57 protein-coding genes (2 of these 57 only partly in view) are annotated in these 56,247 nt (G+C 58.7%); 32 read left to right on the forward strand and 25 right to left on the reverse strand.

The window, feature by feature from the left end; genetic code table 11:
• The 4 genes from MHN28_RS03585 to MHN28_RS03600 all read right to left on the reverse strand — a co-directional run.
• Positions 1-859: the 5' portion of a type II and III secretion system protein family protein gene (locus tag MHN28_RS03585; RefSeq protein WP_239335993.1), read on the reverse strand. Its footprint begins 551 nt before the window's first position; the window shows 859 of its 1,410 coding nt (coding positions 1-859); it begins with the start codon at positions 857-859; the stop codon falls past the left edge of the window.
• A gap of 192 nt (positions 860-1,051) precedes the next feature.
• Entirely contained in the window at positions 1,052-1,921 is an 870-nt protein-coding gene (gene cpaB, locus MHN28_RS03590) for a Flp pilus assembly protein CpaB (RefSeq protein WP_239335994.1), read from the reverse strand.
• 153 nt (positions 1,922-2,074) lie between these two features.
• Positions 2,075-2,293: a hypothetical protein gene (locus tag MHN28_RS03595; protein ID WP_239335995.1), complete on the reverse strand. Its 219-nt coding sequence runs from the start codon at positions 2,291-2,293 to the stop codon at positions 2,075-2,077.
• 91 nt (positions 2,294-2,384) lie between these two features.
• Positions 2,385-2,594 (reverse strand): Flp family type IVb pilin, encoded by a 210-nt coding sequence (locus MHN28_RS03600; RefSeq protein ID WP_239335996.1) that lies wholly within the window; start codon positions 2,592-2,594, stop codon positions 2,385-2,387.
• 353 nt (positions 2,595-2,947) lie between these two features.
• Here MHN28_RS03600 and MHN28_RS03605 point away from each other — a divergent pair, with 353 nt between their 5' ends.
• On the forward strand, positions 2,948-3,817 hold the full coding sequence (locus MHN28_RS03605) for a lytic transglycosylase domain-containing protein (protein ID WP_239335997.1): 870 nt from the start codon (positions 2,948-2,950) through the stop codon (positions 3,815-3,817).
• A 46-nt stretch (positions 3,818-3,863) separates the two neighbouring features.
• On the opposite strand, the gene MHN28_RS03610 is transcribed toward MHN28_RS03605, so the two are convergent.
• The 5 genes from MHN28_RS03610 to tldD form a co-directional block, all read right to left on the reverse strand.
• A complete protein-coding gene (locus MHN28_RS03610) occupies positions 3,864-4,490 on the reverse strand; it encodes a CoA transferase subunit B (RefSeq protein ID WP_239336002.1) in 627 nt (208 codons plus the stop codon).
• On the reverse strand, positions 4,490-5,194 hold the full coding sequence (locus MHN28_RS03615) for a CoA transferase subunit A (protein WP_239336003.1): 705 nt from the start codon (positions 5,192-5,194) through the stop codon (positions 4,490-4,492). The genes MHN28_RS03610 and MHN28_RS03615 overlap by 1 nt, the downstream gene beginning before the upstream one ends.
• Positions 5,195-5,296: 102 nt before the next feature.
• A complete protein-coding gene (topA, locus tag MHN28_RS03620) occupies positions 5,297-7,936 on the reverse strand; it encodes a type I DNA topoisomerase (protein WP_239336004.1) in 2,640 nt (879 codons plus the stop codon).
• Positions 7,937-8,100: 164 nt separating this feature from the next.
• Positions 8,101-9,234, reverse strand: a complete 1,134-nt coding sequence (gene dprA, locus MHN28_RS03625) for a DNA-processing protein DprA (RefSeq protein ID WP_239336005.1) — start codon at positions 9,232-9,234, stop codon at positions 8,101-8,103.
• A 241-nt stretch (positions 9,235-9,475) separates the two neighbouring features.
• A complete protein-coding gene (gene tldD, locus MHN28_RS03630; RefSeq protein ID WP_239336006.1) occupies positions 9,476-10,897 on the reverse strand; it encodes a metalloprotease TldD in 1,422 nt (473 codons plus the stop codon).
• 176 nt (positions 10,898-11,073) lie between these two features.
• Between tldD and coxB the strand changes: the two genes are divergently transcribed.
• The 11 genes from coxB (at position 11,074) to MHN28_RS03685 (ending at position 21,033) form a co-directional block, all read left to right on the forward strand.
• Complete coding sequence (gene coxB, locus MHN28_RS03635; protein ID WP_239336007.1) at positions 11,074-11,985, forward strand: cytochrome c oxidase subunit II; 912 nt, start codon at positions 11,074-11,076, stop codon at positions 11,983-11,985.
• A gap of 84 nt (positions 11,986-12,069) precedes the next feature.
• Positions 12,070-13,026 carry a heme o synthase gene (gene cyoE / locus MHN28_RS03640; protein WP_239336008.1) on the forward strand — a complete coding sequence of 319 codons (957 nt, stop codon included), beginning with the start codon at positions 12,070-12,072 and terminating at the stop codon, positions 13,024-13,026.
• Complete coding sequence (locus MHN28_RS03645) at positions 13,023-13,184, forward strand: hypothetical protein (RefSeq protein ID WP_239336011.1); 162 nt, start codon at positions 13,023-13,025, stop codon at positions 13,182-13,184. The genes cyoE and MHN28_RS03645 overlap by 4 nt, the downstream gene beginning before the upstream one ends.
• A complete protein-coding gene (locus tag MHN28_RS03650) occupies positions 13,184-13,759 on the forward strand; it encodes a cytochrome c oxidase assembly protein (protein WP_239336013.1) in 576 nt (191 codons plus the stop codon). The genes MHN28_RS03645 and MHN28_RS03650 overlap by 1 nt, the downstream gene beginning before the upstream one ends.
• Before the next feature lie 22 nt (positions 13,760-13,781).
• Positions 13,782-14,597, forward strand: coding sequence for a cytochrome c oxidase subunit 3 (locus MHN28_RS03655; RefSeq protein ID WP_239336015.1), 816 nt, complete (start codon positions 13,782-13,784; stop codon positions 14,595-14,597).
• A 169-nt stretch (positions 14,598-14,766) separates the two neighbouring features.
• Positions 14,767-15,444 (forward strand): SURF1 family protein, encoded by a 678-nt coding sequence (locus tag MHN28_RS03660; protein ID WP_239336018.1) that lies wholly within the window; start codon positions 14,767-14,769, stop codon positions 15,442-15,444.
• Positions 15,441-16,829, forward strand: coding sequence for a threonine synthase (gene thrC, locus MHN28_RS03665; protein WP_239336019.1), 1,389 nt, complete (start codon positions 15,441-15,443; stop codon positions 16,827-16,829). The genes MHN28_RS03660 and thrC overlap by 4 nt, the downstream gene beginning before the upstream one ends.
• Entirely contained in the window at positions 16,826-18,088 is a 1,263-nt protein-coding gene (locus MHN28_RS03670; protein ID WP_239336021.1) for a pitrilysin family protein, read from the forward strand. The genes thrC and MHN28_RS03670 overlap by 4 nt, the downstream gene beginning before the upstream one ends.
• Entirely contained in the window at positions 18,088-18,672 is a 585-nt protein-coding gene (locus MHN28_RS03675; protein WP_239336023.1) for a GNAT family N-acetyltransferase, read from the forward strand. Before MHN28_RS03670 ends, MHN28_RS03675 begins: the two co-directional genes overlap by 1 nt.
• A gap of 88 nt (positions 18,673-18,760) precedes the next feature.
• Positions 18,761-19,579 carry an MBL fold metallo-hydrolase gene (locus tag MHN28_RS03680; protein WP_239336025.1) on the forward strand — a complete coding sequence of 273 codons (819 nt, stop codon included), beginning with the start codon at positions 18,761-18,763 and terminating at the stop codon, positions 19,577-19,579.
• Between the two features lie 38 nt (positions 19,580-19,617).
• Positions 19,618-21,033 (forward strand): FAD-binding oxidoreductase, encoded by a 1,416-nt coding sequence (locus MHN28_RS03685; protein ID WP_239336027.1) that lies wholly within the window; start codon positions 19,618-19,620, stop codon positions 21,031-21,033.
• A 33-nt stretch (positions 21,034-21,066) separates the two neighbouring features.
• Here MHN28_RS03685 and MHN28_RS03690 read toward each other — a convergent pair whose 3' ends face one another.
• The 3 genes from MHN28_RS03690 to MHN28_RS24785 all read right to left on the reverse strand — a co-directional run bounded on the left by MHN28_RS03690 (position 21,067) and on the right by MHN28_RS24785 (position 22,476).
• Positions 21,067-21,549: a fasciclin domain-containing protein gene (locus tag MHN28_RS03690; RefSeq protein ID WP_239336029.1), complete on the reverse strand. Its 483-nt coding sequence runs from the start codon at positions 21,547-21,549 to the stop codon at positions 21,067-21,069.
• 172 nt (positions 21,550-21,721) lie between these two features.
• Positions 21,722-22,261 (reverse strand): adenine phosphoribosyltransferase, encoded by a 540-nt coding sequence (locus MHN28_RS03695; RefSeq protein WP_239336031.1) that lies wholly within the window; start codon positions 22,259-22,261, stop codon positions 21,722-21,724.
• Positions 22,262-22,341: 80 nt separating this feature from the next.
• Positions 22,342-22,476, reverse strand: coding sequence for a hypothetical protein (locus MHN28_RS24785; protein WP_255731995.1), 135 nt, complete (start codon positions 22,474-22,476; stop codon positions 22,342-22,344).
• Positions 22,477-22,582: 106 nt separating this feature from the next.
• Between MHN28_RS24785 and MHN28_RS03700 the strand changes: the two genes are divergently transcribed.
• Positions 22,583-22,756, forward strand: coding sequence for a hypothetical protein (locus tag MHN28_RS03700; RefSeq protein ID WP_239336033.1), 174 nt, complete (start codon positions 22,583-22,585; stop codon positions 22,754-22,756).
• A 4-nt stretch (positions 22,757-22,760) separates the two neighbouring features.
• On the opposite strand, the gene MHN28_RS03705 is transcribed toward MHN28_RS03700, so the two are convergent.
• Both MHN28_RS03705 and MHN28_RS03710 read right to left on the reverse strand, forming a co-directional pair.
• Entirely contained in the window at positions 22,761-23,390 is a 630-nt protein-coding gene (locus MHN28_RS03705) for a LysE family translocator (RefSeq protein ID WP_239336035.1), read from the reverse strand.
• 52 nt (positions 23,391-23,442) lie between these two features.
• The gene (locus tag MHN28_RS03710; RefSeq protein WP_239336037.1) at positions 23,443-24,459 is read right to left on the reverse strand and encodes a DUF418 domain-containing protein; all 1,017 of its coding nucleotides are present in this window, start codon (positions 24,457-24,459) and stop codon (positions 23,443-23,445) included.
• Between the two features lie 199 nt (positions 24,460-24,658).
• Here MHN28_RS03710 and MHN28_RS03715 point away from each other — a divergent pair, with 199 nt between their 5' ends.
• Entirely contained in the window at positions 24,659-25,525 is an 867-nt protein-coding gene (locus MHN28_RS03715; protein ID WP_239336038.1) for an alpha/beta hydrolase, read from the forward strand.
• 9 nt (positions 25,526-25,534) lie between these two features.
• Here MHN28_RS03715 and MHN28_RS03720 read toward each other — a convergent pair whose 3' ends face one another.
• The gene (locus MHN28_RS03720) at positions 25,535-26,407 is read right to left on the reverse strand and encodes an S-methyl-5'-thioadenosine phosphorylase (RefSeq protein WP_239336039.1); all 873 of its coding nucleotides are present in this window, start codon (positions 26,405-26,407) and stop codon (positions 25,535-25,537) included.
• Between the two features lie 205 nt (positions 26,408-26,612).
• Between MHN28_RS03720 and MHN28_RS03725 the strand changes: the two genes are divergently transcribed.
• On the forward strand, positions 26,613-28,247 hold the full coding sequence (locus MHN28_RS03725) for a SulP family inorganic anion transporter (RefSeq protein ID WP_239336041.1): 1,635 nt from the start codon (positions 26,613-26,615) through the stop codon (positions 28,245-28,247).
• A gap of 27 nt (positions 28,248-28,274) precedes the next feature.
• On the opposite strand, the gene MHN28_RS03730 is transcribed toward MHN28_RS03725, so the two are convergent.
• Both MHN28_RS03730 and MHN28_RS03735 read right to left on the reverse strand, forming a co-directional pair.
• Positions 28,275-28,916 (reverse strand): CatB-related O-acetyltransferase, encoded by a 642-nt coding sequence (locus tag MHN28_RS03730; RefSeq protein ID WP_239336043.1) that lies wholly within the window; start codon positions 28,914-28,916, stop codon positions 28,275-28,277.
• Complete coding sequence (locus MHN28_RS03735) at positions 28,916-29,521, reverse strand: flavin reductase family protein (protein WP_239336045.1); 606 nt, start codon at positions 29,519-29,521, stop codon at positions 28,916-28,918. Before MHN28_RS03735 ends, MHN28_RS03730 begins: the two co-directional genes overlap by 1 nt.
• 71 nt (positions 29,522-29,592) lie before the next feature.
• Between MHN28_RS03735 and MHN28_RS03740 the strand changes: the two genes are divergently transcribed.
• The 5 genes from MHN28_RS03740 to MHN28_RS03760 all read left to right on the forward strand — a co-directional run bounded on the left by MHN28_RS03740 (position 29,593) and on the right by MHN28_RS03760 (position 32,626).
• Positions 29,593-30,087 (forward strand): GNAT family N-acetyltransferase, encoded by a 495-nt coding sequence (locus MHN28_RS03740; RefSeq protein ID WP_239336047.1) that lies wholly within the window; start codon positions 29,593-29,595, stop codon positions 30,085-30,087.
• Positions 30,088-30,139: 52 nt separating this feature from the next.
• Positions 30,140-30,883: an EcsC family protein gene (locus MHN28_RS03745; protein WP_239336049.1), complete on the forward strand. Its 744-nt coding sequence runs from the start codon at positions 30,140-30,142 to the stop codon at positions 30,881-30,883.
• Between the two features lie 178 nt (positions 30,884-31,061).
• Positions 31,062-31,469 (forward strand): NUDIX hydrolase, encoded by a 408-nt coding sequence (locus MHN28_RS03750; RefSeq protein ID WP_239336830.1) that lies wholly within the window; start codon positions 31,062-31,064, stop codon positions 31,467-31,469.
• 71 nt (positions 31,470-31,540) lie between these two features.
• Positions 31,541-31,984 carry a DUF1178 family protein gene (locus MHN28_RS03755; RefSeq protein WP_239336051.1) on the forward strand — a complete coding sequence of 148 codons (444 nt, stop codon included), beginning with the start codon at positions 31,541-31,543 and terminating at the stop codon, positions 31,982-31,984.
• 3 nt (positions 31,985-31,987) lie between these two features.
• Positions 31,988-32,626 carry an SDR family oxidoreductase gene (locus MHN28_RS03760; RefSeq protein ID WP_239336053.1) on the forward strand — a complete coding sequence of 213 codons (639 nt, stop codon included), beginning with the start codon at positions 31,988-31,990 and terminating at the stop codon, positions 32,624-32,626.
• Here the strand turns inward: MHN28_RS03760 and MHN28_RS03765 are convergent.
• Positions 32,620-32,973, reverse strand: a complete 354-nt coding sequence (locus MHN28_RS03765) for a hypothetical protein (RefSeq protein WP_239336055.1) — start codon at positions 32,971-32,973, stop codon at positions 32,620-32,622. The genes MHN28_RS03760 and MHN28_RS03765 overlap by 7 nt on opposite strands.
• 165 nt (positions 32,974-33,138) lie before the next feature.
• Between MHN28_RS03765 and MHN28_RS03770 the strand changes: the two genes are divergently transcribed.
• From MHN28_RS03770 to MHN28_RS03795, 6 genes are all read left to right on the forward strand, one after another.
• Positions 33,139-34,377 carry an aspartate kinase gene (locus MHN28_RS03770; RefSeq protein ID WP_239336057.1) on the forward strand — a complete coding sequence of 413 codons (1,239 nt, stop codon included), beginning with the start codon at positions 33,139-33,141 and terminating at the stop codon, positions 34,375-34,377.
• A gap of 44 nt (positions 34,378-34,421) precedes the next feature.
• The gene (gene ptsP / locus MHN28_RS03775; protein ID WP_239336059.1) at positions 34,422-36,665 is read left to right on the forward strand and encodes a phosphoenolpyruvate--protein phosphotransferase; all 2,244 of its coding nucleotides are present in this window, start codon (positions 34,422-34,424) and stop codon (positions 36,663-36,665) included.
• Between the two features lie 117 nt (positions 36,666-36,782).
• Positions 36,783-38,228, forward strand: coding sequence for a glucose-6-phosphate dehydrogenase (gene zwf / locus MHN28_RS03780; RefSeq protein WP_239336068.1), 1,446 nt, complete (start codon positions 36,783-36,785; stop codon positions 38,226-38,228).
• Between the two features lies 1 nt (position 38,229).
• Positions 38,230-40,035, forward strand: a complete 1,806-nt coding sequence (gene edd / locus MHN28_RS03785) for a phosphogluconate dehydratase (RefSeq protein WP_239336069.1) — start codon at positions 38,230-38,232, stop codon at positions 40,033-40,035.
• 2 nt (positions 40,036-40,037) lie between these two features.
• Positions 40,038-40,673 carry a bifunctional 4-hydroxy-2-oxoglutarate aldolase/2-dehydro-3-deoxy-phosphogluconate aldolase gene (locus MHN28_RS03790; RefSeq protein ID WP_239336071.1) on the forward strand — a complete coding sequence of 212 codons (636 nt, stop codon included), beginning with the start codon at positions 40,038-40,040 and terminating at the stop codon, positions 40,671-40,673.
• Between the two features lie 51 nt (positions 40,674-40,724).
• On the forward strand, positions 40,725-41,921 hold the full coding sequence (locus tag MHN28_RS03795; protein ID WP_239336073.1) for an alanine--glyoxylate aminotransferase family protein: 1,197 nt from the start codon (positions 40,725-40,727) through the stop codon (positions 41,919-41,921).
• Here the strand turns inward: MHN28_RS03795 and MHN28_RS03800 are convergent.
• On the reverse strand, positions 41,918-43,018 hold the full coding sequence (locus MHN28_RS03800; RefSeq protein WP_239336075.1) for a pyridoxal phosphate-dependent aminotransferase: 1,101 nt from the start codon (positions 43,016-43,018) through the stop codon (positions 41,918-41,920). The genes MHN28_RS03795 and MHN28_RS03800 overlap by 4 nt on opposite strands.
• A 94-nt stretch (positions 43,019-43,112) precedes the next feature.
• On the opposite strand from MHN28_RS03800, the gene MHN28_RS03805 reads away from it, so the two are divergent.
• The 3 genes from MHN28_RS03805 to MHN28_RS03815 all read left to right on the forward strand — a co-directional run bounded on the left by MHN28_RS03805 (position 43,113) and on the right by MHN28_RS03815 (position 45,398).
• Positions 43,113-44,183 carry an SMP-30/gluconolactonase/LRE family protein gene (locus MHN28_RS03805; protein ID WP_239336076.1) on the forward strand — a complete coding sequence of 357 codons (1,071 nt, stop codon included), beginning with the start codon at positions 43,113-43,115 and terminating at the stop codon, positions 44,181-44,183.
• 64 nt (positions 44,184-44,247) lie between these two features.
• Positions 44,248-45,030 carry a crotonase/enoyl-CoA hydratase family protein gene (locus MHN28_RS03810; protein ID WP_239336077.1) on the forward strand — a complete coding sequence of 261 codons (783 nt, stop codon included), beginning with the start codon at positions 44,248-44,250 and terminating at the stop codon, positions 45,028-45,030.
• The gene (locus MHN28_RS03815) at positions 45,027-45,398 is read left to right on the forward strand and encodes a VOC family protein (protein ID WP_239336078.1); all 372 of its coding nucleotides are present in this window, start codon (positions 45,027-45,029) and stop codon (positions 45,396-45,398) included. The genes MHN28_RS03810 and MHN28_RS03815 overlap by 4 nt, the downstream gene beginning before the upstream one ends.
• Here MHN28_RS03815 and MHN28_RS03820 read toward each other — a convergent pair.
• The 4 genes from MHN28_RS03820 to MHN28_RS03835 form a co-directional block, all read right to left on the reverse strand.
• Complete coding sequence (locus tag MHN28_RS03820; protein ID WP_239336079.1) at positions 45,395-45,727, reverse strand: DUF1992 domain-containing protein; 333 nt, start codon at positions 45,725-45,727, stop codon at positions 45,395-45,397. The genes MHN28_RS03815 and MHN28_RS03820 overlap by 4 nt on opposite strands.
• A gap of 39 nt (positions 45,728-45,766) precedes the next feature.
• The gene (locus MHN28_RS03825) at positions 45,767-46,930 is read right to left on the reverse strand and encodes a benzoate/H(+) symporter BenE family transporter (protein ID WP_239336080.1); all 1,164 of its coding nucleotides are present in this window, start codon (positions 46,928-46,930) and stop codon (positions 45,767-45,769) included.
• A 140-nt stretch (positions 46,931-47,070) separates the two neighbouring features.
• Positions 47,071-50,232, reverse strand: coding sequence for a valine--tRNA ligase (locus MHN28_RS03830; protein WP_239336081.1), 3,162 nt, complete (start codon positions 50,230-50,232; stop codon positions 47,071-47,073).
• Between the two features lie 118 nt (positions 50,233-50,350).
• Complete coding sequence (locus MHN28_RS03835) at positions 50,351-51,247, reverse strand: phytanoyl-CoA dioxygenase family protein (RefSeq protein ID WP_239336082.1); 897 nt, start codon at positions 51,245-51,247, stop codon at positions 50,351-50,353.
• A gap of 164 nt (positions 51,248-51,411) precedes the next feature.
• Here MHN28_RS03835 and MHN28_RS03840 point away from each other — a divergent pair, with 164 nt between their 5' ends.
• Both MHN28_RS03840 and MHN28_RS03845 read left to right on the forward strand, forming a co-directional pair.
• Entirely contained in the window at positions 51,412-53,703 is a 2,292-nt protein-coding gene (locus MHN28_RS03840) for a xanthine dehydrogenase family protein molybdopterin-binding subunit (protein ID WP_239336083.1), read from the forward strand.
• The gene (locus MHN28_RS03845) at positions 53,681-54,757 is read left to right on the forward strand and encodes a DUF2235 domain-containing protein (RefSeq protein WP_239336085.1); all 1,077 of its coding nucleotides are present in this window, start codon (positions 53,681-53,683) and stop codon (positions 54,755-54,757) included. Before MHN28_RS03840 ends, MHN28_RS03845 begins: the two co-directional genes overlap by 23 nt.
• Positions 54,758-54,767: 10 nt before the next feature.
• Here the strand turns inward: MHN28_RS03845 and MHN28_RS03850 are convergent, their stop codons facing one another.
• On the reverse strand, positions 54,768-55,127 hold the full coding sequence (locus tag MHN28_RS03850; RefSeq protein WP_239336087.1) for a hypothetical protein: 360 nt from the start codon (positions 55,125-55,127) through the stop codon (positions 54,768-54,770).
• Positions 55,128-55,451: 324 nt separating this feature from the next.
• The gene (locus MHN28_RS03855) at positions 55,452-56,027 is read right to left on the reverse strand and encodes a GcrA family cell cycle regulator (protein ID WP_239336833.1); all 576 of its coding nucleotides are present in this window, start codon (positions 56,025-56,027) and stop codon (positions 55,452-55,454) included.
• 123 nt (positions 56,028-56,150) lie between these two features.
• Between MHN28_RS03855 and MHN28_RS03860 the strand changes: the two genes are divergently transcribed.
• On the forward strand, positions 56,151-56,247 hold the 5' end (the start) of the coding sequence (locus MHN28_RS03860; protein WP_370645649.1) for an ABC transporter permease. 710 nt of this gene lie beyond the right edge of the window; the window shows 97 of its 807 coding nt (coding positions 1-97); it begins with the start codon at positions 56,151-56,153; the stop codon falls past the right edge of the window.

Here is a 56,247-nt window from a genome sequence, read left to right on the forward strand (position 1 = left end):
CCGGAATTGGGACCTGGCCACCCGCCAGGAATTCAGCTTCCTGACCCGACAGAGCTGACAGGTTGGGCTCTGCAAGAGTGCGGGCAAGTCCTTTGGTTTCAAGTGCTTCCAACAGCAAGCGTACCTGCGTAGAGCCCACTCCAAAGCCAAAAAGGACGGCGCCGGTATTTGTCTGTTGGAGGGGTATGGTGTTATTGACAAACGCGTTGGCCAAAGAGGCGGCGTTGTTCAGAGTGTTGATACCTCCGGTCGCGTCTGTACCCCGGAAGCCGAGCGATGCAGTCAGGCTTTTGGCAACCGAGCGATTCATCTCGGCAAAGCGAACTTTCAGCATCACTTGCTGGACACCGCCAACCGACATCAGGTTCGACACACGCTCGGGCGCATAACGCTCGGCCAACTCCAACGCGCGCGCCAATTTGGCAGCACTGGAAACCGTACCCGAAAGGACGATCCCGTCATTCGCGGTGCGTACTTCGATCGGTTCACTCGGTAGAATCTGACGCAGCCGCTCTTTGAATTCGGATACATCCGGGGACACGCGGACCCGCACATTGGCCAGCAAATTGCCCGCCCCGTCGAACAACGTCAGGGTGGTCAGGCCTGGTGCCTTACCCAGAACATAGATTGTGCGATCAGAAAGCGACGAAATGTCAGCGATGCCCGCATTAGCAATGCTGAGCTCTGCGAACGGTGTTTCGCTTTCAACAACAATTGCGCGGTTCATCGGAACATCCAGCGTTTCCGCCGTACCGTTCTTGACCACGCGAAGGGTTTCAGCCCGGACGGCATCGCCGGCCAAACTGATAACTAGCGTCAACCCCAGCAGGGTTGCGCTGATCCAGGAACTTATTTTCATGTGACCTGCCTCTCCGATCACGCCTCGTTTTAGGTCTAATGCCCTTATGTGCGTTAACACTGCGCGAATTGCGAATTTATTGCAATAATCAATGGTTTCTGGATATTTCCTTATGTGGGCAATACGCAACATCCGAAACGACACAAGCCGCGCTGAACGCACGGCTTGTGTCTTTAAGGTTCTGATTTTTCATTAGTTTGTGCAGGGGATGACCGTTTTTACGATTTCACCACCGCGGCGGGTATTCACCGTACAGACTTTTTCCTCCGGAGCAACAGGGGCCGGTGCCGCTTCTTTGATTCCCAGCAGTTTCCTCTGGTCTACTTCAACCGCGCTTGCGACGGTTTCATCCTGCACCCCAACCAACGCCAGGGACAATCGCCCAGTATTCTGAGCCTGAGCCAGAGCAGCGATTTGTTCCGGTGTCGCGGCCACCGTTACCGTGCGCGCGATCGTGGCGCCCGTCACATCTGATCCCGCGGTCTGGTCAACTGCGATCAATTCGATGTTGTTCTGAATCAGACGGGTGATCTCGCCTTCGCCGCCTGCACCTCTCAGGGAGCCGGTCCAGTAAACATCGACATTGTCACCCGGGCGCAAGAAGCCCGAAACGCCCGATGCGACGTCGACGCTGATAGCGAACGCTCGCATGCCTTTTTCAAGACGTGAAGTAAGACCGGCCGCTTCGCCGGGTCGTGTGACTTTCACCTCCATTAGAGCTTCGTCTTTTTCCATTGCTCTCAGGACAAAGCGTTCACCCTTAGCGTCTTCTGGGAATAGCACTGCCATATCTACGAAGGTGCCTTCAGGGACGGCGTCCTCGGGCCAGTTCACGATACGAACGTCTTCTTCTGTCACGCGTTGGCCGTATTTCAGCGCACCGTTTAAAACAATTACTCCGACAGTCGGAATCGTTTTGACATTCGCCAGCGCTTCCTGCGTCGCCTGACGCTCTCGGGCAAGTTGGTCCTGATACTGAGCGATATAGTCTTGTGCCAAATAGACGGCACCTCCGGCCAAAGCCACCCCGATAATCAGGACAAGTCCAAATACTGCGCGCATTCGCGTCCCCTCACATAACTTCATTCAGGTTAGACGTCGAACACGGTACGACATCAGTTTCCCCCTATATGAATGCCAATTGTGTCGAAAAGGGGGACAATCATTGCTTTTTCGCAGCCGTTCTTTAGCGCGATGACTTAGCTGCGAACGGGATCAGGAGCCAGGCTGGCTAAAGTCAACAGTGATTTCCTGAACGTTGTCGCTGACCTTGGTCAGTGATGTGCCGACTGCAGCATCTATTTCCCGCACGGGTTCCGCGAAGTACAGGCCGATAAAGACGGCTATCCCAACCAATGCCGCTGTTAGAACGACCCAATCTACAGTGACAGCGCCATCTTCGTCTTTCAGGAGAATTTTTACTCTGTTTACCATGGGAACCCCAAAGTCGGAGTTTCTGAAAAAATGGGGGCCAAGCTGAATCAAGCTAGGCCCCCATTAAAGAATACTCAGAAGATCTGAATTATTACTGCGAGAAGTCTACGTCAGGCTCTTGAACAGCGCCTTCAACTTTACCCAGCGAGGTGCCAACTTTGGCGGCCACTTTGCCGGTGCCTTCACCGATCTGAGTGTATGCAACTGCGGCCAGGCCAACAACGGCTGCGGTCAGAACAACCCAGTCAACTGTTACGGCGCCGTCTTCGTCTTTGCGGAAGTTCTTGAAGAACTTGATCATGTTACGTCCCTCCTAAAGGATCAAAAATGTCTATTTAAACCTCGGCGTCTCCCAGAGCTTTCTCTCTCAGTCCGCTCCCGACCGTCTCGGTATGCACTATGATTGCCTGCTGTGCGTGGCAGGAATTGGGCCAAACCCCATTTTTTTTGGAGGAGGTTTAACTTTTTGGTAGTGTTTTCTGTAAGCAATTGAAAATTAATAATTAAAAATTCAGTGTGACCGAGGCAGCCTTGCTGGGCCGGTGCAAAATTGCGCCAAATGAGGCGAAATCGCCCCATTTCGCATTGTTTTTCTGGTCTTACGGGCGGATTCGAGGTTCAAATCAACCAAAAGAATAAACATGAGGCAGGCAGATGAATCTCCGGGACGCAATAACTTGCGCCGGCTTAGCGGCGTTGGTGGTATCTGGCCCCGCGCCAGCAATCGCAAACGAGATCGAACCAAGGGGTGTCTACAAGCGGGTGAAGGCACCCAAGCCGGGCACGCGGCCTCGCGTAACTGTACAGATAACACCAGAGGAACATGCGACAGCACCTTCTGCCCCAAGTACGGGTACCGAGCTCATAGTGCCCGATATCATTGCGCGCACGCGGGTCGTGCCCGCCGCAGTGCCGGGTGCTGTTGGTGCAGTCAGTAAAGCAGTCGGATCGTACAAAGCCTTTTGGGAGAGGGTCTCGCCCGCGATGGCCGAGTCGGGGTCCGGGCGACTGGACGACGCCATAAATGCGCTGGCAGCGACCAACGTCTCTTCGCCAAGATTGCAGACCTTGCAGAATATCGCCCAACAGCGCGGCGTTGATATACTGCGATCAACCGTTGGTACAAATGTTTCTCCGGCACTGGTGCTGGCGGTTATTTCGGTGGAATCGGCTGGGCGGAAGGATGCCGTCAGTTCGGCCGGGGCGCAGGGGTTGATGCAGTTGATGCCCGCCACAGCCAAACGCTTTGGAGTTCAGGACAGTATGCAGCCGTCACAGAATATCTCTGGCGGGGTAAAATACCTGAATTGGCTGATGGAAGAGTTCGGCAATGACCCGATTCTCGTGCTGGCCGGGTACAATGCAGGCGAAGGTGCCGTGCGAAAACACGAAGGCGTACCGCCCTATGCGGAAACACGTGACTATGTGCCAAAGGTCCTGGCAGCGTTTCAGGTGGCCCGCGCCTTATGTTCGACGCCGCCGGAGTTAATTTCGGACGGTTGCGTCTTCCAGACCGGGCAATGAAAAAGGCCCTCCGGTAACCGGTGGGCCTTTTTTTTTATGATTGGTATCAGTTGACGATATTGGCCTCAGTCGAGGCGCGGATCTCGTCTTCGGTCACGCCCTCGGCGATCTCGATGATCTTCAAACCGCCATCGACCACGTCCAGAACACCCAGATTGGTGATGATGCGATTTACCACCTTCTTGCCCGTCAGAGGCAGGGTGCATTTCTTCAGCAGCTTGGATTTGCCGTGCTTGTTGGTGTGATCCATCACCACGATGACGCGGCCAACGCCGGCCACAAGGTCCATCGCGCCGCCCATGCCTTTGACCAACACGCCGGGAATCATCCAGTTGGCCAGATCACCTTCTTCATCGACCTCCATTGCGCCCAGAACCGCGGCTGCGATCTTGCCGCCCCGGATCATGGCAAACGAAGTAGCACTGTCAAAATATGAGGTGCGGGACAGTTCGGTGATCGTCTGCTTGCCCGCGTTGATCAGGTCTGCATCCTCTTCGCCCTCAAAAGGGAAGGGGCCCATGCCCAGCATACCGTTCTCGGATTGCAGGGTGATGTCCTTGTCGCCCACATAGTTCGCCACCAGCGTCGGAATACCGATGCCAAGGTTCACATACATGCCGTCTTCAAGTTCTTGTGCCGCACGCGCGGCCATCTGATTGCGATCCCAAGGCATTATGCTTCCTCCTTCTTACGGGTGGTGCGTTGTTCGATGCGCTTTTCGTGCTCGCCCTGAATGATGCGATGCACATAGATGCCGGGCAGGTGGATTGCATCGGGGTCCAGCGAGCCGCGCGGGACGATCTCTTCAACCTCGGCGATGCAGATCTTGCCGCAGGTCGCGGCTGGCACATTGAAATTGCGCGCGGTCTTGCGGAAGATCAGGTTGCCGGTGTCGTCGGCTTTCCACGCCTTGACGATAGCGAGGTCGGCAAAGATGCCTTCTTCCAGAATGTAGGTCTCGCCGTTGAAGTCTTTGTGCTCTTTATCTTCGGCGATCACGGTGCCCACGCCGGTCTTGGTGTAGAATCCGGGAATGCCCGCACCACCGGCGCGCATACGCTCGGCCAGGGTGCCCTGCGGGTTGAATTCCAGCTCCAGCTCACCGCTCAGATACTGACGCATGAACTCAGCATTTTCGCCAACGTACGAGCTGATCATCTTTTTGACCTGCTTGGTTTGCAGCAGGATGCCGATTCCGAAATCGTCGACGCCTGCGTTGTTCGAGGCAAAAGTCAGGTTCTGAGCACCCGAGTCCTTGATGGCCTCAAGCAGCAGCTCAGGTATACCGCACAGGCCAAAACCGCCCGCCGCGATCATCATGCCGTCCGAAATCACTCCATCGAGCGCCTCGGTGGCATTGGCATAGACTTTCTTCATGGAAAACTCCCCCAATGACATGGTGATGGCGCAGGTTGTGCCGCCACGTCACAGGGAAGTCAATGAAACCAAGGGGTAGGTGGTATTTCTACCTAAACAAAGTCAGGTGGCCGCCTTTTTGGTCGTTTTCTTGGCCGCAGCTTTCTTTTTCGGAGCCGCTTTTTTCTTGGTGCCCTTTTTGGCCGCGCGTTCGTTGACCAGTTCAATGGCCATTTCCTGCGTCACATCTTCGGGCTTGATGTCCTTGGGAATGGTCGCATTGACCTTTTCCCATTTCACATACGGCCCGTAACGCCCATCCAAAACCTGCATTGCGCCGCCATCGGGGTGTTCCCCCAGTTCCTTGAGCGGCTTGGCTGCCGCACGACGCCCCCGGCCTGGATTGGCGCGTTTTTCGGCCAGCATCTCGACCGCGCGGTTCATGCCGATCTCGAACACGTCGTTGGGGTCTTTGAGGTTGGCATATACCGGTTTGGCTTCTTCCGGCAGCTGATGCATCAGATAAGGACCAAACCGCCCGAAATTCGAGCTGATCATGCCGCCCTCTGGGTGCTCACCGATCTGACGGGGCAGCGACAGCAGCGTCAGCGCCTTGTCCAGTTCCATGTCATCTTTGCTCCACCCACGTGGCAGCGACGCGCGTGGGGGCTTTTTGTTCTCGGGCGTTGGTTCGCCGCGCTGAACGTATGGACCAAAGCGGCCCGATTTCAGCCAGATCTCATCGCCCGCATCTTCGCCCAGCAGACGTTCATCACCCTCGGCACCCTCACCGGCGATGGGCCGGGTGTAGGTGCATTCCGGATAGTTGCCGCAGCCCACGAATCCGCCGGTGCGCGAGGTCTTGAGGTGCAGCTGACCCACACCGCATTTCGGGCAGATTCGCGGATCGGACCCATCCTCTCGCGGCGGATAGAGCTGCGGAGCCAGCGCCTCGTCCAACTTGTCCAGCACCTCGGAAATCCGCAGTTCGGACGTCTCGCCGATTGCTGCCGAGAAATCGCGCCAGAATTTACTCAGCAACTCCTTGTAGTCACGACCGCCGGCGCTGACATCGTCCAATTGCTCTTCCAGATTTGCGGTGAACTCGTAGCCCACGTACTGCCGGAAGAAGTTCAGCAGGAAGATGGTGACGATCCGGCCCTTTTCCTCAGGGATCAGCCGGTTCTTGTCCTTACGCACATATTCCCGGTCCTGAATCGTCGTCACGATCGAGGCATAGGTCGAGGGGCGACCGATCCCCAATTCTTCCATCCGCTTGACCAGAGTAGCCTCGGTATAGCGCGGCGGCGGCTGTGTATGGTGCTGCAGTGCCAGAACAGATTCGTTCTCGGACAGAATGGCCTCTTTCGCGACCTTGTCGCCAGATTCACTGGTCGCCTTCGCAAACTGATCACGCAATGAGGCTTTGGCAAAGCGGGCTGGGTCACCCTGCATGATTTGAGGCAGGCGCTTTTCGTCCTCGTCGGCTACATCATCGCGGCCTTCCTCGTAAACGCGCATGAATCCGTCAAACAGCACCACCTGACCCGTGGCGCGCAGACCGACCTGCGCGTCATCGCTACCGATCTCAACCGTTGTACGCTCCAGCCGTGCCGCGGCCATCTGGCAAGCAATAGTGCGTTTCCAGATCAGATCATAAAGCTTGCGCTGATCCTCATCCGTGACCTTCAGAGCCTTGGCATCGCGCGACATATCCGTCGGACGGATACACTCGTGCGCTTCCTGCGCGTTCTTGGCCTTGTTCTTATAGATGCGTGGGCTGTCCGGCACGTATTCTGCGCCGTAACGATCGGTGATCGCGTCGCGAGCGGCAGCCACAGCCTCGGGGGCCATGTCGATACCGTCGGTTCGCATATAAGTAATGTACCCGGCCTCATACAGCCGCTGCGCCACCTGCATCGCGTGACGCGCACCCATGCCGAACTTGCGGCTGGCCTCTTGCTGCAGGGTCGAGGTCATGAAGGGGGCGCTGGGGTTGCGCGCGGCTGGTTTCGCCTCGACCGAGGTGACGCTCAGCGCGCGGCTGGTGATCGCCTGAACCGCCAGTTCGGCTTGTGTGGCGTTGGCCAGATCGTGCTTGTCCAGCTTTTTGCCTGCCAGCGTTACCAGACGTGCCTCATACGTCTGACCGCGCGGCGTTTCGAACTGTGCTTTGACCGACCAGTATTCAACCGGTTTGAAGGCCTCGATCTCCATCTCGCGCTCGACGATCAGGCGCAGACAGACCGATTGCACACGACCAGCGGATTTGGCCCCCGGCAGTTTGCGCCACAGGACCGGAGACAGGTTAAAGCCTACAAGATAGTCCAGCGCGCGGCGTGCCAGATAAGCCTCGACCAGCGGCATGTCGACTTCGCGCGGGTTTTGCATCGCTTCGGTCACAGCGTCTTTGGTGATGGCGTTGAACGTGACGCGGCTGACCGGCGTGTCCTTCTTGATCGAGCGGCGCTTGGTCAGGGCTTCCTGCAGGTGCCAGCTGATGGCCTCACCCTCGCGATCGGGGTCGGTTGCGAGGATCAGCGCGTTGTCTTCTTTCAGCGCGTCGGCGATGGCTTTGACATGTTTACGGCTGTCATTGCCGACCTCCCATTTCATTGCAAATTCATGCTCGGGATCGACGGAACCATCCTTCGGAGGAAGGTCACGCACATGGCCGTAAGACGCCAAAACCGTGTAGTCGGGGCCAAGATATTTGTTGATTGTTTTGGCCTTGGCAGGAGATTCTACAACAACTACAGGCATTTAAGGGAAAACCTCGCTCGACAGAATGTGTGCCTTCTATGATCGTGCAAAATGTGGAGGGCAAGGGCGAATTGTCAATGAGTTCCTTTGAATGCAGTAATAACGCGGTGATATCAGGTAGATAAGCAGTGCCAAACCAAGCAACGTCGCAGGGCGAATCCGCGTTACGCCGTCAAAGACAGCAAACCGCCCGGTTGCCGCTGAATGCGCCCATCAAGTTCCAGATCGACCAATGCGGGGCCGATTTCTCCGGCCGTTGCTGCGATATCTCGGATCAACTGGTCTTCGGCAACCGGGGACGGCCCCAATCGCGACAGGATTTCCTGGTGCAGCGCGGTGCCGGTGATGATTGGGTTATCGGGCATATGGGGCAGGGTGGGGTTTTCGACATCGCAAGTCACAACTTGTTTCGGCAGTGCCTCAATGACATCTTCAGCGGATCTCACCAATGTCGCGCCGTCGCGGATCAGCAGGTTGCATCCGGCAGCGCGGGCGTCGAAGGGATGTCCGGGCACGGCCAGAACTTCGCGCCCCTGATCCAAGGCGTCCCGCGCTGTGATCAGGCTACCGGACTTTGCGGCGGCTTCAACAACGACGACCGCTTGCGCCAGCCCCGAGATAATCCTGTTTCTGCGCGGAAAGTGACGGGCCTGTGGCGTCACGCCCATCGGTTGTTCGGACACGCGTAGCCCGGTTTGGGCAATCTTGTCCGCCAGTGCCGCGTTTTCGGCTGGGTATATGATATCCACCCCGCCCGCCATAACCGCCACGGTTCCTGTCTCCAACGCAGCCAAATGGGCTGAGGTGTCAATTCCGCGCGCCAGACCGGATACAACGACATGACCTTGCTTTCCAAGATCCGTCGCAAGTCCTCGCGCCATACGCGCGCCCAGCGAGGAACAATTTCGCGCGCCGACCATGGCAATGGCCCGCCGCTGCAAGATGGATGTGTCGCCAATAGCCCAAAGCATCGGCGGGGCATCGGACAAATCGCACAGTACTGAGGGGAAGTCGGCGGACCCAAGGCACAAAAGTTTCGCATTAGCGGCTTTTGCAGCCTTGAGCTCCGCCTCAATTACGCCGGGCGGGCAAATTTCATACCCATCAATTCCGGCAGCGCGTGCCATTTCCGGCAGCGCGGCCAGCGCGTTCTGCGCCGAGCCATGTTCGCGCAGCAGCCGTCGAAACGTCGCCGGACCGACCTTGCGAGAGCGCAACAGACGAAGCCAGAAAAACCGATCCTCTTCCGTGGTGGGTGGGAGTGTGGGGTGAAAGGAAGAAAGCTGCTCTTCGGTCATCCGTTGCTCCGCCTGATTGCAGAACTGGTTTACGACTGCCGAGGTTAACAGCTTGTGAATCGCGATAAATTATTCGGAAAATTTTCGGGGAATGACGCCTGATTTAAGTTAACATTATGAAATATAGTCGAAAAATTTTCCACGCGCTTGGTGTGGCCGCGCAATGTAATCCTGATACACCGATCAAGCGAAAGCGCAGCGTTAACCCTGCGCTCTCGATTTCCTGCCTGGCGATTCCCGATTACGCCGCCGATCCGCCAATCGTCAGGCCGTCCATCAGAACAGTGGGCTGCCCGACACCGACCGGCACCCATTGACCGTCCTTGCCGCAAGTCCCCATGCCCGGATCCAGCGCCATGTCGTTGCCCAGACCTCGAATCCGCTTTAGCGCTGACGGACCGTCCCCAATCAAGGTGGCACCTTTCACGGGCGCTCCGATCTTGCCGTTCTCGACCCGGTACGCCTCGGTGCAGGAGAATACAAACTTGCCGTTGGTGATATCGACCTGACCACCCCCAAAGCCCACAGCCCAGATGCCGTCCTTGATATCGGCCACCAGTGCGACCGGGTCGGCGTCGCCGCCCAGCATGACGGTGTTCGTCATCCGCGGCATCGGTTTGTGCGCATAGCTCTGCCGCCGCCCATTGCCGGTGGGGGCAACCCCCATCAGACGCGCGTTCTGGCGGTCCTGCATGTACCCGGTCAGGACACCGTCCTCGATCAGAACTGTTCGCGAACTAGGTGTGCCCTCGTCATCCAGCGTGATCGACCCGCGCCGATCGGGGGTCGTGCCATCATCTACCACCGTCACCCCTTTGGACGCGATCTGCTGCCCCATAAGACCAGCAAAGGCCGAGCTGCCCTTGCGGTTGAAATCGCCTTCCAGCCCGTGTCCAATGGCCTCGTGCAGCAGTATACCGGGCCAACCGGGGCCCAAGGCGACTTCCATCACACCGGCCGGGGCGGGAACCGCGTCAAGATTGACCAGTGCGATCCGCAGCGCCTCGCGTGCTTTGTCCTGCCAGTCGGATGGGTCGATCAGCCCATCCAAACCAACGCGCCCGCCGCCGCCAGCTGAGCCGCTTTCTCGGCGACCATTCTGTTCCACGATGACCGAGACGTTCAGGCGCGTCATCGGGCGTACATCCCGAACCAAAACGCCATCGGGGCGCAGGATTTCCACCTCCTGCACAGCGGCGGCGATTGTTGCGCTGACCTGCACAACGCGCGGGTCCAGATCACGAGCGAAGGCGTCGATCTCGCGCAGGGTCTCGATCTTGACCGGGAAGGCGGCGGATTCGATCGGATCCTCATCGGTGTACAGGCGGGTATTGGTGGCGCGCGGCGCGTCCGCCAATGTGCCGCCACCGTCACCTACGGCCAGGCGTGCCGTCTCGGCAGCCCGCTTCAGGGCTGGAATGGAAACATCTGTGGAGTGCGCATACCCGGCGACCTCACCCTGAACCGCGCGCAGGCCAAATCCTTCGGAGGCGTCATAAGACGCAGTGCGCAAACGACCATCATCAAAGACCAGTGACTCGGATTTCCGCCGTTCGACAAACAATTCTCCGTCCTCGGCCCCAGCGGTGGCGGACTGCAGAACCGCAAGCGCTTCGTCCTGCGGAATAGCGCTTTCAAAAGGGCGAAACGGGTCGTTGGGCATCGGTTGGGACCTTTCGGGTTTGATCCAGATCAAAAATAGCGTCTGTTTGACGCAAGCATTTTGCTTTATCTACCCGTCGGAATATGGTTTTTAACGCGGCCAAAGACAACGGGAGAGGTGCGACCGATTCACACCTTTTCGCGAGAGAAGCAAAGATCAAACGATCAGGACAGAAAATGAAGAATGCTTTGATGCTTTCCGGGCTGATGACAGCCCTCTCCAGCCTTCCCGCCATGGCTCAGGAGCTTGAGATTATTGGCAAGCCGGTTGATGGCGGCATGGGGTTCCAGCCTGCAGCCACCAGCCTGGCCACCGGAATTCAGCGTCTGGACGCAATGATTCTGGTGATCATCACTGTGATCTGTCTGTTTGTTGCGGGTCTTCTGATCTACTGCATCGTGCGCTACAATTCGCGTAACAATCCCGAGCCCGCGCGATTCTCGCACTACACCCCGGTTGAGATTGCATGGACCCTTGGTCCGATCCTGATTCTGGTGTTCATCGGTGCCTTCTCGCTGCCGGTGCTGTTCAAACAGCAGGAAATCCCCGAAGGTGATGTGGTCATCAAGGTGGTCGGTAACCAGTGGTACTGGACCTACGAATATGTCGATCACGATTTCGCGTTCGACAGCTATCTGCTGGGCCACCCGGCGACTCTGGACGAAGGCGCGCGCCCTGCTGACGCCGACGTAACTCCGTTTGTTCTGGACGACGCGATGCGCGCCAAGCTGGCAGATTCCGGATACGGCGAAGATGAATGGTTGCTGGCCACTGATACGGCAGTTGTCGTGCCGGTCGGCAAGATCATCGTCATGCAGGTCACCGCGTCGGACGTTATCCACTCGTGGACCATCCCGTCCTTTGGCGTAAAGCAGGACGGCGTACCTGGCCGTCTGGCGGAACTGTGGTTCCAGGCCGACAAAGAAGGCGTCTACTTCGGTCAGTGTTCGGAACTGTGTGGCAAGGACCACGCCTATATGCCGATCACCGTAAAAGTGGTCAGCCAAGAGGCATACGACCAGTGGCTGCAAGGCGCACTGGAAGAGTATGCTGGTCAGCCGGCAGCCTATCAGGTTGCTTCGAACTGATTGCCCGCGCGGGCCTTCGTCCTGCGCTTTGAGTAATGCAGGCTGCGCGTGTTTCGCGCAGCTTTCGCCCCAAAAGGACCAGAAATGAGCGACGCAAGCATCAATGCCAGCACAGTGACCGCCAAATCCCATGCGGATGAGGCTGGCTTTGGCGATTACTTCGCCCTGCTGAAGCCACGCGTGATGTCGCTGGTCGTTTTTACGGCTCTGGTCGGCCTGCTGGCCGCACCGGTCCCCGTGCATCCCTTTGTTGGATTCTGTGCCATCCTGTTCATCGCAATTGGCGGTGGCGCGTCTGGCGCGCTGAACATGTGGTGGGACGCGGATATCGACAAGGTGATGAAGCGCACCAAGGGCCGCCCAATCCCGTCGGGTAAGGTGGAAGAGGGCGAAGCATTGGCCCTGGGACTGGCCCTGTCCGGGCTGTCCGTGATCATGCTGGGTCTGGCGACAAACTGGTTCGCCGGAGCTTTCCTGGCCTTCACGATCTTCTTCTACGTCGTTGTTTACACGATGTGGCTGAAACGCTCGACGCCTCAGAACATCGTGATCGGTGGTGCAGCAGGGGCTTTCCCACCCGTGATAGGCTGGGTCGCGGCCACCGGGTCGATGTCAATCGAACCGTGGCTGATGTTTGCCCTGACATTCATGTGGACCCCGCCGCATTTCTGGGCGCTGGCGCTGTTCATGCGCTCGGATTATGACGATGCGGGTGTGCCGATGCTGACCGTTACGCATGGTCGCCGCGCGACGCGCTGGCACATTCTGGTCTATACGGTGCTGCTGGCGTTGCTGGCTGTGGGCACCGCGTTCTCTGGCATTGGCGGTCCGGTCTATCTGGTGGTCGCGGTCGTACTCAACGCGCTGTTCCTGTGGGGAGCGTGGCAGATTTCGCGCCGGACCGAGGATGACGCGGAAGCCGACAATTTCAAGGTCGAGCGCTCTTTTTTCAAGCTGTCGCTGCTCTACCTGTTCCTGCACTTCGGCGCGATTCTGGCCGAAGCGTTGTTGAAACCATTTGGGCTGGGAGGCTGGTCATGAGCCTGCGCAAAAGCCACGAGCTGCATCAACGTCGGTTTAGCCGCAATCTGGGGGTTGGCCTGACACTGGCTGCCTTCATCGTGATCATTTTTGGTCTGACTATCGTTAAGGTCTCGGGCACCGATTTCAGTCTGGCGACGCAAGAGGTGCAGAACTGATGGCTTTGACGGGCCCTCAGAAAACGGTTGCGCAGACCGTTGGCGTGGTTGTCCTGATGGGCAGCCTGGCTTGGGCTGCGGTGCCGTTTTATGACTGGTTCTGCCGGGTTACCGGTTTCGGTGGCACTACGGGTGTGGCCGCTGCTGCACCCGAAGATATTCTGGATCGTAAGGTCACCGTCCGTTTTGACGCCTCAAAGGCCAAGGACATGGCCTGGGAATTCAAGCCGGTCGAACGCGAAATGGAAGTGCGCATCGGTGAAACCGGGCTGGCCTTCTATGAGGCCTATAACCCGACCAACCGTCCCATCGCCGGGCAGGCGTCCTACAACGTGGCGCCATACTCTGCCGGTGGATATTTCCAGAAAATAGCCTGTTTCTGCTTTGAAGAGCAGGTGCTGCAGCCCGGCGAACGGGTTCAGATGCCGGTGACCTTTTTCGTCGACCCCGAAATGGTCGAAGATCTGGAAGCCAAATACGTGCATACGATTACTCTGTCGTATACATTCTACGAAATTGACCTGCCCGAGGGCTATGCCGCCCTGGAGACGCAGGCTGATACAACAACGAACTAACGCCTGTAGGTGAGGGACGCTGATGGCACACGCAAAAAACCATGATTATCACATTCTGGCCCCGTCGATTTGGCCGCTGATCGGCGCAGTCGGCGGCTTTGTGATGTTGTTCGGGGCCGTCCTGTGGATGCACGGCATTACCCCGTTCATGTTCTGGGCCGGTCTGGTCGCGGTTCTGTACACCATGTTTGCCTGGTGGTCCGAAGTTGTGGCCGAGAGCCGTGCCGGTGATCACACGCCGGTCGTTCGCATTGGTCTACGCTATGGCTTCATCCTGTTCGTGATGTCCGAGGTGATGTTTTTCTTTGCCTGGTTCTGGTCGTTCTTCAAACATCGCATGTACCCGATGTACGACTATGCCGGCACCGAATACATCCAGCCCGATATACATGCTGTTGATCCGTTCCACCTGCCGCTGATCAACACTCTGGTCCTGCTGCTGTCAGGCTGCGCTATTACCTGGGCTCACCACGCGCTGGTCCATGACAACGACCGCAAGGCGCTGATCAATGGTCTGGCCATCGGTATCGTTCTGGGGATTGCGTTTACGTTCCTGCAAGGCTTCGAATACTACGAATTGCTGGCCCATGAAGGTTGGGAATTTGGCGGTGACCAGTTCTATTCGAACTTCTTCATGGCAACCGGTTTCCACGGCGCACACGTGATTATCGGGACTATCTTTCTGACCGTCTGCCTTATCCGGGCTCTGCGTGGTGATTTCACGCCCGAGAAACACGTCGGATTTGAAGCGGCCGCATGGTACTGGCACTTTGTTGACGTTGTCTGGCTGTTCCTGTTCTTCGCCGTTTACATCTGGGGTCAAGCGCCGCTGATGTGATGACGGACAGGTGATCCAATTGGAAAAGCCGCCCTTTGGGGCGGCTTTTTCTCTATTCCGGGCGCAATATTGCGCCCGATACAATTGCGTGGTTGCCTTTTTGCGGGTGCAGCCCTTAACAAGACGCCGGCTCTTACAGAGCCTTCGAGCAATCTAACCTGGTCCTGACATGCGCCGCATTCTTTTCCTGCTGATTTTTGGTATTGCCGGTCTGGCGATCCTTGTCTCGCTGGGTATTTGGCAGGTTCAGCGACTGGCTTGGAAACAGAGCGTTCTGGCCGAAATCGGCAGCCGGATATCTGCGGATCCAATTGATCTGCCGGATCACGCCTCACCCGACGTCGATAAGTATCTACCTGTTACCATAGCGGGTGAGATGGAGCCGGGTGAGATCCACGTCCTGGTCTCGGTGAAGCAGGTCGGGGCCGGGTATCGTATCATCCAGTCTTTCAGTACCGAAGACCGCACGATTTTGGTGGATCGCGGGTTTGTCCCGGTGACTGCAAAGCAGGGCAGCAGGCTGAACGGTCCTATGGAGGTCACCGGAAACCTGCACTGGCCGGACGAGATCGACAGCTACACACCCGAGCCGGACATTGATGATAACATCTGGTTTGCCCGCGACGTGCCCAATCTGGCAGCAGCTCTGGGGGCCGAGCCGATCCTGCTGATCGCGCGGTCGCAAACCGATCCCGGAATAACGCCCTTGCCTGTCGATACAGCAGGCATCCCGAACGACCACCTGCAATATGCAATCACCTGGTTTGGCCTGGCCCTGGTCTGGGCGGCAATGACCGGATACTTCCTGTGGCGCAATCGCGCCCCTTCTGAGAGTGACGAGCCATGAAATACATCTCGACCCGCGGGCAGGCGCCCGAACTGACTTTTGAAGAGGCGATGCTGACCGGGCTGGCCCGCGATGGAGGCCTGTATCTGCCCGCAGAAATCCCGGTGATGTCGCAGGATGAAATCGCGGCGTTGGCTGGGCTGCCTTATGAGGAAATCGCGTTCCGGGTGATGTGGCCCTATGTCAGCGGGTCCTTTGGTGAGGCTGAGTTCAAGGAGATTATCGCCCGCGCTTATGAGGGCTTTGGCCATGATGCCCGCGCGCCTCTGAAGCAATTGAACGAGAACCACTTCCTGCTGGAACTGTTCCACGGCCCGACCCTGGCCTTCAAAGACTTTGCCATGCAGTTGATCGGCCAGCTCTTCCAGGTGGCTCTCAAGCGTCGCGGCGACCGGGTAACCATCGTGGGCGCGACCAGTGGCGATACGGGCTCGGCCGCCATCGAGGCATTCCGGGGTCTGGATGCCGTCGATGTCTTCATCCTGTTTCCCCATGGTCGAGTGTCGGAGGTGCAGCGCCGACAGATGACCACGCCTGCCGACAGCAACGTGCACGCTTTGGCCGTGGATGGCGATTTCGACGATTGCCAAGCCGCCCTCAAAGATATGTTCAACGACTTCGACTTCCGCGACGGCGTGAAACTGGCAGGGGTGAACTCGATCAACTTTGCCCGCGTTCTGGCGCAGATCGTGTATTACTTCTCGGCCGCCGTCAGCCTTGGCGCGCCGCATCGCAAGGTCAGCTTCACAGTACCGACTGGGAATTTCGGTGATATCTTCGCGGGCTATCTGGCAAAACGCATGGGCCTGCCGATTGACCGTCTGGTTGTCGCCACCAACCAGAACGACATCCTGCACCGTTGTTTGTCGGGCGAGGGGTATTTCAAGGGCGACACGATCCCCTCAATCAGCCCGTCGATGGACATTCAGGTCAGCTCGAACTTTGAGCGCGCGCTGTACTACGCGTATGGCGAGGACGGTGACGCAATTGCGCAGCTGATGGACGAGCTCAAGAATGGTGGTTTCAACGTCAGCCAAGGCGCGATGGAAGCGTTGCGCGAAAGCTTTGACTCGGGCCGGGTATCCGAAGACGAAACGCTGGAAACGATCAAGCACACGCTGGACCATAGCGTCGAACTGGTCTGCCCACACACGGCGGTTGGCATCAAGGTCGCGGAAGAGCATCGCGCCGCTGACGTCCCGATGATCACGCTGGCCACCGCACATCCGGCGAAATTCCCGGCTGCGGTCGAGAAGGCGAGCGATGTGCATCCGCCTCTTCCATCCCGCATGTCTGATCTGTATGAACGTCCGGAACGGGTGACCCGCATTGCAAATGATCTGGGTGCCCTCGAGGATCATATCAAAAGGCATATTGCTGAGTGACTGTCAGACAAGACCAACTGAAGAACGGATTTCGTATCGTCAGTGAACAAATGCCGGGGCTGCAATCTGCGGCCATCGGCATCTGGGTAACCGCCGGCGGGCGGCATGAGCGGATTGAGCAGAACGGTATTGCGCATTTCCTTGAGCATATGGCGTTCAAGGGAACTGAGCGCCGGTCTGCGCTGCAGATCGCCGAGGCAATCGAGGATGTGGGCGGATACATCAACGCCTACACCTCGCGCGAAGTGACGGCCTATTATGCGCGCGTCCTGAAAGACGACGTGGCGCTGGCGATGGACGTGATCGGCGACATCGTTTTGAACCCGGTTTTCGACCCGCGAGAGATCGAGGTTGAGCGGGGTGTGATCCTGCAGGAGATCGGTCAGGCGTATGACACGCCCGACGACGTGATCTTTGACTGGCTGCAGGAGCAGAGCTATCACGACCAGCCTCTGGGCCGGACCATTTTGGGCCCGACCGAGCGGGTAAGTGCGTTCTCGCGTGAGGACCTTTCGGGTTTCGTGTCCGAACATTACGGCCCGGAACAGATGATCCTGTCGGCCGCTGGTGCTGTGGATCACGACGCGCTCATGAAAATGGCCGAAGAGATGTTTGGCCATCTTCAACCTCGCAAAGGTCTGATCGCCGAACCTGCGCGTTTTACCGGTGGTGAAGCACGGCAGGAGAAAGATCTGGAGCAGGCCCATTTCGCGCTGGCGCTGGAAAGCCCCGGCTATCGCGACGATGAGATTTACACCGCCCAGATTTACTCCACCGCGCTGGGTGGCGGCATGTCCTCGCGCCTGTTTCAGGAGGTGCGTGAGACGCGTGGCCTTTGCTACACGATCTTTGCGCAGACCGGGGCGTATGCCGATACCGGCACAACGACGATTTACGCTGGCACCTCGGCGGATCAGGTTGCCGAACTAGCCACCATCACCATCGATGAGATGAAGCGCGCCGCCGAAGACATGAGCGCCGAAGAGGTTGCCCGCGCCCGCGCACAGATGAAAGCCGGAATGCTGATGGGCCTGGAAAGCCCCTCGAACCGGGCGGAACGTCTGGCGCGGCTGGTGCAGATTTGGGGCCGGGTTCCGTCGCTTGAGGATACGGTGGCCAAGATCGACGCTGTCAGCACCGGGGATGTTCGTGCGTTTGCGGAAAAGATGGCAGTTCAGGCTCCGGCAGCCTTGGCGCTTTACGGCCCGGTGTCCGCCGCGCCCACGTTGGCTGAACTGCAGGAGAGGCGCGCGGCGTGATGCTGTTGGGCAGACGCAAGCTGAAACTCGAAACCGAGCGCCTGAGTCTGCGCCCGCCCGTGCATTCCGACTTTAATGACTGGGCGGCTCTGCGGCGGGCATCCAAGGAGTATCTGACGCCGTGGGAACCGATCTGGGCCAAGGACCACCTCAGCCGAAAATCCTTTACGAACCGGGTCTATTGGGCGCAACGCTCTGTCGCGGGTGGTACTGCGATCCCATTGTTTCTGTTCCGCCGCTCTGATGATGTGCTGATGGGGGCTATCACTCTGGACAACGTCCGACGTGGCCCGGCGCAGGCCGGGACATTGGGATATTGGACCGGTCAGTCATTTGCGCGGCAGGGTTATATGCGCGAGGCCATTGGCGCCGTCGTTCATCACGCTTTCACCCGCTTAGACCTCAGCCGGATCGAGGCCGCGTGCTTACCTGAGAACAAGCCCTCGCGTGGATTGCTGGAAAGCTCGGGCTTCAAGTACGAGGGCGTGGCACAATCGTATCTGCAGATCAACGGGCGCTGGCGGACGCATGTGCTGTATGCCAGCTTGCGGTCGGATCGGCGCGGGAAGACGGACGCGGGATAATGGGGGCTCTGCCCCCAAACCCCCGAGGTATTTTTGGCCAGATGAACTAAGGGCATGACTTAAGAGCGTTCTGCGCTACACTTCCCCCATGCGCTGGGTTGTTGTGGCATTGATGGTGATCTCGGGCGGGGCTGCAGCGCAGGAGCGGCGGCCAAGCCATTGCATTGCCATCGCCGACGCTGCACCGGGGATCGAGTACCTTTACAAAGCCGCCTGGCAGGACCCGGTGCCCGAGTTCTCGGTCAGGATCAGCTATATTGCCCACGCGTCCTTCCTGATTCAGACCCAAGGCGGGCTGAATGCGGTGACAGACTTCACCGGTTTTATCGGCAGTGCGGATCTGATCCCCGACGTGGTGACGATGAACCATGCCCACAGCACCCATTGGACAGCCCACCCGGATCCGGCAATCCCAAATGTGTTGCCGGGGTGGGGCGAGTTTGGTCAGGGGATCGAACACTACCTTGATCTTGGTGAAATGCTGGTACGCAATGTTTCGACCGACATACGCTCGGCCTACGGCGGGGTCGAAGAGCGCGGCAACTCGATCTTTGTTTTTGAAGTCGAAGGGCTGTGCATCGGGCATCTGGGCCATCTGCACCACGTGCCAACGGACGAACAATTTGCAGCGCTGGGGCGTTTGGATGTAGTCATGGCTGCCGTCGATGGCGGCACGACGATGCCATTGCCTGACATGATCACGGTGCTGAAGCGGCTGAAGAGCTCGATCATCATTCCGATGCACTGGTTCTCGGGCTTCTCATTGGATAGGTTCCTGGTCGATATCCGCAACGACTTCCCCGTCGAGCGTAAAGGCGTATCAGAAATCACCGTGTCCCTGCGCACGCTGCCCGATCGTCCGACCGTTGTCGTTCTGGAGCCGCAATACCTCACCGAATTGGAATAAGGCTTGCCCGCGGGCTGCGCCTTGGGCAAGGAAAGGGTATGAGACTGAACCCTGCCGATGACAGTTTTGCCCGATCGATCCGCGCCGCTTTGGGGGGCGACGTTTTGCGTCCCGTGGAGGATCGGTATCTTGAAGAACCGCGCCGCAGGTTTGCCGGGCACGTGGGCGTATTGGCGATGCCACGGACTGTTGAAGAGGTTGCCGCCCTTGTACGGATGGCTTCGGATGCGGCGGTGCCGGTAGTGCCTTATGGCGGCGGCACCGGGCTGGTGGGTGGGCAGGTCATGACCGACGGCCCCGCGCCGTTGCTAATTTCGCTGGAGCGGATGTCGAACATTCGTGCGGTGTATCCGAGTGAAAACATTCTGATTGCCGAAGCTGGCACCATTCTGGCCGATGTTCAAGCCGCGGCCGAAGAGGTCGACCGCCTGTTTCCGTTGGCGCTGGCCGCGCAGGGATCCTGCCGGATCGGCGGAAACCTTTCGACTAACGCAGGCGGGGTTAACGTGCTGCGCTACGGCAATGCGCGGGACTTGTGTCTGGGCCTTGAGGCGGTTCTGCCAAATGGTGACGTCTGGCATGGTCTCAGCCGGCTGCGCAAAGACAACACTGGGTACGATCTGCGCAACCTTCTGATCGGAGCTGAAGGTACGTTGGGGATCATCACGGCCGCCTCATTGAAACTGTTTCCGCGCCCGGCTGAGGTTGGCACGGCGATGTTTCAGGTTGCTTCGCCAGAGGCCGCAATCGACCTGCTTGCTCTGGCCCGCGATCAGGTGGGTGAAGGGGTCAGCACCTTTGAATTGATCCACAAGCAGGGGTTGCGGTTCCTGTCCGAGCTTTTGCCCGACGTGCGGCAACCCTTTGCTGAACAGCCCGAGTGGTCGGTATTGATTGAGTTGGGGCTGTCAGGTGGCATGTCACCGGCCGAAGCACTGATGGCGCTGTTCGAGGCGGCCGAAGCGCACGGCCTTGTCAACGATGCAGTTGTCGCTCAAAGCGAGGCGCAGCGAGATGAATTATGGGCCGTGCGTGAGCGAATTCCCGAGGCAAACCGATTGATCGGGTCTGTTTCCAGTCACGATATCTCGATCCCGATCTCGCGCATTCCTGAGTTCATTCAACGCGGCTTTGAGGTGGTGAATGCGCTGGGAACTTTCCGCATCAACTGTTTTGGGCATTTGGGCGACGGAAACCTTCATTACAACGTATTCCCGCCAAAGGGCCATGACAGGTCCGACTATGACGCGCAGCGCCATGGTGTGAAACGCGCGGTCCATGATCTTGTCCAATCGTTCGGCGGGTCCGTCAGCGCGGAACACGGTATAGGCCGCCTTAAAACGGATGATCTGGAACGTTACGGCGATCCGGTAAAGCTGAATGCGATGAGGGCAATCAAGACCGCTCTTGATCCCAAGGGCATCATGAACCCCGGAGCCGTGCTGAAGGGGTAAGCGCGGCCCAGATCACTGGGCCACGCACAAAAATCAAGAAGCAGGCAGAATGACTTTGTCGATCACGTGGATGACTCCGTTTGAAGTCTCAATATCGACCTGAACAACGTTCGCGTCGTTGATCATCACGCCATTATCCAGATCCACCGTGATCTCTCCGCCCTGTACTGTCGCAGCGGTCATGTCATCTGACAGATCGCCAGACATCACTTTTCCGGGGACCACGTGGTAAGTCAGGATCGCAACGAGTTGATCCTTGTTTTCTGGCTTCAGCAGCGTTTCAACCGTGCCCTCGGGCAGGGTGGCGAAAGCCTCATCTGTGGGAGCGAAAACGGTGAACGGACCTTCACCCTTCAGCGTATCGACCAATTCTGCGGCCTGAACGGCTGCGACAAGCGTTTCAAAGCTGCCAGCGCCGACAGCGGTGTCGACGATGTCCTTGGAGTGGCCGTCAGCAAAAGCGGCCGTTCCGACGAAAAAGCTTGCGACACCGGCAAATGCGAGTTTGCGAAACATGGTATGTAAAATCCCTAGTTGGAATGCCCTTTGTGGCATCAACGGGAATACGGGTAGCCATCTCAACAAGATCACTGAATGTGGCGATGTATGAGAGTTGACCAAACAAAAAACCGCGCTAAGCCAGCGCGATTTCAGATTTCCACTCAAAAATATGTGAACGCGCGGGCGCTCAGAGACCTTCGAACTCGCACAGGACTTGGACATCCATGCCCATGTCCTCAAGCACCTTCCGTCCGCCCAGCTCGGGCAGGTCGATGATGAACGAGCATGAAACGATCTCGCCCCCAAGCCGTTCGATCAGCTTGATTCCTGCGGCAGCCGTGCCACCCGTGGCCAGCAGATCGTCGACAACGAGGATTTTCTCGCCCGGCTGGATCGCGTCATCATGGATTTCGACGATGGCTTCGCCGTATTCCAGTTTGTAATCCTGACTGATCGTGGTGCCGGGCAGCTTGCCCTTTTTCCGGATTGGCACGAACCCGACACTTAATTGGTGGGCGATGGCACCGCCAAGGATGAAGCCCCTCGCCTCAAGGCCTACGACCTTGTCAATGCGTTCACCGGCGTAGGGGTGGAGCATCTGATCGATCGCCATGCGAAACCCGCGCGGGTCGGCGAACAGGGTGGTGACATCCCGAAACATGATCCCTTCATGTGGGAAATCGACGATGGTCCGAATGTAATCCTTGACCGATTTGTTCCTGGACATGGCCAACCCCTCTGGCGTCAAAACACGCTGGGGTGTTTGGCCCATCGGGGTCAGTCATGCAAGGAAAGATTGGTGCCGCTTTACTTGCGACGCTTTGGAACGGCTTTCGGCAGCCCGTAATAGCGGTACAGCGTGGCGGGCAACCACGACAGGTGCGGTTTGCGCCAATTGCGCTGGTCTCGCAAAAGAAATGCCTGAGCAGCATGAAGGTTCATTGCCATAATCCTTTTTTATTGTTAGTTGCTCGATAACTACAACCTCTATGCTATGTATATACAATGCATCGCTAATGGAATCAAGGTCTGGATGGGGACAGGGCGCGTGGCAAAGAAAGACGGTAAAGGTTCTACCAAGAAAAACAGCCAGTTAGTCTTGCGTCTGGATAAAGATGAACGCGACGCTTTTGTCGAGTTGTGCAAGGAACTGGACACATCGGCCGCGCGGGAAATCCGGCTGTTCATTCGCGGTTTTATGAAAGAACACGCTGAGGATTAATCCCTCAGGCCGGGCGGCGCAGAACAGCTGTGGCCACACCCATTCCGACGAGGGTCAACCCTCCGAAGCGAGTCATGGCGGTAATGACACCTGTTCGACCAATAACCCGGCGCAGGCGATCCGCGAGCAGGGCATAGGCCAGAGCATTCAGCCATGCCAGGCCTACAAAGGTTGCAATCAGGATTGTAAACTGCGGGCCCAGCGGGTCGGCCGGGCGTATGAACTGCGGCACGAAAGCGATGAAGAATGCAATGGATTTCGGGTTCAAAGCCGTTACGGCAGCCGCATGTCCGAATACACTTTGGGCAGTGACATCACGCTCGGTATCCATTTCCTCCATTCCATCCGAAGGTGCGCTGCGCAGCAGTTTGATCCCCAGCCAAACCAGATAAGCGGCCCCCACCCATTTCAGCACGGAAAACAGCGTGGCCGAGGCCAGAACCAGTGCGCCCAGCCCCAAAAGCGAGGCTGTCATGGCGACCAGATCGCCAACGGCAACCCCGGTTGCGGAAGCAACAGCAACGCTGCGCCCTTTGGACAGCGCATAGCTGAGCACCAGCAGAACAGTTGGGCCGGGGATCAGCAGCAAAGCGGTCGACGCGGCCACGAAGGCAAGCCAAAGGTCAGGAGACATGGGAAATCCTGTGATTGTATTCCAAGTACCAAGCCCCGACTTGGGGACGAGGTCAAGCCCTGCGTGGCTGCGTTACCTTTCGCATCAATGCCTCAAGTGGGCCGCGCTTGAATTTTCTGGACCATAGAAGGGCGTAAGCGGAGGACACAGTGCAGAATGCGAGCGCATACGCCAATGTTTGCGGCGCACTGAGTGACCCGTCCAGCAGTCCGGCTTCTTCCAGTATGCCCATGCCGATCAGGATATGTGCCACATACAGTGTCAGGCTCTGCCGACCGGGCGCGGTCAGCATTGGACCAACGCGCAGCTTTTCGATCTTTGGCCAGAGCTTCAGTAACAGCCCGATCACCACGCAAGCCGAGCCGGTCCCTGCAACTATGTAAAAAGGTCCCGGTGGAATGGCCTCGGTGCCCAAGTACAACGACAATTCCGGGTCAGAGATCAGCATTTGCGGGAACAGCGCCAGCACAGCGGCTCCGAACCCCCACATGATCAGCCGATGCTGAACACAGATCGTATGCAAATCTGATCGTCCCAGGGCCATACCGATCAATAAGAACGCGGCCCAGGGAAAGACCGGATGCCAGCCGTTGAAGAACAGATTACGTAAAAAGCCGGGCAGGCTCCACAAATCGGTGTATGTCAGCGTGTCCCAATCCCAGCCCTGGTCGTAGTTAAAGAGCATGGCGGCGACGAATGCCAGTGCTATCACCCCCAGAGACGCAAGCCACAATGCGCCCGCAGGGGCCGTTAGGAAAACCGCACCGACCACGAAGTAAACCGCGTAGAAATGCAGGATGTCGGCGTCAAAAACGGTCATGTTGATCAGGCCCAACACGAACAGAAATGCCGCGCGTCGCAGCAGCACCGACGCAGAAACATCCGACAACCCAATTCCGATGCCGGCCAGAATGACAAATAACGCAGCCGCGCGCCCCTCGAGCGAGTCGATCAGGACCGAAGCCCAGTCGTTACCCGGTGCAACCTGCGCCGCGATGCGAAAATTCACCAGGACCATTCCGCAAAAGGCCAAAAACCGGGCTGCGTCCAATGCCTCGAGACGTTTCATGCGCTCCCTCAGTGTCACCAGTGGTTGCGGAAACAAATCGGAAGGGTTCACATGTAATTTCAAGATGTTCAGGCAAAAAGAACTCAGGCCATGCAAGGTGGCAACATGTATAAAGATTGGATTAAGTCTGGTCCACGCGGCTTGAATCAGGTCTTGCCGCCACCAACCTTGTGGCGCAACGCAGCAATCGGAGGGGCCGATGGTTCAGACACATCATGCAAACTCGGATGCGGCTCCTGAAGCCGCCCGGTCGAGAACCGCACGGGTAAAAGGCATTCTGATCCTCTTGGTCCCGGTGTTGGCGGTGATCTATGCCGGCATCGTTGGGTATATGTACGTCAATCAGCAATCCCTGCTGTTCAAACCCGCCGGCGAATTGCCAGCGCCGAACACGGTTGGTCTGGCGGATGTTGATGCTGTTTCCCTGACGATGGCGGATGGTACGGAATTGACTGCGTGGTCGGCGCCCCCGGCATCTGAGGGTGCTCCGACGGTTCTGTTTTTTCATGGCCAAACCGGCAATCTGGGCGATCGCGCAGACCGGTTAAGAGAGATCCTCAACAGCGGTTTCGGCCTGTTGGCCCCAAGCTATCGTGGATATCCGGGCAGTGAGGGCGAGCCATCCGAGGTGGCGCTGATTTCCGATGGCATCCAGATTTACGATCAACTGGATGGGAAAGGCGCGGACATTGTTCTGCACGGCCAAAGCCTTGGAACCGCCGTGGCCGCTGCCGTTGCAGAGCAGCGGCCAAATGCAGAGCTATTGGTTCTGGAGGCCCCCTTCACAGCAACCGTGGACGTCGCGGCAGAGAGGTACCCTTGGTTACCCGTGCATGCCCTGATGCGGGATCAGTTCGCGACGCGTAACCTGATCGACGACATAACGGTGCCGACCCTGATATTCCATGGGACCGAAGACGAGACGGTCCCGCTGCATCATGGTGAGGCACTGGCAGCTATGGCGGGGGATACCGCTGAAATCCACGTTATCCCGGATGGCAACCACAACGACCTCTGGTCGCATGGGTTGTGGGATCAGGTTCAACAGTCCTTGCCAGCGAACTGAGGGCGTTGTTCAGAGAACCCGACCGGCAACCGCATCCAGTTTGGCCACCAAGGCTGGGTCGCGTTTTTCCGGCGCGGTCAAAATGGCGAATTCCAGCGCACGGTCGCATCCATGAGGGCAGGGCTCGCGCTCGGCTCCCAACAGATCGGGCAGGCCTTTGACCAGCGCGCGGCCTTTTTCAGCATTTCCTGTCAGGGTGGCGATGATTGAGGTCACGTCCACCTCGCCGTGATCCGGGTGCCAACTGTCATAATCGGTGACCATGGCGATTGAGGCGTAACACAGCTCGGCCTCGCGCGCGAGTTTGGCTTCGGGCATATTGGTCATCCCGATCACGTCGCAGCCCCATTGCTCGCGATACATCCTGGATTCCGCCAGGGTCGAGAACAGGGGACCTTCCATCGCCAGATAGGTGCCGCCGCGATGGACGCTGATACCGGCGGCTTTGCCAGCGGTTTCGCAGGCGTCAGACAGGCGCGGGCATGTTGGATGGGCCACGCTCACATGGGCTACGCAGCCCGTGCCGAAAAAGCTTTTATCCCGCGCGAATGTCCGGTCGATGAATTGATCGACGATCACGAAATCCCCCGGTGCCATATGCTCGCGGAACGACCCGCAGGCCGAAACTGAGATCACGTCCGTCACACCCAGCCGTTTCAGTGCGTCGATGTTGGCCCGATAGGGAACCTCGGTTGGGGAATGTACGTGACCACGGCCATGGCGCGGCAGAAAGGCCATGTCCACGCCGTTGAGTGACCCGGTCAGGATTTGGTCCGAGGGCTCGCCCCAAGGCGTTTCAACCGTGACCCATTCCGCATTTTTCAACCCGTCGATGTCGTAAATGCCCGATCCGCCGATGATGGCGATTCTGGTCTTGGTCATGGCTGCTCTCCACGTGAAAAAAAACTGTCCCGGAATTTCTGCGTGGCGGTTGTGGGTTTGGCAAGTGGCTTCAAGGGTTTGTGTAGTAGGTTCTTGAGCTATGCGCTTAACGCATATCAGGGTCCCGATGGGTGCAGTACCTCATGGCGGTCATGACAGGTAAAAGGCCCCTTTCGCGCGAACACACAAATCCACAGGACGTCCCATGCCCCGAGCCATGCTGGCAAGCTTTGCCAATCGTATAGCCAAACCCGATCTTCGCTGGGTTCCGGACGAGGGGCTGACCTTTTCGCGCCTGAGGATTGAACTGCTGTCCGGCCTGACGGTTGCTCTGGCTCTGGTGCCGGAAGCTGTGGCTTTTGCCTTTGTTGCCGGGGTTCATCCGCTGGTCGGCCTTTACGCCGCCTTCATGGTGGGCCTGATTACCGCGTTGATCGGTGGACGTCCGGGCATGATTTCGGGTGCAACCGGCGCTTTGGCCGTTGTCATGGTGGCTCTGGTGGCCGAACACGGGGTTGAATACCTGTTCGCGACTGTTGTTCTGATGGGTATCCTGCAGGTCATTGCGGGGGCCATGCACTGGGGCCGGTTCATTCGATTGGTGCCGCATCCGGTGATGTTGGGCTTTGTGAATGGTCTGGCCATCGTGATCTTCCTGGCGCAGATGGGGCAGTTCAAGGTTCCGGGCAGCATGGAGAACACCGGCCACGGCGTGGGCGGCGGCGAATGGCTCTCGGGTTTGCAGCTTTATACCATGCTGGGTCTCGTGGCGCTGACCATGGCGGTGATCTGGATCATGCCGCGCATCACGCGCGTTGTGCCTGCTCCTTTGGCTGGGATTGTAGTTGTGGCCGCGCTGGTGATCGGTTTTGGCCTGGATGTGCCACGCGTTGGCGATCTGGCTTCGATTGAGGGTGGCCTGCCTGCGTTCCACATCCCGATGGTGCCGCTGAACTTTGATACCCTTGAGATCATCCTGCCTTACGCCGTCATTCTGGCGGCAATCGGCCTGATTGAATCCCTGCTGACCCTGAACCTCGTCGGAGAGATCACCGGCAAGCGGGGCGGAGCATCGCAGGAGTGCATCGCGCAGGGTGTCTCCAACGTGGCCACCGGGTTCTTCGGCGGCATGGGCGGTTGTGCGATGATCGGTCAGTCGATGATCAACGTAAAGTCCGGCGGTCGTACACGCATCGCCGGGATTGCGGCGGCGCTGTTCCTGCTGGTATTCATTATGTTCGCTTCGCCTCTGATTGAGCAAATCCCGCTGGCCGCTCTGGTCGGTGTGATGTTCATGGTGGTGATCGGAACCTTCGCGTGGAATTCGTTCAAGATCATGCGCAAAGTGCCTTTGATGGACGCTTTCGTCATCGTGCTGGTGACCGTCGTGACCGTCATGGAAGACCTTGCGGTTGCTGTGGTCGTCGGCGTGATCGTTTCAGCGTTGGCCTATGCCTGGAACAACGCCAAGCGCATCCATGCGGTCACGCGGGAATCGACCACGGAAGAGGGCGCAAAAGTCTATGAGATTCAGGGGCCGCTGTTCTTTGGCTCGTCTGACGGCTTTGTCGAGCTGTTCGACGTGGCGAACGACCCCGAAACCGTGATTGTGGACTTTGCTGAAAGCCGCGTCGTGGACCAATCGGCGTTGCAGGCGATTGAAAACATCGCTGCCAAGTACGAAGCTGCAGGCAAACGTGTCATGCTGCGTCACCTCAGCCGCGATTGCCACAGGCTGCTGAACAAGGCCGGTCACCTGATGGTCGACAGCGACGATGACCCGGATTACGAAATTGCGGTGGATTACTCGGTTCGCACCGGCATTCTGGGCGGACATTGAAAAAAAGGCGGCCGATTTGGCCGCCTTTTACTTTGGAGAAATCCGCTCCAATTCCTCGATGTTTCCAGACACTAGTGTCCCTTCGGCATCGGCAATCAACTCGGCGGGCCAATCCCACCAACTCAACGCCAGAAGCCGGTCGATTGTGTTTTTATCGAATCGAAGGCGTCTTACTTCGGCCGGGTTTCCGGTGACGATCGCATAGGGCGGCACTTCGCCGCGAACGACGGATCCGGCGCCAATGATCGCTCCTGATCCGATCTGCGCACCGGGCAGGATCATTGCGCCATAGCCGATCCAGACATCGTGCCCAATAAGCGTGTCACGCGTATCCGGCTGGTATCCCGTCATCCGCTCGGGGTTGAACACCGGAAACGGAAAACTGGTCAGCCCATCCATCGCATGATTGGCTGAGGATGTAATGAACCGAACGCCATGGGCGATCTGGCAGAATTTACCCAGTACCAGCTTTTCCCATGAGAAAGGGAATAAATAGGGAGCCAGGCGCGTGGCCCAATCCTCTGGCGCATCAAAATCCGAAGCATAGCTAAACGCGCCGGCCTCAAATCTTGGATGATCGATGGCTTGCGACAGAAACACTGTGCCACGATGCTCGGCACCGTCGGGAAGCGTGATCGGGTATCTGCGAGATGGGTCAGGTAGGGGCATCAATCATCCGGTCTGGAAAGGCTGAACAATTCCGTTACCACCGAGTAATCCCGGTACCCAAGCCGCGCCAGCGGTTGGAATGTTGTGACGTCAAACATGCCGTCCTTGAGGCAATCGTCGCGCAGGTGCACGCCCGTGACCTCGCCAAATACAACCCGATTGGCCTCGCCCGGAAGGGTAACGATCTGCGTAAGCTTGCACTCAAGTGCCGCCGGTGCATCCTCGATCCGGGCGCAGGCGATGGTTTCGCACTCTACCGGCGTCAGCCCGGCATGTCCGAACTCATCAACGTATTTTGGCAGGCCGGCAGAGCTTGCGTTCATCGCATCCCTGTGTGCGTGGGCCACGACGTTGACGCAGAACACCCCGGTCGCCTTGATATTGGCAAGGCTGTCTTTTGCGCCGTCCTGATCGTGTTTGGTCCCGGTCGAGGCGAACATGACCTGCGGCGGCGTGTATGCAACGCCGTTGAAGAACGAATAAGGTGCCAGATTGTTGATCCCACCTGCATCACGGGTCGAGATCCAACCGATCGGCCGCGGCGTGATAATGGCATTGAATGGATTGTGCGGCAGGCCGTGGCCGTCTTCGGGGCGATAGAACATATGGTCTCCAAGCGTTTGCCCAAGGCGTACCGAAGTGCTAGGGCGATTGCCAGCTAGGAAAAGAGGGCAGGGTGCAGCAGTTCGAGATCAGGCCGGAAGAGCCGGATGATTGGTGGGAGGTTGAAGCTCTTTATGACCTGTGCTTTGCGCCCGGGCGCGAGGCGCTGTCCTCGTATCGTTTGCGTGACGATGTTCCTCCCGTGTCCGGTCTGTCATTAGTCGCGCGCGATGGGCAGGGCATTCTGGCCGGTGCGATCCGGTTTTGGCCTGTGCATGTGGGCGAACACGATGCCTTGCTTCTTGGGCCTGTCGCCGTGCACCCGACCCATCAGGGCGAAGGATTGGGCGGCTTTCTGATTCATCATGGGTTGGAGGCTGGTCGGGACAGAGGCTGGCAAAGGGTAATGCTGGTCGGTGACGCGCCCTATTATGCCCGTTTCGGGTTCTCGCGCCTGATGGGCGTTGAAATGCCGCCTCCGACCAATCCGGACCGGGTTTTGGGCGTGGAACTGATCCCCGGTGTTTGGTCGGATGTATATGGCGCAGTGACCCGCTGGTCGCGCTGACCTATTGAAACCGCCGCAGTAAGTCCCGATGTTAAACGGCAGGAGGGCGTATATGCAGGACGTGGTTCTTGTTGAAAAACTGGACACCGAGGCCGAGTTGGACCGGTTGGCCAAGTGTTACAGGTCTGCCGGAGGGCCGGGTGTCAAACTGTTGAACAGTTTGGGCGGGTCGGCGGAATCCTTGCTCGAGCAGTTGCCAGCATCCGTACGGCAGGGCCTTACGGGCGCGACTGAGCAAGCATTGTGGCTTGCGATGCACGCGGCTGAGGGATCACGGCGCGCAGTGCCGGATCAGAAACCGTGGGTCAACACCGCTGTCGCGACCGCGATGGGCGCCGCAGGCGGCCTTGGTGGGGTGTCTACGGCCCTGATGGAATTACCTGCAACCACCGCCATGCTGTTACGCGCCATTCAGGGGGCGGCTTCCCGCGAAGGGTTTGATCCTTCTGAGGAAGGCGTGAAGTTTGACTGCGTTCAGGTTCTGTCTGCCGCCGGCCCATTGTCTTATGATGATGGGGCCGATCTGGGGTTCTTTTCGGTGCGCCTGACATTGACTGGCCCAGCAATGCAACGGCTGATCGCGGCAGTTGCTCCGCGCTTGTCCGTCGTGCTTGGCCAGAAACTGGCAGCGCAATCGGTTCCGGTTCTGGGCGCCATCGCCGGGGGCGGAACGAACTACGTCTACACCCGTTACTATCAGCAAGTCGCCAGGGTTCATTTTGGTTTGCGTCGACTGGCGATTGATGCAGATGTTCCTCATGAAGATCTGGTGAGCAAACTGGCGGCACGACTTTAGATCCTTCAGAGACTTGGAGGAGACCGCATTATATGGTATCCAGATCCCTACCAACCGCTAAATAAATACAAGATTATAGGTTGGTATACAGGTGCGGAATCAATTTGAAAGGCGGTTCAGCGTGGTCGATGCAGGGCTTTCGATCCACTTGCAGGGAAAAAGCAAACATCTTCAATTGATGCATCAGTCGGCTGCCTTGTGCTATCGCATCAAACAGGGTCGACCCGAAGTGCTACTTATCACAACGCGTAAATCGCACCGCTGGATCATACCAAAGGGGTGGTTGATCGATGGTTTGACTCCGTCCCAGACCGCCACGCAGGAAGCCTGGGAAGAAGCCGGTGTTAAGGGCAAATGTTCAGCTGATTTGCTTGGTCGCTTCACCTATTTGAAGAATTTTCCCGGTAAAGGACCGGTCTTGTGTTTGGTGGACGTTTTTCCGCTATATGTTCGGTCAATCGTTTCGGATTTCCCTGAACGGGACGAACGCAAAAGAAAGTGGGTTTCGCCGAAAAAGGCGGCCTCTCGGGTCAATTTTCCTGAACTCTCACGATTGTTACGCGAACTGGGGCCAGTTCTGCACTGACTTGCCTTGCGAAGGGCTTGATCTTGCCATGTCTGTCGGTATCTATTTGACTACCGAAATTTGGACGGAACATGATTCAATATTCGTTGAAATGCAGCCGCGGCCATACTTTTGACAGTTGGTTTCAATCGGCCGCCGCTTACGACAAGCTGGCATCCGCGGGCATGGTGACATGCGCTGTGTGCGGTGACGTGCACGTTGAAAAGGCGATCATGACCCCCCGGGTCCGTCCGGCGCGCAATGCGCAGGCACCGGAGCCTCAGGACAAGCCAATCGATGTCGCGACGCCGTCGCCGGATATCGAACAGGTGCTGGCCGATCTGCGGCGCAAGGTGGAAGAAAATTCCGACTATGTTGGCAAGGACTTTGCCACTGAGGCGCGCAAGATTCATCTGGGCGATGCGCCCGAGCGCGCGATTTACGGCGAGGCCAAGCCTGATGAAGCAAAGGCCTTGATTGAAGATGGCGTGCCAGTTGCGCCGTTACCCTTTTTACCGACCCGGAAAACGAACTGACTCATGCATGTGGTAATCACTGGTGCCAATCGTGGAATTGGACAAGCTCTGGCGGATCGTTATCGCGCGCAGGGTCAAGACGTTACCGGAACGGCCCGCAACACCAGTGCGCAAGTTGTACTGGATGTGACAGACCCTGCGCACCAGACCGCTATGGCAGAAGGGCTCGCGGGGCGTCCGGTTGACCTTCTGATCTGCAACGCAGGGGTTTATCTGGATAAGGGGCACGGCATTGACGGCTATCCGGCAGACATGTGGGCGAAGAGCTTTGCGACCAATGTGACCGGTGTGTTTCTAACCGTTCAGGCGTTGTTGCCCAATCTGAAGGCCGCACGAGGGAAAGTTGCGATTATGTCGTCGCAGATGGCGTCGCACACACGCGCGCCGGGAGGCAGCTATATCTACCGCGCGTCAAAGGCAGCAGCGCTTAATCTGGGGCGCAATCTGGCCACAGATCTGCGTGAGGACGGCGTCGCGGTTGGCATTTACCACCCCGGTTGGGTCCAGACGGACATGGGAGGTGCCGAAGCACCGATCACGGTTGACCAAGCCGCAGATGGGCTGGTCGATCGCTTTGAGGCGCTGTCGCTCGACAATTCCGGATGTTTCGAAACCTGGGACGGCCAGCCGCACGCTTATTGACGTTTCAGCGCCGCCGTGGGGATTTCGTAGACTTCATCGGGGTCAATATAGATCACAGTCAGATCGCCCCGTGTTTCATGGCTGATCCGGGCGGGTGAGCTGCTGGAACTTGGTACGCCATCCGTGAAATAGATGCTGCGCACCTCGCCACTGCCCAATCCCACAGCCAGGGTTGTGGTTCCGTCGTCGTGGTGGCGCAGCTCGGCATGACAACTGCTCATTGGCGCGCCGCCCGTGGCGCAGGGCACGGTGCCCAAAGCATTCTTGCCGTCTGTTGCGGCCAGTGTGGAAACCTGTGCAAAGGCGGGTGAGGACAGCAGGACAAGGGCTGCGGCAACGCGGAACATGGAAAACCTCTAGGAATATGTGTGGGCTACAGGCTGACACCCTCGGTGACGGTTGTAAAGCAGTCAGGTGCGGCAGTCGGATTGGTTATGAACACTTGCCCTCGCGGTCCCCCTCGCATAAGACGCTCGGGATCAGAAAACCATGGCGCGGAGACACTTGCCCCCATGCCCCTACTCGTGATGAAATTCGGCGGCACGTCGGTTGCCAACCTCGACCGTATCCGCCGCGCGGCAAAACGCATCGGCGTCGAAGTGGCCAAAGGGTATGACGTGATCGTCATCGTTTCGGCCATGTCCGGCAAAACAAACGAGCTTGTGGGTTGGGTCGACGAAACCTCGCCGCTGTACGACGCGCGTGAATATGACGCCGTCGTTTCGTCGGGCGAGAACGTGACCGCTGGTCTGATGGCGCTGACGCTGCAGGAGATGGATATCCCGGCGCGCAGCTGGCAGGGCTGGCAGGTTCCGTTGATGACGACCAGCGCGCACAGCCAGGCCCGGATCGAGGAAATTCCCACCGAGAACCTGAACCAGAAATTTGGTGAAGGCATGAAGGTGGCGGTTGTGGCTGGCTTCCAGGGCATCAGCCCCGAAGGCCGCATCACTACGCTGGGCCGTGGCGGGTCGGATACGACGGCCGTAGCATTTGCTGCTGCATTTGGTGCCGAGCGCTGCGACATCTACACGGACGTGGACGGCGTCTATACGACTGACCCGCGCATCTGCGAAAAGGCGCGCAAACTTGACCGCATCTCGTTTGAAGAGATGCTCGAACTGGCTTCGTTAGGGGCCAAGGTGCTGCAAACCCGCTCGGTCGAGTTGGCGATGCGGTATAAGGTGAAGCTCCGCGTGCTTTCTAGTTTCGAAGAACAATCCGACGAGGCCGGTACGCTGGTTGTCGACGAGGAGGATATCATGGAATCCAATGTTGTGGCCGGTGTGGCCTATTCCCGTGACGAGGCCAAGATGACCGTTGTATCGGTGGCAGACCGCCCCGGCATTGCCTCGATCATCTTTACCGCGCTCAGCGAAGAGGGCGTGAATGTGGACATGATCGTGCAGAACATCTCGGACGAGGGGCGCACGGACATGACCTTTTCCTGCCCGACCGATCAGGTGGCGCGCGCCGAAAAGGCGTTGCTGGCCATCAAGGAAAAAGGCGAGTTGAACTACGCTGAGCTGGTTGCCGACGAAGATGTCTGCAAGGTCTCGGTGGTAGGCATCGGCATGCGCTCGCAATCCGGTGTGGCGGCCAAAATGTTCAAGATTCTCTCGGATGAGGGGATCAACATTAAGGTCATTACAACCTCTGAGATCAAAATTTCCGTCCTCGTGGATCGGAAATACATGGAACTTGCTGTTCAGGCACTGCATGATGCCTTTGAATTGGACAAGGCGGCCTGAGCAATTCGGCCAATGGGCGCCTGATACCGTAAAGTGGTTGGGCCATGGCGGAAGGCACCGAAACAGAATCCCGTAAGCTGCTGGGGCGGCTGCGCGAAGAGATGGCGAGCGAAGCCGCCGGTCAGGAACGTCTTGACCGGATAACCCATCTGATTGCAGACAGCATTCGGGCCGAGGTGTGTTCGATCTATCTGTTCAGGGATGCTGATACTCTGGAACTTTGCGCGACCGAAGGGTTGTCGCCCGAGTCTGTCCACAAAACCCGCATGCGGTTGGGTGAGGGCCTTGTCGGCCGCGTTGCCCAGTCTGGCAAGGTTGTGAACACGGCGGATGCGCCTTCGACCAAAGGATTCCGATACATGCCGGAAACCGGCGAAGAACGGTTCTCGTCGTTCATCGGGGTGCCGGTTCAGCGTCTTGGCGAGAAATTGGGCGTTCTGGTTGTCCAATCCCGCGACGCACGCTTGTATTCCGCCGACGAGGTCTATGCGCTGGAAGTGGTTGCCATGGTTTTGGCGGAAATGGCCGAGCTTGGCGCATTTGTCGGCGAGGGTGCCGCGCTGTCGCCCCGGCACCAGCAATCGGTGCAGTTCAGCGGCGGTCCGGCCCAGGAAGGGTCTGCCGAGGGGCATGTTTGGCTGCACGAACCTCGGGTGGTTGTCACCAATCCGATTGCCGATGACCCCCACCGGGAACGCGAACGCCTGACCGAGGCCGTGGACGAGCTGCGCGTGGGCGTCGACAAGATGCTGGAGATCTCGCAGGGTGGCGACAAGGAACAGCTCCAGGTTCTGGAAGCCTATCGCATGTTTGCCAATTCCAAAGGCTGGATGCGCCGGATGGAAGAAGATATCGCGCTGGGCCTCAGCGCCGAAGCTGCGGTTGAGAAAGAACAATCCCAGGCGCGCGCTCGCATGGGGCAGGTGACTGACCCCTATTTGCGCGAACGACTGGCTGACCTGGACGACCTCAGCAACCGGTTGCTGCGTATCCTGACCGGGCAGGGGGGCACCAACGGGGCTGACCTTCCGCCCGACCCGATCCTGATTGCGCGCAACATTGGGCCCGGCGATTTGCTGGAATATGGGCGGTCGCTGAAAGGTATCGTTCTCGAAGAAGGGTCGGTTGGCAGTCACGCTACGATTGTGGCCCGCGCACTGGCGATCCCGCTGGTGGTTCATGTCGGGCACATTACCACCGAGGCGCTGAACGGTGACCAAATTCTGGTCGATGGTGATCAGGGCATCGTGCATTTGCGCCCCGAGGACACAGTCGTCACTGCTTTCCGCGACAAGATCGCCATGCAGGCCAAGGCGCAGGAACGCTATGCCTCAATCCGCGATACGCCGACAGTGACGCGTGATGGCGAGCGGATAAACCTTGTCATGAACGCGGGACTGATGGCCGACCTGCCGTCGCTGGGCAATTCCGGGGCCGAGGGTGTGGGCCTGTTCCGGACCGAATTGCAGTTTCTAATCCGCAACCAAATGCCCAAGCGATCCGAGCTTGTGACGCAATATCAGCGCGTTATGGACGCTGCTGGCGAAAAGCGCGTGGTGTTCCGAACGCTGGATATCGGGTCGGACAAAGTGCTGCCCTACATGAAGCACGTAGAAGAACCGAACCCCGCTTTGGGCTGGCGCGCGATTCGCGTTGGACTGGACAAGCGCGGCGTGATGCGGATGCAGTTGCAGGCCCTGATGCGCGCTGCAAATGGTCGTCCACTGACGCTGATGTTTCCATTCGTTGCGCAGGCTGACGAATTCCGCGAGGCCAAGTGGGAAGTCAACAAAACCATCGAACGCGAAAAGCGCCTCGGCCACGTGCTGCCCGAGTCAATTGAGGTCGGCGCGATGCTTGAAACTCCCTCGCTGGCCTTTGCTCCGCAGAAGTTCTTTGACGAAGTCGATTTCGTCTCAATCGGCGGTAATGACCTGAAGCAGTTCTTCTTTGCTGCCGACCGCGAAAACGAACTGGTGCGCCGCCGGTATGACACGCTGAATGTCAGCTTCCTCAGTTTCATCGAGCGGATTGTCGAGCGCTGCAATATCTCGAACACGCCGCTCAGCTTCTGTGGCGAAGACGCGGGGCGTCCGGTTGAGGCGCTGTGTCTTGCCGCGATGGGCATCCGGTCACTGTCGATGCGCCCAGCGTCGATCGGACCAGTCAAAAGCGTGCTGCTGCGCGCCGACCTGCAGGCATTGCGCAAGATCATCGCTGACGCCCGTCATCGAGGTGAACAATCCGTGCGACCGGCGGTTATGGAGTGGTTGCGGAATCTGGGTTGATTTTCCAGTCGTGCTTCCCTATTCAGTGCATAAATGTTAGCGGTAACAATGCCTGTATCACGCGGATCGCAATTGCGGTGTTAGAGTGATACCAGCGACACTTGAAGGAGCCGATGGATGGTTTCACGCGTAATTCCGGTACACCCGTTCGATCTGGTGTTATTCGGCGCGACCGGCGATCTCGCACAGCGCAAGATCTTGCCCGGGCTCTACCACCGGTTTGAGGTCGGCCAGATGCCGGAAGAAGCCCGGATCATCGGTACAGCGCGGTCTGATATGGACAGTGACGCGTTTCGCGACCAGATTCGCGCTTCGATGAAAGAGTTCGCGCCCGCATTCAAAAAGGATGTACTGGACCAGTTTCTGAACAGAGTGGAATACGTATCGGTCGACGCATTGGGCGACGCTGGCTGGGCAGACTTGGCCAAGGCCCTGCGCCCTGATGTGGTGCGTGCGTTCTACCTTTCCGTTGGTCCCAACCTGTTCTCGGGTATCGCTCAACGGCTCAGCGATAACGGTCTGGCCACGCCAGACAGCCGTATCGTGGTCGAAAAACCATTCGGTCATGATCTGGCGTCGGCCAAGGCTCTGAACGAAGGGTTGCGCGCCTGTTTCGAGGAACATCAGATTTACCGGATCGACCACTATCTGGGCAAAGAGACGGTGCAGAACCTGATGGCCCTGCGCTTTGCCAATTCCCTGTTCGAACCACTTTGGAATTCAACCCATGTCGACCATGTGCAGATCACGGTGGCCGAAACCGTCGGGGTCGAGGGGCGCGGGGCTTATTATGATCAGTCGGGTGCCATGCGGGATATGGTGCAGAACCACCTTGTGCAACTTCTGTGCCTGACCGCGATGGAGCCGCCGTCCAAATTCTCACCGAACGCGGTGCGTGACGAAAAGGTCAAGGTTATCGAAGCATTGGAGCCCGTCGCCCCGTCGGACATCGCCCGCGGGCAATACCGGACAGGCAAGGGCAGCGACGGTTATCTGGACCACGTCGGAAAACCCGCCAGCCGCACCGAAAGCTACATTGCGCTTAAGGTTCATCTAGGCAACTGGCGCTGGGCCGGGGTGCCGTTCTATCTGCGCACAGGCAAACGTCTGAGGGCGCGAGAATCCGAGATCGCGGTTTTTTTCCGCGACCCGCCGCATACGATCTTTCCCAATGTTGGCCCACTGCATGGCAACGTGCTGGTGATCCGACTGCAGCCGGACGAAGGTATCACCCTGCGCACGACCATCAAAGAGCCGGGGCAGGGTGGGTTTCGCTTGTCTGATGTCGCCCTGGACATGAGCTTTGCCGATGCTCTTGGCGACGAGTCGCAATCTCCGGACGCTTATGAGCGGCTGGTGATGGACGTCATTCGCGGAGACCAGACCCTGTTCATGCGTGGGGATGAGGCCGAGGCCGCATGGGCCTGGGTTGATCCGATCATTCAGGGTTGGGAAGATCGCGGCGATCGGCCGGCAAAGTACGATCAGGGCAGTTCTGGGCCGGAAGAAGCGCTCATGCTGATGCATCGTGACGGGCGCCGCTGGCGTCAGATTGGGGGTTAAAGTGGTACAGTCTGTTATTGCCGACGTCACCAAACGGATCATCGAGCGAAGCGCCGACTTGCGCGGCCCCCATCTGGAACGAATGGAACACGCCCGGTCCAAAGGCCCGGCTCGTGCGCATTTGTCCTGCAGTGGTCAGGCCCATGCCTATGCAGGGGCGGGCGCGGATCAGCTGGCCATGGCGACCGGTACGGCGGGAAACCTTGGTATTGTGACCGCCTACAACGACATGCTGTCGGCCCATCAGCCTTTTGAGCGCTATCCTGGCCTGATCCGCGATGCGATCCGTGAAGCTGGCGGTACTGCGCAGGTTGCGGGTGGCGTTCCGGCGATGTGCGACGGTGTCACCCAGGGCGAGGCGGGCATGGAATTGTCCTTGTTCTCGCGCGATGTGATCGCACTGGCGACGGGTGTTGCGCTCAGCCACAACACTTACGATGCTGCAGTCTTTCTTGGTGTTTGCGACAAGATCGTTCCCGGCTTGGTTATTGGGGCACAGGCATTTGGACATCTTCCGGCAGTCTTCCTGCCCGCTGGTCCCATGACCAGCGGATTGCCAAATGACGAGAAAGCCAAGGTACGCCAGAAGTTCGCAGCCGGAGAAGTTGGGCGCGAAGAACTCATGGCCGCCGAGATGGCCGCGTATCACGGACCCGGCACCTGTACCTTCTACGGCACGGCCAACACGAACCAGATGTTGATGGAGTTCATGGGCCTGCACCTGCCGGGCTCGAGTTTTGTCAATCCGAACACCCCTTTGCGCGACGCGTTGACCGAGGAAGGGGCTCGACGTGCCTTGTCTCTGAGCGCACTGGGCAACAACTATACGCCGGTCTATCAAGTGCTGGACGAGCGCGCGTTTGTAAACGGGATCGTTGGCCTGATGGCGACGGGTGGTTCGACGAACCTGCTGATCCACCTGATCGCAATGGCCCGTGCAGGTGGTATCGCTCTGGATTGGCAAGACTTTTCGGACATCTCTGCAGTGGTCCCGCTGGTTGCGCGGGTGTACCCGAACGGTTTGGCCGACGTGAACCATTTCCACGCGGCGGGCGGTCTTGGCTACTGCATCGGAACACTGCTGGAAGATGGCCTTTTGCACCCCGATACGCTGACCGTCGCCGGGCAGGGCCTGCACAACTACACCAAAGAGCCCAAGCTGATCGACGACGAACTGGTGTGGGAAGACGGCGCAGGGCACAGCCTGAACGAAAAGATCGTGCGCTCTGCCAAAGATCCGTTCCAACCCACTGGCGGACTGTCGCGACTGACCGGCAACCTCGGCACCGCCGTGATGAAAGTCTCGGCTGTTGCGCCTGAACACCAGGTTGTCGAAGCCCCGGTTCGCGTGTTCCACGATCAGGATGAGGTCAAAGCCGCATTCAAGGCCGGAGAGTTCACCGATGACGTTATCGTTGTTGTTCGCTTCCAGGGGCCCAAGGCAAACGGGATGCCCGAGCTGCACTCGTTGACCCCGATCCTGTCGATCCTGCAGGGCCGCGGCCAAAAGGTGGCTTTGGTGACCGATGGTCGTATGTCCGGCGCGTCGGGCAAGGTGCCCGCGGCGATCCACGTTTGTCCCGAGGCACTGGACGGTGGACCAATTGCTTGTCTGCAGGACGGAGACCTCTTGCGGGTCGATGCCGTGAAGGGTGAGCTGGAAATCCTGACGCCCGGAGTTCTGGATCGGGCACCGGTCACAGCCGACCTATCGGCCAATCAACACGGCGTCGGGCGCGACCTGTTCGGTGCATTCCGCAACGCCGTCGGCTCGGCCGATGCCGGTGCCAGCATTTTCGGAGCGTAATTATGTCCCCTAAAACCCAACGCACCCTCAAGATCTGCGAACTTGCGCCCATAGTACCGGTTCTGGTCGTCGATGATGCGGCGCAGGCGCGTCCACTTGCCGAAGCACTGGTCGCAGGTGGCTTACCCGCGCTGGAGGTCACCCTGCGTACACCGGCGGCCTTGGATGCGATCCGCGCCATGGCCGAAGTGCCCGGGGGTGTGGTTGGTGCTGGCACTTTGGTCACCCCCGAGGATGTCCGCGCGGCAAAAGAGGCGGGCGCGCAATTTGGTGTCTCTCCCGGTGCAACCGACGCCTTGATCGCCGCCTGCGAGGCCGAGGACTTGCCTCTGCTTCCCGGCGCGGCCACGGCCAGCGAGGCGATGCGTCTGCTGGAACTGGGTTATGACATGCTGAAGTTCTTCCCGGCTGAAGCCTCGGGCGGGGCGCCTGCTTTGAAGGCTATCGGGGCACCTTTGCCGCAGATCACGTTCTGTCCCACGGGTGGTGTTTCGCCCTCAAACGCGCGTGACTACCTGTCCTTGTCTAATGTGGTCTGTGCCGGTGGCAGCTGGGTTGCGCCGAAGCAGATGGTGGTCGAGGGCAATTGGGCGGGGATCGAAACACTTGCGCACGAGGCATCAAAGCTGATGGATTGACGCCACCCAAAGCTGCGCTAGGGTGGGCGACAATTCATACAGGTTGATCCCATGACTAACTCGATTTCTCTTGCGCAGGGGCGCGAGTATCTCGCTATTCCCGGTCCTTCGGTCATGCCCGATGCGGTTTTGCAGGCCATGCACCGGCCTTCGCCAAACATTTACGAAGGCGAACTGATCGAGATGATGCCTGCTCTGACGCGCGATCTGTGCCGCGTGGCGCGCACGGATCACAATGTCGCCATTTACATCGCCAACGGCCACGGAACCTGGGAAGCCGCTCTGTCGAACGTCATTGCGCCGGGGGAAACGGTTTTGGCTCCGGCATCGGGGCGTTTTACCCATGGTTGGGCCGAGATGGCCGAAGGAATCGGTGCCAAGGTCGACCTGATCGATTTCGGATTGTCGTCAGCGTGGGATTTCGATCAGATCGCTGACACCCTGCGCGCCGATGAAACGCACCGGATCAAGGCTGTTCTGGCCGTTCATGTGGATACGTCCTCGTCCATCCGAAACGACATCCCGGCACTGCGTGCATTGCTGGACGATCTGGGCCATCCGGCATTGCTGATGGCGGATTGCATTGCCTCGCTGGGCTGCGACCGGTTTGAAATGGACCCATGGGGCGTCGATGTCATGGTCACGGCCTGTCAGAAGGGGCTGATGACGCCTGCGGGGACCGGTTTCGTCTTTTTCAACGACAAAGCGCAGGCCAAACAAGCGTCCATGCCCCGTGTCTCGCAATACTGGGACTGGCAACCGCGGGCCAACCCCGAGTTGTTCTATCAGTACTTCAATGGCACCGCGCCGACCCATCACCTCTATGGCCTGCGCGCGGCGTTGGACATGATCCACGCTGAAGGGATGGAACAGGTCTGGGCGCGTCACGAACGTCTGGCCACCGCGATCTGGGCCGCCTGCGAAACCTGGGCGGAAGGTGGCGCCTTACAGATAAACGTGGCCGATCGTTCGCTCCGCAGTCATGCCGTCACTGCATTACGTTTGACCGACGGGCGTGGCACTCCTTTGCGCGAGTTCACGGAATCCCAACTTGGACTGACGCTGGGCATCGGGCTGGGGATGGAGGACTGGGACGGGTGCTTCCGACTGGGCCACATGGGCTATATCAATGCCCAGATGGTCATGGCCATGTTGGGCGGCATGGAGACAGCGATGGCCGCATTGGACATCCCGCGCGGAAATGGCGCGTTGGAGGCCGCTGCAGCGGTGCTCGCGTCGAAAGACTAATCCTGCGCCTCTGCAAGTGCCTTTGGCAACGCAGCAGCAAAAGCATCCAGATCGGATGCCTCTCCGCAACTGACGCGGATGCATCTGTTCTGAGGCGCAGCAAAAGGCATACGCACGAAAATGCCCTGCGCGACCAACGAGTCCAAAACGGCCTTGGCGAACGCCCCATCCCGGCCACAGTCGATGGCAACAAAATTTGTGGCCGAGGGCAGGGGCTTCAGCCCGTTCTCCCGCGCAATCTGACCGACCCGTTCGCGCGCTTCGGTGATCTTGGCTTGCACGTGTTCCAGCCACGCGGAATCCTGCAGTGCCGCCAGCGCTCCGGCCTGCGCAGCCCGGTTCATGCCGAAGTGGTTGCGCACCTTGTTGAAGGCTGAGATCAGGCCGGGCGCGCCGATTGCATAACCAACCCGCGCACCTGCCATGCCGTAAACCTTCGAAAAGGTTCGCATCCGGATCACGCGGGGATCATTCGCGTCCACGGGGGCGGCAGTGCCATCCGGCGCGCATTCCACATAGGCCTCGTCCAGCACCAACAGGCAGCCGTCGGGCAGATATTCCATGGCCGCAACGATCTCCGCACCGGTATGCCAACTGCCCATCGGATTGTCCGGGTTGGCCAGATAGACCAACTTGGCGTCGAACTCAGTCGCTTTGGCGAACAGGGCCTTCGGGTCTTCGCGATCATCGCGATAGGGTACCTTGTGCAGCGTGCCGCCAAAGCCTGCCACGTGGTAATTGAACGTGGGGTAGGCTCCGTCCGAAGTCACCACCGCGTCACCGGGTCCGACCAGCAGGCGCACCAGATAGCCCAGCAGGCCATCAATCCCTTCACCAACCACGATATTCTCGGGACTGATCCCATGATGATCCGCCAAGGCGTTGCGCAGATCGTGGTTTTCGGGGTCGCCATACATCCAGATGCCTGAATCCGCCATCGCCGCGATGGCGCGGGGGGAGGGACCGAACACGCTCTCATTTGCACCCAGACGCGCCACAAACGGCGCGCCGCGTTGGCGCTCCTGCGTTTCGGGGCCGACAAATGGCACGGTTGCAGGCAGGGATTGGGCAAGCGGGGTATAACGTGGGTCAGTCATGTGGGCAGATAAACGCAAGGTCACCTGACAGGCAAGCTTGCGTTACAGGGTGTCGCCTCGCATTGTTAGTGTAAAAACAAAGGGAGGAGCGCATATGCGCATCGTACTTGGCCTGATCATTATCGGCCTTGCCTATCTGATATTCTGGCCGGTTCCGGTTCAGCCGGTGGCCTGGATCCCGCCCCAAGCGCCGGGTTTTACAGGCGACTTCGCGGAAAACAGCGAATTGGACAAACTGGAACTGATCGTGCTGCCAGAAGACGAGGTCGGTCCCGAGGACATTGCGATACTGCCCGACGGTTCTGTGTACACAACCACATTGGCGGGTGCGCTCTATCGGATCGACGGGGACGCACCGGTCAAAATCGACGACCTCGGCGGCCGGCCACTGGGTCTGAAGGCCGGACCGGATGAAGCGCTTTACATAGCCGATAGTTTCCGAGGTGTGATGCGATGGACCGGTCCGGGCACGCTGGAATCTCTGGTGTCGGAAATCGATGGTGCGCCGGTGGTTTATGCAAACCAACTAGATGTGGCACAGGATGGAACGATCTACTTCTCCAACTCGTCCGACCGGTTCGATCCCGAAACGATGGGTGGGACCAAGCCGACCTCGGTCCTGACGATTTGGGAGCAATCTGACACCGGCTATGTCGCGCGCCACGCCCCTGATGGCACGACCGAGAAAGTGGCCGATGGTTTCGTGTATACGAATGGCGTTGCTCTTTCTCCGGAGGAGGATTTTCTGCTCATCGCCGAAACCGGTCGCGCACGGGTGCATAAACTATGGCTGACGGGTCCCAACGCTGGCCAGCAGGAAGTTCTGATGGATAACCTGCCCGGCTATCCCGATAACCTGGAGGCACAGGGCGATGGCACCTATTGGATGGCTTTCGCCAGCCCGCGGGTGCCGAGCGAAGCACTGATGCCATACCCGTTCCTGCGCAAGGTGATCTGGCGGCTTGGCCCGATGGTGCGGCCCGCTCCGATTCATCGCGGAATGGTGGTGCAATTCGACGGTGACGGGTATATTTTGCGGACCTTACAGGACCCCGAAGGGCGGTTGGGCATCACCACCGGCGGTAAAGTTGTCGGCGATCAGTTTTATGTCATGACATTGGACTCCCCGTGGTTTGGACGGATGCCTGCGGCAAACCTGCCCTAACGTTGAGGTGGAACTTGAAGGGGCTTCCGGGCAAGGTGATCACGACCTGAATTGGGAGGCCTGAATGTCACGCGTATCCGTCGAGTACAAAGATCACATCGCCCATGTCACGCTGACGCGCGGTGATAAAATGAACGCGCTGGACGATGCGATGATCAAGGCCATCATTTCTGCCGGGCAGGAGGTCGCGGCCTCGGATGCCCGAGCAGTGGTGCTGTCGGGCGAGGGCAAGAGCTTTTGCGCGGGTCTGGACATGGCAAGCTTTGCCAGCATGGCCCAGACGGACCCGACCGAATGGCTGATGTCCCGCAGTCACAAAGACGCCAACGAGGTGCAAGAAGTTGTCTTGGTGTGGCGGCGTGTTCCGGTTCCCGTCATCTGTGCCATCCAAGGAGTTGCCTATGGCGGGGGGCTGCAGCTTGCGCTGGGCGCGGATATCCGCATTGCGCACCCTGATACCAAACTGGCGGTGATGGAGATGAAATGGGGCCTCATCCCGGATATGGGCGGCATGGTTCTGCTGCCGGAACTGGTGCGTTCGGACGTGTTGCGCCTGTTGACCTATACAGCCCGTCCTATTGGTGCGACTCAGGCGGCGGAATGGGGGCTGGTCACCAAGCTGTCGGACGACCCTTTGTCCGAGGCGTTGGCTTTGGCTGAAGACATCGCGGGCCAAAGCCCTTCTGCCATCCGTTCGGCCAAACGCCTGATCGAGGTCGCCGAATCCAAATCCCGCACCGAGGTTTTGATCGAAGAATCCTCGGAACAAGTGGAGCTGATCGGGAAACCGGACCAGATGGAGGTCATCGCGGCACGAATGCAAGGTCGCAAGCCTGAATTCAAATGACCTCGCCTCCCGTCACCCGTTTGATCCTGTACGCCAAGGATGTCGAAGGTATGGTGCGGTTCTACGAGTCCCATTTTGGCTACAAGGCACGCCAACTTGTAAGCGACCGGATCGTCGAACTGGTGCCCGATGGGGCTGGGCTGCGTCTGATGCTGCATCCGGCCAGTAAGGCCGCGCGCCAGGGGCAGTCGGCTGTTAAGATCGTTTTTGATGTCGCGGATGTTGCTGCGTTTTGCACCCAAGCAGCGCAAAAAGGCCTGCAATTCGGCCCAATACACAAGGCAGAGGGATACAGTTTCGCTAATGCCAAGGATCCGTCCGGGAACTCTATTTCCGTGTCCAGCAGAGCGTTTGTAACGGGTATTTAACGCAGGAACGCCCGCCTCGCGTCGCGCGCCATGTTGTAGCGCATCTCAAGCTCAGCGATCAGCGCCATCGTGATCTTACGCTCTTTGGGATCAGTTTGGGCAGCATAAGCTTTGCGTGCAGCATCAAGCTTTTTCTTGATGTCGAACTCTTCGGGCAGAACACCTGCCTGGGCCATTATCCGGTGACCGGCAGCCAGAGCCGGGTCGGTCTGAGCCTCGGATGAGCGATCGGGCAGGGGCTGACCTTCGCCCTCCAACCCTTCCAACTGGCCTTCGGCCTGCGCCTTCTTGATCTGTCGTTCGATCAGTTTTCCAAGCGATCCAAGCATGGCCCAAGTATACTCGGGTGCTTCGGCAGCTGAAAGTACTCACCGTGTACGGTTGGCGACCAGATAGGCAATGCCACCTGCCGCCAGTCCCCAAACCGCAGCACCTAACCCAAATACTGTGATACCGGACGCGGTGATCGCGAAGGTCAGGATGGCCGCTTCCCGTTCTGCCGGTACCTCAAGCGCGGCAAAGGTCGCGTTTGCCAATACGCCGATCAACGCGATCCCGGTCAGAGTTCCCATCAAAAGCGGGTCGGCATGGGCCGCGAACCCTGTGATTGCCACGGCGAACACGCCGAAAATGCAGTAGAACACGCCTGCCATGACCGCTGACCAATAGCGCTGGTCCGGGTCGGGGTGGCTGTCCTCATTCGAACACATCGCGGCAGTAATCGCGGCGAGACAAGTGGCAGGTGCTCCGAAGGGTGCGGACAAAATGCTGGCGCCTCCGACCGCTGAGAACAGTTTGCCGGTGTTGGGCGAATATCCATAGCTGCGCATAACAGCGATGCCGGGAATGTTTTGAGTGGCCATGGTGACGATGAACAATGGGATGCCGATCCCGATGGCAGAGGCCACAGAGAAGGTAGGCATTGTCCAGACCGGGGCGGCCACAAAAAGCTCGGGCCTGACCGAGCTGTCGCCGACGTTCAAAACCACCACGATCGCCGCTGCGATAACCGCTGCTGGAACCGCGAACAGTCGATTGACCCGCCCGGCAATAAACCACGTCAGGATGACTGGAAGCGCTTGCCAGGGCAGTTCAACTGCCGCCTTGAACGGAATAATGCACAAGGGCAGCAGAACCCCGCCCAGCATGGCTTGCGCCAGCGTTGTTGGTATAGCCGCCGCCAGCCGCCCAAGCGGACGCCATAGCCCTGCAAGCACCGTCAGCGCACCGGCGCAGAGAAACGCGCCTACGGCGCCCGAGAAGCCAGCAGCAGGTGGCGCCGAGACTGCAAGCAGCGCAGCCCCCGGCGTGGACCACGCCACGCTGATCGGTTGCTTGTACCACAGGCTTAGAATGACTGCCGCCAAGCCCATTGCCACTGCGGCCATCATTAAACCGGACGCGGATTCAGCTGCCGACGCCTTCATCGCGGCAAGGCCCTGCAGGACAATCGGGAATGAGCTGAAAAAGCCGACGACCGCCACTACAAGTCCGGTCGAAATCGTCTGCACAGGGGGAAGGGAACGCGCCATGACTGCCTCAGATTTATCTGATGAACTTGCTAACAATCGCAAGCCGCTGGGAACAAGGGGAAAAGCCTTTGGGCAAATGAAAACCCCGCCGGATCAGGGGCGGGGTTCGGGATTTGAGTATTTTTGAAAAGATGAAGTGGTCAGGCGATTTCGGCCAGACGGGCCAGCGCCTCATCCAGTTTGGCCTCTTCCTCTTCGCGGGCGGCGAGATTGGCCTTGGCTTCCGCAACAACCTCTTCCGGGGCAGAGGCCACGAATTTGGGGTTGTTCAGGCGACCGCGCAGACCGCCCAGTTCCTTGGCCAGCTTGCCTTTGGCTTTCTCCAGACGTTCTTTTTCGGCGCCGATGTCGATGATATCCGCCAGCGGCAGACCAAAGCTTGCACCGGGGGCAGCGATGGAAATTGTGCCCTTTGGCAGCTCATCCGCCTTGGTAAGGCTGTCAATCCGCGCCAGACGTTTGATCAACGCCTCGTTGCGGTCCCATGCGGCTTGGCCATTGGCGTCGATTTCGGTCACCAGCATCGGTACATAGAGGCCAGCCGGAACCCGCATCTGCGCACGGGCCGAACGGGTGTTTTCGATCACCGAAATTACCCAGTTCATTTCACGGTCCGCATCCGCGTCGATCAGGTCTGCGGCAGCGTAGGTCGGCCAGTCGGCGTGGACGACCATCTTGGCGCGGCTACCGGTCAGCCCCCACAGCTCTTCGGTGATGAAAGGCATGATCGGGTGCAGCAGGACCATGCACTGATCCAGAACCCAGCGCATGGTGGCGCGGGTCTCGGCCTGTGCTTCGGCGTCATCGCCTTGCAGCAGAGGTTTGGACAACTCGACGTACCAGTCGCAGACCTTGCCCCAGACAAAGGCGTATAGCCCGTTGGCCGCATCGTTGAAACGATAGCTTTCCAGCGCCGCGTCAACCTCTTCCCGCACGCGAGCGGTTTCGCCGATGATCCAGCGGTTCACGGCGGCCTTTGGCTTCAGATCGGCCACGTCCAGTTGTGGAACGGCGTCGTTGAATACTTCGTTCATCTCAGCAAAGCGGACGGCGTTCCACAGCTTGGTGCCGAAGTTGCGATACCCGGTGATGCGGTCTTTGGACAGTTTCAACACACCACCAATCGCCGCCATTGAGGCGTTGGTAAAGCGCAGCGCGTCGGCGCCGAATTCGTCCACGATTTCCAGAGGGTCAATGACGTTGCCGGTGGTCTTGGACATCTTCTTGCCCTTCTCGTCGCGAACGAGCTGGTGCAGGTAGACTGTGTGGAACGGGATCTCGTTGACCACGGCCAGTTGCATCATCATCATCCGGGCGACCCAGAAGAACAGAATATCCGCACCGGTGATCAGAACGTCCGTAGGGAAGTAGCGTTCCAGCTCTTCGGTCTTTTCGGGCCAGCCCAGCGTACCGATGGGCCAGAGGCCGGATGAGAACCACGTGTCGAGGACGTCGGGGTCGCGCCAGACCGGGTAAACCAGTTTGGTTGGATCCTGTTCAACGGCGTACTGAGCAAGGCTCTCTGCGAACCGATGCATTGCCTCGTGTTTGTCCGCAACTTCAACAACGGTTGCGTGGCTCAGCGGGCTAGGAATGTTGGCGTTGTCGTCCAAGAATTTTTCAGTGACGGCCTCCAGGCTGGGTGCGCATTCCATGACATTGCCACGGTGCAGCATGCCGCCTTCGTTCAGCAAGCGACCCAATTCGACCAGATCAAGGTCGCCATCGTTCTCGTCATCGACGAAGTTTTCGGCGGATAGATCCAAGCCGTACCAGACCGGAATCTGATGCCCCCACCACAGCTGGCGCGAGATGCACCAGGGTTCGATGTTTTCCAGCCAGTGGTAATAGGTCTTTTCGCCCGACTCAGGGATGATCTTGACTGTGCCGTCTTTGACGGCGTCCAGCGCGGGGCCGACGATTTTTTCGGCATCCACGAACCACTGGTCGGTGAACATCGGCTCAATCACAACTTTCGAGCGGTCGCCGAAGGGCTGCATGATCGGTTTGCTCTCGACCAGCGGGACCAGCTTATCCGCGCCCTCAGCTTCGGGCTTCAAAGCAGCCGAACCCAGAATCGGATTATCCGCGCGGGTCATAACGGCCAGACCGTCAGCGGTGATCTCTTCGACAACCTTCGCCCGCGCTTCAAAACGGTCGAGCCCGCGCAGGTGGTCGGGGACTAGGTTGATCGCGTCGATCTCGTTCTCAGTGAACTCACGTCCACGCGCGTATTCCTGCGCCTTACCTGCCTCTTCAGCGTAAGGAGCACCATCGGCCCGCATCGAACCTTTGGTATCCATCAGGCGGTACATCGGAATGCCGCCGCGCTTGGCGACCATGTTGTCGTTGAAATCATGCGCGCCGGTGATCTTCACCGCACCCGAGCCGAAGTCGGGGTCCGGGTAATCATCAGTGATGATCGGAATCTGACGGCGATGCTCTTTAGGACCAACCGGGATTTCGCAGAGTTTGCCGACGATTGGCGCGTAACGCTCATCTGACGGATGCACCGCCACAGCGCCGTCGCCCAGCATGGTTTCGGGACGGGTCGTGGCAATCGAGATATAGTCGCGTTCTTCCTCGAGGATGACGTTCCCGTCCTCGTCTTTTTCGACATAGGTGTAGGTCTCGCCACCGGCCAGCGGGTACTTAAAATGCCACATGTGGCCCGCAACTTCGATGTTCTCGACTTCGAGGTCCGAGATCGCGGTCTCGAAATGCGGGTCCCAGTTGACCAGACGCTTGCCGCGATAGATCAGGCCCTTTTCGTACATGTCGACGAAGACCTTGATGACAGCATCGTGGAAGTTGGCCGAGTTCTCATGTCCGGTCCGCGGATCACGCGGCGCGCCCGCCATGGTAAAGGCATTGCGTGACCAGTCGCAGGAGGAGCCCAAACGCTTGAGCTGCTCGATGATCGTGCCGCCATATTCGCCTTTCCACTCCCAGACCTTGTCCAGAAACGCTTCACGCCCCAGCTCACGCCGACTTGGCTGCTGGGTGGCGGCCAGCATCTTTTCCACCTGCATCTGCGTGGCGATACCGGCATGGTCCTGTCCGGGCTGCCAAAGCGTGTCGAAGCCGCGCATCCGGTGCCAGCGGGTCAGGATGTCCTGCAGGGTGTTGTTGAAGGCGTGGCCCACATGCAAAGCGCCGGTCACGTTGGGCGGCGGGATCATGATGGTAAAGCTTTCGTCGCGCGATTTGTTCGCGCCTGCCTTGAAGGCTCCGGCCTCTTCCCAGGCCTTGTAGATGCGGGCCTCGGCCTCGGCCGCGTTGAATGTCTTTTCCATCGCCATGGGGTGCGTCCTGCGTCATCAATCTCGGGTCAGCGCCTGCAATAGCGAATGCGTGAGGGAAGGGGAAGGGTCTGCGCGTGGATCAGGTGCCAAAGCATCGATCCAGCACGCCTGATTTCTATCCGTTTGTGGCGGCGGAATCGTAGAGCTTCAACGTTTCCGCCGCGCCCTGCGCCATTGCCTTGGCCTGATCTTCGCGTATCCGAGTGTACAATTCCAAAGCATCGGCAGAGAACAGATCTGCGGGCGCAGGGATTTGGATAAAGTTCCCGACCCGGTCCTCGCCACGAGCCAGGATGGCATAGTCGCGATCGGCCACTTTCTGTTGCGCGTTGGGGTTCAGATAGCGGATGGCAAGTCCGATCCGCCGGTCATCCGATACGTTCGGACCTGATCCATGAATTGTCAGCCCGTGATGCAGCGACATCTGACCCGGCTGCAATTCAATGTGCGTCTTGTCTTGTTCGGCAACGTCTACGGCCACTTCCTGCCCACGTGACAGCAGATTGCTGTCCGAGAACGTGTCATTATGCGGTAGGATCGGATTCTTGTGGCTGCCTTTGACGAAATCCATACAGCCGCTTTCGACTGTTGCAGGTGACAGTGCGATCCACGCTGTCACTTGATCGGGAGTTTCGCCCATACCCCAATAAGTCAGGTCTTGATGCATGCCGACGACCTGTGTCGTGTGGGGTTCCTTGATGAACAGTTCCGCCGACCACAGCAGCAGATCCGGCCCCAATACGCCTTCGACGACGTCCAGAACCCGCGGGTCCAGTGCGATGCGGGTGACAAGCGGCATGACCACATGCGCATTCACTCGTTTGTACATGTTGAGCGGAAGCGGCAGATCTGCCTCACGCCATGTTTGTTCGATCTCTTCCAACTCAGCGCGCATCACTGCAACTTCATCGGTATCGAACACAGTTGTCGGAAAGACAAAGCCGTTGTTCCAGTAGTCGTCGATAAGTTCGGGCGTCAGGCGACCGTTCTTCAGGGCGATTGGGGTTGTCATGAGACCTCCGTCAGGCTGAACCGCGTTTTCAGGTTACGAAGCGCTTTTCTGGCCCGGCATTGCTTTTTGCGACATGCAGGTCGCCTCTCGCCCAAATGCCAGGCTCTGGACATCAATTGGAGGAGAGCTAGTGTCGCGACGGTGGGCCGTCGGAGGATCAAGCAATGGAAAAGTTCGGCAAGAGCCAGTCCGTCAAACGAACCGAGGATCTGCGGTTTCTGACCGGGCAGGGGCATTACATGGATGACGACGTGCCCACTGACGCCCTGTTTGCCGCTTTTTTTCGCAGCCCGGTTGCGCATGGTCGGATCACGGCGCTCGATCTGGATGCTGCGCGTGAGGCCGATGGCGTCCGCCTTGTAATGACGTTGGACGATTTGACGGAGGCGGGGACCGACACGGTGATGAACGCAGCGATTGTTCCGAACCGGGATGGGTCTCAGACGCCGGCACCTGATCGGCACATGCTGGCCAACGACCGTGTCCGGTTTGTCGGCGAACCCGTGGCCGTTGTGATCGCGGATACGCTGACACAGGCGCGGGACGCGGTTGAGATGATCTGGATGGACACCGATGATCTTCCTGCGAAGCTGGACGTTGAAGCCGGAGGCGAAACGCTGCATGCGGGTGTGCCCGATAATCGGGCATTTGACTGGGGGCTGGGAGATGAAGCCGCGACCGAGGTCGCGTTTCAGGCGGCAGCGCACACAGTTTCGCTGAACGTGGCAGACAACCGGGTCATTATCACCTCGATCGAACCGCGTGGGTGTCAGGCCAACTGGGTCGACGGGCGGCTGCACTTTACCTATGGCGGCCAAGGGGTCTGGGCGATGCGTGGGCAGCTGGCGCAAAAGCTGAAGCTGGAACCCGATGCAATCCGTGTCACAACGCCGGATGTCGGGGGCGGGTTCGGCATGAAAGTGATGCCCTACCCCGAATACTTCTGCGTTTCGGTCGCCGCGATGAAACTGGCCCAACCCGTCCATTGGATGTCGGACCGGTCCGAGGCAATGCTGTCGGACCATCACGGTCGCGATCTGACTTCGCTGGCCGAGTTAGCCTTTGACGAAGACCTGAAAATCACGGCCTACCGCGTACACAGCAAGGTTAACCTGGGTGCATATAGCAGCCATTTCGGGCAGGCGATCCAGACCAATCTTTTCAGCAAAGTGCTGATGGGCGTTTACGACGTTCAAACGACGTACTTGCGGGTCGAGGGGTTTTACACCAACACAACACAGGTCGACGCCTATCGCGGGGCGGGCCGGCCCGAGGCCATTTACGTCCTCGAACGGGTCATGGATCGTGCTGCGCGTGAACTGAGCGTTGATCCGTGGGAGCTGAGGCGCAAGAATTTCATTCGGCCCGAGCATTTCCCCTACAAGACCGCCACAGGCGAAACCTATGACGTTGGCGATTTCGACATGGTTCTGTCCCGCGCGGGCGCGCAGATCGAAGGCTTTGCCGCTCGAAAAGCCGCTGACGCCGAGCGCGGCCTGATCCGGGGACAGGGTCTGTGTTACTATATCGAAAGTATTTTGGGTGACCCTTCCGAGAACGCAAAAGTCGAGTTCTGCGAGGACGGCACAGTGAACCTCTATGTTGGCACGCAGTCAAACGGGCAGGGGCATGAGACTGTCTATGCTCACTTCCTGTCGGACCAGACCGGGATCCCGGTGAGCCGCATCAACGTGGTGCAAGGCGACAGCGATCAGTTGCCTCACGGCGGTGGGACTGGTGGGTCGCGCTCGGTCACGGTGCAAAGCACGGCAACTCTGGCAACCATCGACGTGATGATCGCCGCATTCACGCCTTATCTGGCTGATATAATGGGGGTGGAGGAAAACGACGTGCATTTCGATCATGAAACCTTCCGCGCGCCGGGATCGAACCTGACGCCAACTCTGACCGAGGCTGCGGAAATGGCCCGGGCCGACGGCCGTACCGATCTGCTAAGCCACGAGGCCCGCGCCAATCTGGATGCGCGCAGCTATCCCAACGGCGCACATGTTGCCGAAGTTGTGATCGATTCCTACACCGGAGAAACCTGGGTCGACCGCTATACCATCGTGGACGATTTCGGCAACCTTATCAACCCAATGCTGGCCGAAGGGCAGGTGCACGGCGGGGTGGCGCAGGGCATCGGTCAGGCGCTGAGCGAGCGTGTTGTACATGATGCGCAGGGGCAACTGCTCACGGCTTCGTTGATGGATTACGCCTTGCCCCGCGCCGCCGAGATACCCATGATTAAGTTTACCTCGGCGCCGGTTCCGTCAACTTCCAACCCGATGGGGATGAAAGGATGCGGAGAAGCTGGCACCGTGGGCGCGCTGGCCGCTGTGGCAAACGCGGTTCAGGATGCGCTCTGGGATCACGGGGTGCGGCAGGCGGACATGCCTTTCACACCTCACAAAGTATGGGAATTGCTGACGCATGGTTCTGTCGCGGCTGAGTAGAAAGGTACTGGGATGGCTCGGACGGCCTTTACGGTCCGAGCATTCCGCCGAGGCGCTGCACCGCGAGCCAATCAGCCACGTCATTATTCTGGACGGCACCATGTCGACACTGGAGCCGGGCTATGAAACCCATGCTGGCCAAACCCTGCGACTGTGTTGTGAAATGGGCAGCAAGGTGTCGGTGTTTTACGAATCCGGAGTGCAGTGGGAAAGCTGGAAGTCCTCGCTGGACGTGATGATGGGGCGCGGGATCAACCGCCAGATACGCCGCGCCTATGGCTATCTGGCCTCGCGCTATAAACCCGGCGACCGCATCTATTTCATCGGCTATTCACGCGGTGCATACGGGGTACGCAGCCTTGCGGGCGTGATCGACATGATCGGTCTGCTCAAGGCTGAACATGCGACCGTCCGCAATATCAAACAGGCCTATCGACACTATGAGTGCAATGCCAGCGGGTCGGCTGCGGCAGCTTTCCGGCGTCAGTTTTGCCATGAGGATGTCGCCATCGAGATGGTGGGCGTCTGGGATACTGTTAAAGCACTGGGGATGCGTCTGCCGCTGTTGTGGCGCTGGGCCGAAGAACGCCATTCCTTCCACAACCATCAGCTTGGCCCGGCCACCCGCCACGGGTACCACGCCATGGCGTTGGATGAGACTCGAGAGGTGTTCGAGCCGGTCTTGTGGAAATGTACCCCCGAATTCAAAGGCCATGTCGAACAGGTCTGGTTCCGCGGCACCCATGGAGATGTGGGCGGGCAACTCAACGGGTTCGAAGAGGCGCGGCCGCTTAGCAATATTTCCCTGATCTGGATGCTGGATAAGGCGGAGTTACACGGGCTACCGCTTCCTGAGGGGTGGCAAGATCGGTTTCCGATTGATGTCCATGCGCCCTCTGTCGGCACGTGGCGGGGTTGGGGCAAGATTTTCCTGCTGCGTAAGCATCGCAAAGTCGGACGCGACCGGTCAGAGCATTTGCACGTCTCTGTCGCGCCGGACGATCTTCCGGGCTGGGTGCCGATGCCGGATTTGCCGTCGCACCCGGCGCAGTAGGGGCGCTGGATTAAGAAAGGCGCGCGCTTGCAGGGTTGTCGAAAGTGCCGAGAAACAGTTCGGGGACGTTCTCATTGAATTGAATCGTTGATGGGTAAGGATCAACTTTAGCGGTAACGGGAATCGGTCGATCCAATTCCCAGAACAACATTAGAAGAATCGCATCTCGTTGCTCGCCTGTCCAAGCGGGTGTATCGGAGCCGGGTTCGGGAAAAAACTGCTTGCAAAAATACTCTTGACCACATTCTCGTCGGAACGAGTTACGCGCTGTAGTTTGTTCTTTCGGTGGTACGTCAGATAGCCAAGCAAGCCCGATGTGCTTCGCCACTCGGTTATCCAACGAACTCATGCCCGTCACAATGATTCGCATAGTCCAGTCCTCACTTGGGGGGGGAGCATAAAGAAGATACTCTACCCACTGGCCTCGTGGCTCGATAGGGCCATATGTCGACTGCAAGCGCATACCTGTAGCCAAATGTACCGTCCCGGGCTCGGGATGGGTCTTAGCCGGGTCCAAATAGATCGGCCTGTACTCCAGTTCCGGCACATCCACAGACCCCCACTTCACCATCAACCCGCTCCTTCGATCTGTGCCTCTTTTCTCAGGCGGCTATCACGCTGACGAACGAAAAAAGAGTGCAGAAAATTCTGCACTCTTTCAATATATTACACAGCGTTCAAAGCTAAGCGGTATCTACCGTCGACGATCTCTACGCGAGCTCATCGGTTGGAACGCCACGCCCACATGCGCCTCGCAGTATGGCTTGCCTGCTTCAACCGGCAGGCCGCAGAACCAGAAATCCTCGGTCGCGGGGTCGCCGACGGGCCATTTGCAGGTTTTCTCGGTCAGCTCCATCAGCGTCAGTTTCTTCGCCTTTTTCTCAACTTCGTTGACTTTGGCCAGTGCTTCGGGGCTGATTTCATTGGCCGAAGGTTGCGGCGGCAGCGGTTGGCCGGCCGGGATGATCTGGCGGCGTGCCGGTACAGCCGGCTTCGCCTCGGCGGAGGGTGCCGGGGCCGGACGTGCCGGTTCAGTTTTGGGTGCGGGCTTTGGTTTGGCCTCGGCCTTGGGCGTGGGCGCCGGTTTTTCTTTGGGCTCGGCCTTGGCCGGGCTTGCGCCGGTTGCACGGTTCGACAGGCCCAGACGGTGTACCTTGCCGATCACCGCGTTGCGAGTGACGCCGCCCAGTTCTTTGGCGATCTGGCTGGCCGACTGGCCCTCGCCCCACATTTTCTTCAGCAGTTCTACGCGCTCGTCAGTCCAGGACATCATTTGCCTTTCAAAAGCGGAAAGCGGCCCCGGTTTCGGGCCGCCTTGGGAATTCGTCTCAGCCCCCTATTCTAATCACTGCGGCCCGAGTTACAAGCTATCTTCGAATCAGGATGAGGGCAGATGATGCAGATTCCCGCAGAACACAGCGAACGACGTTTCGGAGCGGTCAATTGGATGGGTCTCTACACGCTGGCTCAGCGCGAAACGCTGCGCTTTC

It is taken from the genome of Ruegeria sp. Ofav3-42 (assembly GCF_022347725.1).
Taxonomy (GTDB): domain Bacteria; phylum Pseudomonadota; class Alphaproteobacteria; order Rhodobacterales; family Rhodobacteraceae; genus Ruegeria.

Coding starts and splice junctions, on each gene's coding strand:
- cpaB (WP_239335994.1), bottom strand. CDS start 1,921: ATGCGCGCAGTATTTGGACTTGTCCTGATTATCGGGGTGGCTTTGGCC.
- MHN28_RS03595 (WP_239335995.1), bottom strand. CDS start 2,293: ATGGTAAACAGAGTAAAAATTCTCCTGAAAGACGAAGATGGCGCTGTC.
- MHN28_RS03600 (WP_239335996.1), bottom strand. CDS start 2,594: ATGATCAAGTTCTTCAAGAACTTCCGCAAAGACGAAGACGGCGCCGTA.
- MHN28_RS03605 (WP_239335997.1), top strand. CDS start 2,948: ATGAATCTCCGGGACGCAATAACTTGCGCCGGCTTAGCGGCGTTGGTG.
- MHN28_RS03610 (WP_239336002.1), bottom strand. CDS start 4,490: ATGCCTTGGGATCGCAATCAGATGGCCGCGCGTGCGGCACAAGAACTT.
- MHN28_RS03615 (WP_239336003.1), bottom strand. CDS start 5,194: ATGAAGAAAGTCTATGCCAATGCCACCGAGGCGCTCGATGGAGTGATT.
- topA (WP_239336004.1), bottom strand. CDS start 7,936: ATGCCTGTAGTTGTTGTAGAATCTCCTGCCAAGGCCAAAACAATCAAC.
- dprA (WP_239336005.1), bottom strand. CDS start 9,234: ATGACCGAAGAGCAGCTTTCTTCCTTTCACCCCACACTCCCACCCACC.
- tldD (WP_239336006.1), bottom strand. CDS start 10,897: ATGCCCAACGACCCGTTTCGCCCTTTTGAAAGCGCTATTCCGCAGGAC.
- coxB (WP_239336007.1), top strand. CDS start 11,074: ATGAAGAATGCTTTGATGCTTTCCGGGCTGATGACAGCCCTCTCCAGC.
- cyoE (WP_239336008.1), top strand. CDS start 12,070: ATGAGCGACGCAAGCATCAATGCCAGCACAGTGACCGCCAAATCCCAT.
- MHN28_RS03645 (WP_239336011.1), top strand. CDS start 13,023: ATGAGCCTGCGCAAAAGCCACGAGCTGCATCAACGTCGGTTTAGCCGC.
- MHN28_RS03650 (WP_239336013.1), top strand. CDS start 13,184: ATGGCTTTGACGGGCCCTCAGAAAACGGTTGCGCAGACCGTTGGCGTG.
- MHN28_RS03655 (WP_239336015.1), top strand. CDS start 13,782: ATGGCACACGCAAAAAACCATGATTATCACATTCTGGCCCCGTCGATT.
- MHN28_RS03660 (WP_239336018.1), top strand. CDS start 14,767: ATGCGCCGCATTCTTTTCCTGCTGATTTTTGGTATTGCCGGTCTGGCG.
- thrC (WP_239336019.1), top strand. CDS start 15,441: ATGAAATACATCTCGACCCGCGGGCAGGCGCCCGAACTGACTTTTGAA.
- MHN28_RS03675 (WP_239336023.1), top strand. CDS start 18,088: ATGCTGTTGGGCAGACGCAAGCTGAAACTCGAAACCGAGCGCCTGAGT.
- MHN28_RS03680 (WP_239336025.1), top strand. CDS start 18,761: ATGCGCTGGGTTGTTGTGGCATTGATGGTGATCTCGGGCGGGGCTGCA.
- MHN28_RS03685 (WP_239336027.1), top strand. CDS start 19,618: ATGAGACTGAACCCTGCCGATGACAGTTTTGCCCGATCGATCCGCGCC.
- MHN28_RS03690 (WP_239336029.1), bottom strand. CDS start 21,549: ATGTTTCGCAAACTCGCATTTGCCGGTGTCGCAAGCTTTTTCGTCGGA.
- MHN28_RS03695 (WP_239336031.1), bottom strand. CDS start 22,261: ATGTCCAGGAACAAATCGGTCAAGGATTACATTCGGACCATCGTCGAT.
- MHN28_RS24785 (WP_255731995.1), bottom strand. CDS start 22,476: ATGAACCTTCATGCTGCTCAGGCATTTCTTTTGCGAGACCAGCGCAAT.
- MHN28_RS03705 (WP_239336035.1), bottom strand. CDS start 23,390: ATGTCTCCTGACCTTTGGCTTGCCTTCGTGGCCGCGTCGACCGCTTTG.
- MHN28_RS03710 (WP_239336037.1), bottom strand. CDS start 24,459: ATGAAACGTCTCGAGGCATTGGACGCAGCCCGGTTTTTGGCCTTTTGC.
- MHN28_RS03715 (WP_239336038.1), top strand. CDS start 24,659: ATGGTTCAGACACATCATGCAAACTCGGATGCGGCTCCTGAAGCCGCC.
- MHN28_RS03720 (WP_239336039.1), bottom strand. CDS start 26,407: ATGACCAAGACCAGAATCGCCATCATCGGCGGATCGGGCATTTACGAC.
- MHN28_RS03725 (WP_239336041.1), top strand. CDS start 26,613: ATGCCCCGAGCCATGCTGGCAAGCTTTGCCAATCGTATAGCCAAACCC.
- MHN28_RS03730 (WP_239336043.1), bottom strand. CDS start 28,916: ATGCCCCTACCTGACCCATCTCGCAGATACCCGATCACGCTTCCCGAC.
- MHN28_RS03735 (WP_239336045.1), bottom strand. CDS start 29,521: ATGTTCTATCGCCCCGAAGACGGCCACGGCCTGCCGCACAATCCATTC.
- MHN28_RS03745 (WP_239336049.1), top strand. CDS start 30,140: ATGCAGGACGTGGTTCTTGTTGAAAAACTGGACACCGAGGCCGAGTTG.
- MHN28_RS03750 (WP_239336830.1), top strand. CDS start 31,062: ATGCATCAGTCGGCTGCCTTGTGCTATCGCATCAAACAGGGTCGACCC.
- MHN28_RS03755 (WP_239336051.1), top strand. CDS start 31,541: ATGATTCAATATTCGTTGAAATGCAGCCGCGGCCATACTTTTGACAGT.
- MHN28_RS03760 (WP_239336053.1), top strand. CDS start 31,988: ATGCATGTGGTAATCACTGGTGCCAATCGTGGAATTGGACAAGCTCTG.
- MHN28_RS03765 (WP_239336055.1), bottom strand. CDS start 32,973: ATGTTCCGCGTTGCCGCAGCCCTTGTCCTGCTGTCCTCACCCGCCTTT.
- MHN28_RS03770 (WP_239336057.1), top strand. CDS start 33,139: ATGCCCCTACTCGTGATGAAATTCGGCGGCACGTCGGTTGCCAACCTC.
- ptsP (WP_239336059.1), top strand. CDS start 34,422: ATGGCGGAAGGCACCGAAACAGAATCCCGTAAGCTGCTGGGGCGGCTG.
- zwf (WP_239336068.1), top strand. CDS start 36,783: ATGGTTTCACGCGTAATTCCGGTACACCCGTTCGATCTGGTGTTATTC.
- MHN28_RS03790 (WP_239336071.1), top strand. CDS start 40,038: ATGTCCCCTAAAACCCAACGCACCCTCAAGATCTGCGAACTTGCGCCC.
- MHN28_RS03795 (WP_239336073.1), top strand. CDS start 40,725: ATGACTAACTCGATTTCTCTTGCGCAGGGGCGCGAGTATCTCGCTATT.
- MHN28_RS03800 (WP_239336075.1), bottom strand. CDS start 43,018: ATGACTGACCCACGTTATACCCCGCTTGCCCAATCCCTGCCTGCAACC.
- MHN28_RS03805 (WP_239336076.1), top strand. CDS start 43,113: ATGCGCATCGTACTTGGCCTGATCATTATCGGCCTTGCCTATCTGATA.
- MHN28_RS03810 (WP_239336077.1), top strand. CDS start 44,248: ATGTCACGCGTATCCGTCGAGTACAAAGATCACATCGCCCATGTCACG.
- MHN28_RS03815 (WP_239336078.1), top strand. CDS start 45,027: ATGACCTCGCCTCCCGTCACCCGTTTGATCCTGTACGCCAAGGATGTC.
- MHN28_RS03820 (WP_239336079.1), bottom strand. CDS start 45,727: ATGCTTGGATCGCTTGGAAAACTGATCGAACGACAGATCAAGAAGGCG.
- MHN28_RS03825 (WP_239336080.1), bottom strand. CDS start 46,930: ATGGCGCGTTCCCTTCCCCCTGTGCAGACGATTTCGACCGGACTTGTA.
- MHN28_RS03830 (WP_239336081.1), bottom strand. CDS start 50,232: ATGGCGATGGAAAAGACATTCAACGCGGCCGAGGCCGAGGCCCGCATC.
- MHN28_RS03835 (WP_239336082.1), bottom strand. CDS start 51,247: ATGACAACCCCAATCGCCCTGAAGAACGGTCGCCTGACGCCCGAACTT.
- MHN28_RS03840 (WP_239336083.1), top strand. CDS start 51,412: ATGGAAAAGTTCGGCAAGAGCCAGTCCGTCAAACGAACCGAGGATCTG.
- MHN28_RS03845 (WP_239336085.1), top strand. CDS start 53,681: ATGGTTCTGTCGCGGCTGAGTAGAAAGGTACTGGGATGGCTCGGACGG.
- MHN28_RS03850 (WP_239336087.1), bottom strand. CDS start 55,127: ATGCGAATCATTGTGACGGGCATGAGTTCGTTGGATAACCGAGTGGCG.
- MHN28_RS03855 (WP_239336833.1), bottom strand. CDS start 56,027: ATGTCCTGGACTGACGAGCGCGTAGAACTGCTGAAGAAAATGTGGGGC.